At 70.8% G+C, this 53,939-nt stretch carries 59 protein-coding genes, 2 tRNA genes and 1 pseudogene (2 of these 62 only partly in view); 23 read left to right on the top strand and 39 right to left on the bottom strand.

Features of this window, described 5'->3' with window-relative positions:
* Positions 1 to 684 carry the beginning of a sensor histidine kinase gene (locus ACWEOH_RS19220; RefSeq protein ID WP_452033704.1) on the bottom strand. It extends 1,059 nt beyond the left edge of the window, so 684 of the gene's 1,743 nt are visible here — the first part of the coding sequence; the start codon lies at positions 682 to 684; the stop codon falls past the left edge of the window.
* 174 nt (positions 685 to 858) lie between these two features.
* Here ACWEOH_RS19220 and ACWEOH_RS19225 point away from each other — a divergent pair, with 174 nt between their 5' ends.
* Complete coding sequence (locus tag ACWEOH_RS19225; RefSeq protein ID WP_452033706.1) at positions 859 to 1,662, top strand: universal stress protein; 804 nt, start codon at positions 859 to 861, stop codon at positions 1,660 to 1,662.
* A gap of 70 nt (positions 1,663 to 1,732) precedes the next feature.
* Entirely contained in the window at positions 1,733 to 1,942 is a 210-nt protein-coding gene (locus tag ACWEOH_RS19230) for a hypothetical protein (protein WP_452033708.1), read from the top strand.
* Between the two features lie 102 nt (positions 1,943 to 2,044).
* Here ACWEOH_RS19230 and ACWEOH_RS19235 read toward each other — a convergent pair whose 3' ends face one another.
* Entirely contained in the window at positions 2,045 to 2,320 is a 276-nt protein-coding gene (locus ACWEOH_RS19235) for a hypothetical protein (RefSeq protein WP_452033710.1), read from the bottom strand.
* Positions 2,321 to 2,513: 193 nt separating this feature from the next.
* Between ACWEOH_RS19235 and ACWEOH_RS19240 the strand changes: the two genes are divergently transcribed.
* The gene (locus tag ACWEOH_RS19240) at positions 2,514 to 3,338 is read left to right on the top strand and encodes an alpha/beta hydrolase (RefSeq protein ID WP_452033712.1); all 825 of its coding nucleotides are present in this window, start codon (positions 2,514 to 2,516) and stop codon (positions 3,336 to 3,338) included.
* A gap of 36 nt (positions 3,339 to 3,374) precedes the next feature.
* Here the strand turns inward: ACWEOH_RS19240 and ACWEOH_RS19245 are convergent, their stop codons facing one another.
* The 4 genes from ACWEOH_RS19245 to ACWEOH_RS19260 all read right to left on the bottom strand — a co-directional run bounded on the left by ACWEOH_RS19245 (position 3,375) and on the right by ACWEOH_RS19260 (position 5,566).
* On the bottom strand, positions 3,375 to 3,779 hold the full coding sequence (locus ACWEOH_RS19245; RefSeq protein ID WP_452033714.1) for a nuclear transport factor 2 family protein: 405 nt from the start codon (positions 3,777 to 3,779) through the stop codon (positions 3,375 to 3,377).
* A gap of 216 nt (positions 3,780 to 3,995) precedes the next feature.
* The gene (locus tag ACWEOH_RS19250) at positions 3,996 to 4,607 is read right to left on the bottom strand and encodes a DUF305 domain-containing protein (protein ID WP_452033716.1); all 612 of its coding nucleotides are present in this window, start codon (positions 4,605 to 4,607) and stop codon (positions 3,996 to 3,998) included.
* Positions 4,608 to 4,696: 89 nt separating this feature from the next.
* On the bottom strand, positions 4,697 to 5,173 hold the full coding sequence (locus ACWEOH_RS19255; RefSeq protein ID WP_452033718.1) for a DUF6153 family protein: 477 nt from the start codon (positions 5,171 to 5,173) through the stop codon (positions 4,697 to 4,699).
* A gap of 75 nt (positions 5,174 to 5,248) precedes the next feature.
* Entirely contained in the window at positions 5,249 to 5,566 is a 318-nt protein-coding gene (locus ACWEOH_RS19260; protein WP_452033720.1) for a metal-sensitive transcriptional regulator, read from the bottom strand.
* Positions 5,567 to 5,787: 221 nt separating this feature from the next.
* Between ACWEOH_RS19260 and ACWEOH_RS19265 the strand changes: the two genes are divergently transcribed.
* A complete protein-coding gene (locus tag ACWEOH_RS19265; protein ID WP_452033722.1) occupies positions 5,788 to 6,009 on the top strand; it encodes a heavy-metal-associated domain-containing protein in 222 nt (73 codons plus the stop codon).
* Positions 6,006 to 8,309, top strand: a complete 2,304-nt coding sequence (locus ACWEOH_RS19270) for a heavy metal translocating P-type ATPase (RefSeq protein WP_452033724.1) — start codon at positions 6,006 to 6,008, stop codon at positions 8,307 to 8,309. The genes ACWEOH_RS19265 and ACWEOH_RS19270 overlap by 4 nt, the downstream gene beginning before the upstream one ends.
* A 168-nt stretch (positions 8,310 to 8,477) precedes the next feature.
* Here the strand turns inward: ACWEOH_RS19270 and ACWEOH_RS19275 are convergent, their stop codons facing one another.
* From ACWEOH_RS19275 to ACWEOH_RS19290, 4 genes are all read right to left on the bottom strand, one after another.
* Positions 8,478 to 9,242 (bottom strand): ABC transporter permease, encoded by a 765-nt coding sequence (locus tag ACWEOH_RS19275; RefSeq protein WP_452033725.1) that lies wholly within the window; start codon positions 9,240 to 9,242, stop codon positions 8,478 to 8,480.
* The gene (locus tag ACWEOH_RS19280) at positions 9,239 to 10,042 is read right to left on the bottom strand and encodes an ABC transporter ATP-binding protein (protein WP_452033727.1); all 804 of its coding nucleotides are present in this window, start codon (positions 10,040 to 10,042) and stop codon (positions 9,239 to 9,241) included. Before ACWEOH_RS19280 ends, ACWEOH_RS19275 begins: the two co-directional genes overlap by 4 nt.
* Positions 10,039 to 10,593 carry a TetR family transcriptional regulator gene (locus tag ACWEOH_RS19285; protein WP_452033729.1) on the bottom strand — a complete coding sequence of 185 codons (555 nt, stop codon included), beginning with the start codon at positions 10,591 to 10,593 and terminating at the stop codon, positions 10,039 to 10,041. The genes ACWEOH_RS19280 and ACWEOH_RS19285 overlap by 4 nt, the downstream gene beginning before the upstream one ends.
* Before the next feature lie 104 nt (positions 10,594 to 10,697).
* On the bottom strand, positions 10,698 to 11,168 hold the full coding sequence (locus tag ACWEOH_RS19290) for a hypothetical protein (protein WP_452033731.1): 471 nt from the start codon (positions 11,166 to 11,168) through the stop codon (positions 10,698 to 10,700).
* A gap of 243 nt (positions 11,169 to 11,411) precedes the next feature.
* On the opposite strand from ACWEOH_RS19290, the gene ACWEOH_RS19295 reads away from it, so the two are divergent.
* The 5 genes from ACWEOH_RS19295 (at position 11,412) to ACWEOH_RS19315 (ending at position 14,987) form a co-directional block, all read left to right on the top strand.
* Complete coding sequence (locus ACWEOH_RS19295; protein ID WP_452033732.1) at positions 11,412 to 12,155, top strand: response regulator; 744 nt, start codon at positions 11,412 to 11,414, stop codon at positions 12,153 to 12,155.
* Positions 12,142 to 13,284, top strand: a complete 1,143-nt coding sequence (locus ACWEOH_RS19300) for a sensor histidine kinase (protein ID WP_452033734.1) — start codon at positions 12,142 to 12,144, stop codon at positions 13,282 to 13,284. The genes ACWEOH_RS19295 and ACWEOH_RS19300 overlap by 14 nt, the downstream gene beginning before the upstream one ends.
* A 212-nt stretch (positions 13,285 to 13,496) precedes the next feature.
* The gene (locus tag ACWEOH_RS19305) at positions 13,497 to 14,003 is read left to right on the top strand and encodes a thioredoxin family protein (protein WP_452033736.1); all 507 of its coding nucleotides are present in this window, start codon (positions 13,497 to 13,499) and stop codon (positions 14,001 to 14,003) included.
* 15 nt (positions 14,004 to 14,018) lie between these two features.
* Positions 14,019 to 14,759, top strand: coding sequence for a cytochrome c biogenesis CcdA family protein (locus tag ACWEOH_RS19310; protein ID WP_452033738.1), 741 nt, complete (start codon positions 14,019 to 14,021; stop codon positions 14,757 to 14,759).
* A 60-nt stretch (positions 14,760 to 14,819) separates the two neighbouring features.
* The gene (locus tag ACWEOH_RS19315; protein ID WP_452033740.1) at positions 14,820 to 14,987 is read left to right on the top strand and encodes a hypothetical protein; all 168 of its coding nucleotides are present in this window, start codon (positions 14,820 to 14,822) and stop codon (positions 14,985 to 14,987) included.
* 504 nt (positions 14,988 to 15,491) lie between these two features.
* Here the strand turns inward: ACWEOH_RS19315 and ACWEOH_RS19320 are convergent.
* Complete coding sequence (locus ACWEOH_RS19320; RefSeq protein ID WP_452033742.1) at positions 15,492 to 15,848, bottom strand: hypothetical protein; 357 nt, start codon at positions 15,846 to 15,848, stop codon at positions 15,492 to 15,494.
* Between the two features lie 346 nt (positions 15,849 to 16,194).
* A complete protein-coding gene (locus ACWEOH_RS19325) occupies positions 16,195 to 16,470 on the bottom strand; it encodes a hypothetical protein (protein WP_452033744.1) in 276 nt (91 codons plus the stop codon).
* A 1,213-nt stretch (positions 16,471 to 17,683) separates the two neighbouring features.
* Here ACWEOH_RS19325 and ACWEOH_RS19330 point away from each other — a divergent pair.
* Both ACWEOH_RS19330 and ACWEOH_RS19335 read left to right on the top strand, forming a co-directional pair.
* Positions 17,684 to 17,812: pseudogene (locus ACWEOH_RS19330) on the top strand (site-specific integrase); the annotation flags it as partial.
* Positions 17,813 to 17,839: 27 nt separating this feature from the next.
* Entirely contained in the window at positions 17,840 to 17,968 is a 129-nt protein-coding gene (locus tag ACWEOH_RS19335) for a hypothetical protein (RefSeq protein WP_452033930.1), read from the top strand.
* Between the two features lie 49 nt (positions 17,969 to 18,017).
* Here the strand turns inward: ACWEOH_RS19335 and ACWEOH_RS19340 are convergent.
* The 9 genes from ACWEOH_RS19340 to ACWEOH_RS19380 form a co-directional block, all read right to left on the bottom strand.
* Positions 18,018 to 18,091, bottom strand: a tRNA-Leu gene (locus ACWEOH_RS19340).
* 55 nt (positions 18,092 to 18,146) lie between these two features.
* Positions 18,147 to 19,598, bottom strand: a complete 1,452-nt coding sequence (locus tag ACWEOH_RS19345) for an NAD(P)/FAD-dependent oxidoreductase (RefSeq protein WP_148734357.1) — start codon at positions 19,596 to 19,598, stop codon at positions 18,147 to 18,149.
* Between the two features lie 34 nt (positions 19,599 to 19,632).
* Positions 19,633 to 20,922 (bottom strand): S8 family serine peptidase, encoded by a 1,290-nt coding sequence (locus ACWEOH_RS19350; RefSeq protein WP_452033746.1) that lies wholly within the window; start codon positions 20,920 to 20,922, stop codon positions 19,633 to 19,635.
* Positions 20,919 to 21,479 (bottom strand): DUF501 domain-containing protein, encoded by a 561-nt coding sequence (locus tag ACWEOH_RS19355; protein ID WP_452033748.1) that lies wholly within the window; start codon positions 21,477 to 21,479, stop codon positions 20,919 to 20,921. Before ACWEOH_RS19355 ends, ACWEOH_RS19350 begins: the two co-directional genes overlap by 4 nt.
* The gene (locus ACWEOH_RS19360; protein WP_452033750.1) at positions 21,476 to 22,408 is read right to left on the bottom strand and encodes a septum formation initiator family protein; all 933 of its coding nucleotides are present in this window, start codon (positions 22,406 to 22,408) and stop codon (positions 21,476 to 21,478) included. Before ACWEOH_RS19360 ends, ACWEOH_RS19355 begins: the two co-directional genes overlap by 4 nt.
* A 73-nt stretch (positions 22,409 to 22,481) precedes the next feature.
* A complete protein-coding gene (gene eno, locus ACWEOH_RS19365) occupies positions 22,482 to 23,762 on the bottom strand; it encodes a phosphopyruvate hydratase (RefSeq protein WP_452033752.1) in 1,281 nt (426 codons plus the stop codon).
* Positions 23,763 to 24,080: 318 nt separating this feature from the next.
* Positions 24,081 to 24,908, bottom strand: coding sequence for a hypothetical protein (locus ACWEOH_RS19370; RefSeq protein ID WP_452033754.1), 828 nt, complete (start codon positions 24,906 to 24,908; stop codon positions 24,081 to 24,083).
* A gap of 138 nt (positions 24,909 to 25,046) precedes the next feature.
* The gene (gene hisS, locus ACWEOH_RS19375) at positions 25,047 to 26,312 is read right to left on the bottom strand and encodes a histidine--tRNA ligase (protein WP_452033756.1); all 1,266 of its coding nucleotides are present in this window, start codon (positions 26,310 to 26,312) and stop codon (positions 25,047 to 25,049) included.
* 87 nt (positions 26,313 to 26,399) lie between these two features.
* Complete coding sequence (locus tag ACWEOH_RS19380; RefSeq protein WP_452033758.1) at positions 26,400 to 26,843, bottom strand: hypothetical protein; 444 nt, start codon at positions 26,841 to 26,843, stop codon at positions 26,400 to 26,402.
* 219 nt (positions 26,844 to 27,062) lie between these two features.
* Here ACWEOH_RS19380 and ACWEOH_RS19385 point away from each other — a divergent pair, with 219 nt between their 5' ends.
* Both ACWEOH_RS19385 and ACWEOH_RS19390 read left to right on the top strand, forming a co-directional pair.
* Positions 27,063 to 28,034 (top strand): ABC transporter ATP-binding protein, encoded by a 972-nt coding sequence (locus ACWEOH_RS19385; RefSeq protein WP_452033760.1) that lies wholly within the window; start codon positions 27,063 to 27,065, stop codon positions 28,032 to 28,034.
* Entirely contained in the window at positions 28,031 to 29,170 is a 1,140-nt protein-coding gene (locus tag ACWEOH_RS19390) for an ABC transporter permease (RefSeq protein WP_452033762.1), read from the top strand. The genes ACWEOH_RS19385 and ACWEOH_RS19390 overlap by 4 nt, the downstream gene beginning before the upstream one ends.
* A 16-nt stretch (positions 29,171 to 29,186) precedes the next feature.
* Here ACWEOH_RS19390 and ACWEOH_RS19395 read toward each other — a convergent pair whose 3' ends face one another.
* Positions 29,187 to 29,948: a MerR family transcriptional regulator gene (locus ACWEOH_RS19395; protein WP_452033764.1), complete on the bottom strand. Its 762-nt coding sequence runs from the start codon at positions 29,946 to 29,948 to the stop codon at positions 29,187 to 29,189.
* 49 nt (positions 29,949 to 29,997) lie between these two features.
* On the opposite strand from ACWEOH_RS19395, the gene ACWEOH_RS19400 reads away from it, so the two are divergent.
* On the top strand, positions 29,998 to 30,462 hold the full coding sequence (locus ACWEOH_RS19400) for a DUF6194 family protein (RefSeq protein WP_452033766.1): 465 nt from the start codon (positions 29,998 to 30,000) through the stop codon (positions 30,460 to 30,462).
* Here the strand turns inward: ACWEOH_RS19400 and ACWEOH_RS19405 are convergent.
* Both ACWEOH_RS19405 and ACWEOH_RS19410 read right to left on the bottom strand, forming a co-directional pair.
* Positions 30,459 to 31,244, bottom strand: coding sequence for a MazG family protein (locus tag ACWEOH_RS19405; RefSeq protein ID WP_452033768.1), 786 nt, complete (start codon positions 31,242 to 31,244; stop codon positions 30,459 to 30,461). The genes ACWEOH_RS19400 and ACWEOH_RS19405 overlap by 4 nt on opposite strands.
* A gap of 16 nt (positions 31,245 to 31,260) precedes the next feature.
* A complete protein-coding gene (locus ACWEOH_RS19410) occupies positions 31,261 to 32,031 on the bottom strand; it encodes a LysE family transporter (RefSeq protein WP_452033770.1) in 771 nt (256 codons plus the stop codon).
* A 127-nt stretch (positions 32,032 to 32,158) separates the two neighbouring features.
* Between ACWEOH_RS19410 and ACWEOH_RS19415 the strand changes: the two genes are divergently transcribed.
* Positions 32,159 to 33,358, top strand: a complete 1,200-nt coding sequence (locus ACWEOH_RS19415) for a Na+/H+ antiporter NhaA (protein ID WP_452033772.1) — start codon at positions 32,159 to 32,161, stop codon at positions 33,356 to 33,358.
* 54 nt (positions 33,359 to 33,412) lie between these two features.
* On the opposite strand, the gene mfd is transcribed toward ACWEOH_RS19415, so the two are convergent.
* Positions 33,413 to 37,126, bottom strand: a complete 3,714-nt coding sequence (mfd, locus tag ACWEOH_RS19420) for a transcription-repair coupling factor (protein WP_452033774.1) — start codon at positions 37,124 to 37,126, stop codon at positions 33,413 to 33,415.
* Between the two features lie 122 nt (positions 37,127 to 37,248).
* Between mfd and ACWEOH_RS19425 the strand changes: the two genes are divergently transcribed.
* Positions 37,249 to 37,974: an RNase H family protein gene (locus ACWEOH_RS19425; RefSeq protein ID WP_452033775.1), complete on the top strand. Its 726-nt coding sequence runs from the start codon at positions 37,249 to 37,251 to the stop codon at positions 37,972 to 37,974.
* On the opposite strand, the gene ACWEOH_RS19430 is transcribed toward ACWEOH_RS19425, so the two are convergent.
* From ACWEOH_RS19430 to ACWEOH_RS19450, 5 genes are all read right to left on the bottom strand, one after another.
* The gene (locus ACWEOH_RS19430) at positions 37,942 to 38,346 is read right to left on the bottom strand and encodes a MerR family transcriptional regulator (protein ID WP_452033924.1); all 405 of its coding nucleotides are present in this window, start codon (positions 38,344 to 38,346) and stop codon (positions 37,942 to 37,944) included. The genes ACWEOH_RS19425 and ACWEOH_RS19430 overlap by 33 nt on opposite strands.
* Entirely contained in the window at positions 38,346 to 38,837 is a 492-nt protein-coding gene (locus tag ACWEOH_RS19435) for a hypothetical protein (RefSeq protein ID WP_452033776.1), read from the bottom strand. Before ACWEOH_RS19435 ends, ACWEOH_RS19430 begins: the two co-directional genes overlap by 1 nt.
* 58 nt (positions 38,838 to 38,895) lie before the next feature.
* The gene (pth, locus tag ACWEOH_RS19440; protein WP_452033778.1) at positions 38,896 to 39,525 is read right to left on the bottom strand and encodes an aminoacyl-tRNA hydrolase; all 630 of its coding nucleotides are present in this window, start codon (positions 39,523 to 39,525) and stop codon (positions 38,896 to 38,898) included.
* A 118-nt stretch (positions 39,526 to 39,643) separates the two neighbouring features.
* On the bottom strand, positions 39,644 to 40,285 hold the full coding sequence (locus ACWEOH_RS19445) for a 50S ribosomal protein L25/general stress protein Ctc (protein WP_452033780.1): 642 nt from the start codon (positions 40,283 to 40,285) through the stop codon (positions 39,644 to 39,646).
* A 224-nt stretch (positions 40,286 to 40,509) separates the two neighbouring features.
* The gene (locus tag ACWEOH_RS19450; RefSeq protein WP_452033782.1) at positions 40,510 to 41,037 is read right to left on the bottom strand and encodes a gluconokinase; all 528 of its coding nucleotides are present in this window, start codon (positions 41,035 to 41,037) and stop codon (positions 40,510 to 40,512) included.
* Between the two features lie 178 nt (positions 41,038 to 41,215).
* On the opposite strand from ACWEOH_RS19450, the gene gndA reads away from it, so the two are divergent.
* The 4 genes from gndA (at position 41,216) to ACWEOH_RS19470 (ending at position 43,787) form a co-directional block, all read left to right on the top strand.
* Positions 41,216 to 42,625, top strand: a complete 1,410-nt coding sequence (gene gndA / locus ACWEOH_RS19455) for an NADP-dependent phosphogluconate dehydrogenase (protein ID WP_452033926.1) — start codon at positions 41,216 to 41,218, stop codon at positions 42,623 to 42,625.
* A gap of 102 nt (positions 42,626 to 42,727) precedes the next feature.
* Complete coding sequence (locus tag ACWEOH_RS19460; RefSeq protein WP_452033784.1) at positions 42,728 to 43,081, top strand: YidH family protein; 354 nt, start codon at positions 42,728 to 42,730, stop codon at positions 43,079 to 43,081.
* 11 nt (positions 43,082 to 43,092) lie between these two features.
* Entirely contained in the window at positions 43,093 to 43,431 is a 339-nt protein-coding gene (locus tag ACWEOH_RS19465) for a DUF202 domain-containing protein (RefSeq protein ID WP_452033786.1), read from the top strand.
* Positions 43,428 to 43,787 carry a hypothetical protein gene (locus ACWEOH_RS19470; RefSeq protein ID WP_148734338.1) on the top strand — a complete coding sequence of 120 codons (360 nt, stop codon included), beginning with the start codon at positions 43,428 to 43,430 and terminating at the stop codon, positions 43,785 to 43,787. Before ACWEOH_RS19465 ends, ACWEOH_RS19470 begins: the two co-directional genes overlap by 4 nt.
* Before the next feature lie 13 nt (positions 43,788 to 43,800).
* Here ACWEOH_RS19470 and ACWEOH_RS19475 read toward each other — a convergent pair whose 3' ends face one another.
* From ACWEOH_RS19475 to ACWEOH_RS19495, 5 genes are all read right to left on the bottom strand, one after another.
* Positions 43,801 to 44,316: a hypothetical protein gene (locus tag ACWEOH_RS19475; RefSeq protein WP_452033788.1), complete on the bottom strand. Its 516-nt coding sequence runs from the start codon at positions 44,314 to 44,316 to the stop codon at positions 43,801 to 43,803.
* 5 nt (positions 44,317 to 44,321) lie between these two features.
* Complete coding sequence (locus ACWEOH_RS19480) at positions 44,322 to 46,022, bottom strand: long-chain-fatty-acid--CoA ligase (RefSeq protein WP_452033790.1); 1,701 nt, start codon at positions 46,020 to 46,022, stop codon at positions 44,322 to 44,324.
* 8 nt (positions 46,023 to 46,030) lie between these two features.
* A complete protein-coding gene (locus ACWEOH_RS19485; RefSeq protein ID WP_452033791.1) occupies positions 46,031 to 47,008 on the bottom strand; it encodes a ribose-phosphate diphosphokinase in 978 nt (325 codons plus the stop codon).
* 35 nt (positions 47,009 to 47,043) lie between these two features.
* Positions 47,044 to 48,501 carry a bifunctional UDP-N-acetylglucosamine diphosphorylase/glucosamine-1-phosphate N-acetyltransferase GlmU gene (gene glmU / locus ACWEOH_RS19490; protein ID WP_148734334.1) on the bottom strand — a complete coding sequence of 486 codons (1,458 nt, stop codon included), beginning with the start codon at positions 48,499 to 48,501 and terminating at the stop codon, positions 47,044 to 47,046.
* Between the two features lies 1 nt (position 48,502).
* Positions 48,503 to 48,574, bottom strand: a tRNA-Gln gene (locus ACWEOH_RS19495).
* Between the two features lie 141 nt (positions 48,575 to 48,715).
* Here ACWEOH_RS19495 and ACWEOH_RS19500 point away from each other — a divergent pair.
* Positions 48,716 to 49,207 (top strand): MarR family winged helix-turn-helix transcriptional regulator, encoded by a 492-nt coding sequence (locus ACWEOH_RS19500; protein ID WP_148734333.1) that lies wholly within the window; start codon positions 48,716 to 48,718, stop codon positions 49,205 to 49,207.
* Positions 49,208 to 49,372: 165 nt separating this feature from the next.
* On the top strand, positions 49,373 to 50,770 hold the full coding sequence (locus ACWEOH_RS19505; RefSeq protein ID WP_452033794.1) for a DUF222 domain-containing protein: 1,398 nt from the start codon (positions 49,373 to 49,375) through the stop codon (positions 50,768 to 50,770).
* A gap of 173 nt (positions 50,771 to 50,943) precedes the next feature.
* On the opposite strand, the gene ACWEOH_RS19510 is transcribed toward ACWEOH_RS19505, so the two are convergent.
* The 4 genes from ACWEOH_RS19510 to ACWEOH_RS19525 form a co-directional block, all read right to left on the bottom strand.
* On the bottom strand, positions 50,944 to 51,384 hold the full coding sequence (locus ACWEOH_RS19510; protein WP_452033796.1) for a hypothetical protein: 441 nt from the start codon (positions 51,382 to 51,384) through the stop codon (positions 50,944 to 50,946).
* Between the two features lie 94 nt (positions 51,385 to 51,478).
* The gene (locus ACWEOH_RS19515; protein ID WP_452033798.1) at positions 51,479 to 52,138 is read right to left on the bottom strand and encodes a methionine ABC transporter permease; all 660 of its coding nucleotides are present in this window, start codon (positions 52,136 to 52,138) and stop codon (positions 51,479 to 51,481) included.
* Positions 52,138 to 53,166 (bottom strand): methionine ABC transporter ATP-binding protein, encoded by a 1,029-nt coding sequence (locus ACWEOH_RS19520; protein ID WP_452033800.1) that lies wholly within the window; start codon positions 53,164 to 53,166, stop codon positions 52,138 to 52,140. The genes ACWEOH_RS19515 and ACWEOH_RS19520 overlap by 1 nt, the downstream gene beginning before the upstream one ends.
* 91 nt (positions 53,167 to 53,257) lie before the next feature.
* Positions 53,258 to 53,939, bottom strand: the 3' portion of a protein-coding gene (locus tag ACWEOH_RS19525; protein WP_452033802.1) for a MetQ/NlpA family ABC transporter substrate-binding protein. 221 nt of this gene lie beyond the right edge of the window; the window shows 682 of its 903 coding nt (coding positions 222-903); the start codon falls outside the window, past its right edge; the stop codon is at positions 53,258 to 53,260.

The following is a 53,939-nucleotide window of genomic DNA, read 5'->3' on the forward strand; positions in this document are numbered from 1 at the left end:
GAGCAGCGGCAGCGCGGCCGTGCTGGCGGTGTCGAGCAGCGCGGACGCGATCTGCGCCGAGGCCGCCGTCCACTGCTGGCGCAGCAACGTCTCGTCGTAGAGCCGCGCGTTCGCGATCGCGAACCCCGCGGTCGCGGCGAGCGCGGAGACGAGCTCCTCGTCGGCATGGCTGAACTCGCCCGTCCGCGGTTCGGTGAGGTAGAGGTTCCCGTAGACCTCGTCGCGCACGCGCACCGGGACGCCGAGGAACCCCTCCATGCGCGGATGTCCCACCGGGAAGCCGACCGAACGAGGATCGTCGCTGAGGTGCCGCAGGCGGATGGGCCTCGGATCGTCGATCAGGGCCCCCAGGATGCCGCGTCCCTCGGGCAGGTGGCCGATCTCCGCCACCTCCTCCTCGGGGATCCCGACGTGGATGAACGCCTCGAGCCCGCCGTGCTCGGCGATGACGCCCAGCGCGCCGTACTTCGCGTCCACCAGCTCGACGGCCGCCTGCACGATGCGCTCGAGGACGACGGGAAGCTCGAGCGGTTCGACGACGGCCTGGGTGGCCCGCAGGAGGGACCGCAACCGATCCTGCGAGTGCACGACCTCGCCGGCGCGCTCGACGAGCTCGTGCAGGGCACGATCGAGCTCGGACCCCGGGTCTCCGGGGAGGGAGCCGGGGGTCCGCTGACCGGGCATGGCACCTCCGGGACGACTTGAGCGCAGGCTACCACCGGGCCGGTCGGGTCGGCAGCCGAGCGGGGGACCAAAGGCCCGACGCCTGAGCCGGGCGGGCGCGAGCATGGCCGCATGCCGTCCTCGTGAATCGCCGCGGGCGACGACGGAAGCGACAGGAGCCGGGAGGCGGGGCCGATGGATCCGACGATTCTCGTGGGCATCGACGGCTCGGTCGCGAGCCGCGCCGCCATCGCGTGGGCGATCGTCCGCGCCGGCGACCTGGGTGCCGAGGTGTACCTGATGAACGTGGTCGACGACGAGTGGGGCACGATCAGCGATCGCGACCTGCGCGAGCTGCGCAGCGACGCCGAACGCCTCGCCGCCCGTGAGCTGGCGTTCGCCCGCCAGGCGACCGACGGGGTGCCGGTCTCCGCGGGCATCGACGTCGGCGGCCCGATGATCGAGCTCGCGACGTCGGCCTCGGCGTACGAGTCCGTCGTCATCGGCTCGCACAAGACCGGCTCCTTCCACGGGCACGCGCTGGGGGCTCGCGGCCTCCAGCTGGCGGCGATGTCACCGGTCCCGGTCGCGGTCGTCACCGCGTCGGCCGGCAACGGGCGGAGCGGCGTGGTCGTCGGCGCGGGCAACGCACCCGGTTGGGTCGGAGCCGTGCGCTTCGCGATCCAGGAAGCGGCTCGCCTCGGCCAGCCGCTCATCGTGATCCGGTCGGACCGCGACCTCCCGTTCGACGACGGTTCGCTGTCGAGGCTCACGGATGCGGCCGGCGAGGCGTCCACGGTCGACGTCGTGCTCCGGCGCTCCACCGCTCCTGCCGGGCAGGCGCTCGCCGATGCTTCGGGGCGCGCGGTCCTCACCGTCAGCGGTCGTCCGACCGAGCCGGGAGCTCGCGGCTTCCGCCCACTCGGGCGGACGAACAGCGAGCTGCTCCTGAACGCCGGCGGACCGGTCGTCATCGTGCCGCACACGACCGCTGAGTGAGCACGACCGCGCGCAACGCCACGGGACGTTCGACCCAACGGATGCCGCAAGCATCCGCGAACCTCGGAACATGCCAGTCGAGCCCATCACGATCCACCGCCGCATCCCGCGCTCGTCCGATGCCGGCACGCGGACGGCGTCGCCACTGACGCTGACGATCTCACCGCTCGATGGAACGGTGACCATCTCGCGAGCACCCGGTCGGGTCCGCGATGGCATCCCGGCGAGCGGACCGGTCTGCGTCCGCGTGACCATCCGCAACGTCACCGCGCACGCCTAGGGGCACGACCTCTCGCACTGAGCACCGTCGCGAGCCGACGCCCTGCCGCAGGACCTCCGGGACGCCGAGCTCGCGTCGACCGACGCTCACCCCACCTTCAGCTCACCAGTCGGAGCCGTCGCCGAGGCGCACCTGGCTGAGGAAGACGTCGGTGATCAGGTCGTCGAGATCCTCGCGGGAGCCGAGCAGCCGCGGCGCGCCGTCCGCACCCGGCGGCGCGAACGCCTCCCACCGACCCTCCTCGTGGAACACGGATCCCAGGAACACGCCGTCGAGATCGCCGTCGCCCACCCGGATGACGTAGCCGACATCGTCGGAGAGCGGAAACGCCGTGACGGTGAGCGCATCCTCCGCGGAGTAGATCCGTGGTGAAGCCATGAGGTCACCCGCCAAGCGGGTCGGTGCCCGCACGCTCGGCCATGCGTGCATTCTCGACGCGGTCGGCGTCGGCGGCAATCATTCGTCGGTGAACGACCCGTGAACTCTTCCGGATGGCTCTGACGGAGAGCTGCTCTCTTCCCGGGTGGGCTTCGAAGGGGTAGACAGGGTCCGACGAGCGAAGGAGAGCGTCATGTCCGATCCCACCTCAGACACAGCCCCGAACACGATCGTGCTGATCCACGGATTCTGGGTCACACCTCGGAGTTGGGAACACTGGAAGAGCCATTACGAAGGCAAGGGATACACCGTCCTCACGCCGACATATCCCGGGTTCGAGGTTGAAGTCGAGGCGCTGCGTGCGGACCCGACACCCATCGAGAACCTCGAAGTCTCCGAGATCATCACCATGCTCGAGGAGTTGATCGGCAAGCTCGACCGTCCACCGATCATCATCGGGCATTCGGCCGGTGGGGCGTTCACGCAGATCCTGCTCGACCACGGTTACGGGGCGGCCGGTGTGGCGATCAACTCCGCCCCCACCGAAGGCGTGAAGATCATCCCGTTCTCCGAGATCAAGTCCTCGTTCCCGGTCTTGAAGAACCCGGCGAACCGGCACCGGGCAGTCGGCCTGACTCCCGAGCAGTGGTACGAGATCTTCGCGAACACGTTCAGCGAAGCAGATTCGCAAGCCCTTTACGATCGGTACCACATCCCGGCCTCCGGGAAGGTCTTCTGGGGTAGCGCACTCGCCAACATCCACCCGGGGAAGGACGACACCTACGTCGACTACGAAAACGACGCGCGGGCGCCGCTGCTGTTCATCTCAGGGAGGCAGGATCCGCTCTTCCCCCCGAAGGTCGGTCACTCGAACGTCAAGCACTACAAGTCGAACACCACGACCGAGATCGTCGAGTACGACGGCCCGCACCTGCTTCCCGCGGTACCTGAATGGGAGCAGATCGCCGACTTCGCGCTCGATTGGGCAGTGCGGCATGCGAAGCCCGCACCAGCCTGAATCGGTGGGAATTCCGTCTCAGAGGAGTTGAAGGTCTCAGTCCCAGGTGACCGAGTCGGCAGGAGTGGCGGAGCGCCACGGCGCCCTCCACTCGGGAGCCTCCCAGCCTTCCATGATGTAGATGCGCTCGTGGACGACGAGGTCGTCTGAGTCGAGTTCCATGAGGTTGACCGTGTACATGGGTGGACCGCCGTCATAGCTGATGAAGAGTTCGGCGACGACGAGATCTCCGTAACGGTTGAGGCGCCGCATCTTGAATGCGACGTCTGCTGGATACTTGCGTCGCCACTCGCGGAAGTTCTCAACACCCTCGTAGCGCTCACCACCCTGAGGGAACTCGAGGACCGCGTCCTCGGCATAGATTTCGTGGGCGATGTCCTCGTCCTTGCCGGAGTACTGCCAGTGGCGCTCCAGCTGCGCTCTCAATCGCGAGTCGAGCATTCGGCCTCCTCGTTGCGCCGAGTTCTCGGAGAATTCCTGTCTCGTGGTTCAACCAGTCGTGGTTGGGCCTTCACTCGGTATCTTCCCGATTCCGACGGGGCGCGACAACCCTTGCTCCATGCATGCCGCCCGTCTCTTCGAGCACGGGCGCGGCTCCTCGTCATGGTGCGGTCCCGGGACGGGGGCCGCGGGATGCGCGACCCCCGCCGACGGGTCTCAGAGCTCGGTGAGCAGCTGCTCCATCGTCGCGATCTCGGCGGTCTGCCCGTCGATGATCTGCTCTGCCAGCTCGATCACGTCCGGGTGCTGACCGTTCTCGACTTCGGACTCGGCCATGTCGATGGCGCCCTGGTGGTGGACGATCATCTGCTCGAGGAAGAGGCGTGCGGCGTCGTTCCCGGTGGCCGCCTCGAGTTCGGCCATGTCCTGATCGGACATCATGCCGTCGCCATGGCCCATGCCATCCATGCCGTCGCCGGACATCGTCGGGATGCCCCAGTCCTCGAGCCAGCCGTTCATCTGCTCGATCTCGGGGCCTTGGGCGTCCTTGATCTGCTGCGCCAGGTCGAGCACGCGCGGGTCGACGCCGTCCTCGCCCAGGATCAGGTCGGACATCTCGATCGCCTGCTCGTGGTGGGGGATCATCATCTCCACGAACATCTGGTCGCTCATGTTCGCTTCAGTCGGGTCGCCGCCGGGCGACACCGGGGATGCACTGTGATCCATCCCGGGCATCGGGTTGGTGCCTGGGCCGGTCGTCGGGGCACAGCCCGCGAGCAGGGTGGCGACGAACGCCGCGGAGGCGAGGGTGAACGTGCGAGTCTTCATCAGGGGTCCTTCGTTTCAGTCGTGAGTGGGAGATTCGTCGCCCGGGCAGGGCGAAGTGACCGTGCGGGTTGATCCCGCCGATCGCCGAATCAGGTCCGACTGATCGAGAGGACGTGCAATGACGGCGGACGTGACGGCGCAACCGCTTGAAGGATCCGGGCGGCCGCGATCCGGGTCGCCTCGAGGGTGGCCGGCCACGCTCGCGATACGGGTGGCAGCAGCAGCAGGATCGCGCCGACGAGTGCGAGCACGCAGGCGGCCATCAGCATCGAGTGGGTGGGCATCCCGGCCGGCATCTCGCATTCGCCGTCACAGGGTTCCCCACTGACCGTGTGCCGCGGCGAGAAGTGGGTTGCCTGTTTCCCCGGATCTGCATGCCCGCGAGCGACGGGGTGATGCGCGTGTTCCGAGATGGTCACGGGTCCGGCGACCGCGTGGTCGCTTCCGGAGGCGCTGATGACATGCATGGCCAACAGCCCTGCGATCAGGGCGACGGCAACGGCGAGCGACACGAGCAGGCGTGTGGCGTTGAGCTCGGTGCGCACGAACGCGCGGATTCCCGCCATCGCCTCAACTCCTCCGTCCCCGCACAGCCTAGTACCCCCACTGGGTACCCGGTCACGTACCTGGTGCCTCGTCCTTCAGGACCGCACGAGGCGTGCGATGGCCGCAGACGCCTCCTTCAGCTTCTGCTCGGCTTCCTCACCGCCCTCTTCGGCTGCGACGAGCACGCAGTGCGTGAGGTGGTCGTTCAGCAGCCCGAGCGCGACCGCCTCGAGTGCGCTGGTCATCGCGGAGACCTGGGTCAGGATGTCGATGCAGTACTTCTCGTCGGAGACCATGTTCTGCAGCCCACGGGCCTGCCCTTCGATGCGCTTGAGTCGGCGGAGGTACTCACCCTTGTCGCTGATGTATCCGTGCGTCGCGTGATCCGTGCGCATCCGGCTCGCCTCATCCATGCGGGATTCCATTCGATCGACAGTTTGACTGTGTACCCCTGAGGGGTATATTGAATGGTACCCGTCCGGGGTATTTGAGACAAGGGGAACCCTGCATGTGCGACAGCAATGGCAACCACGAGATCTGCACCTGCGACACCGCGTCGAGCGGTACGCACGAGCACTCGCATGACCACTCCGGGCACACGCATTCCGGCAGCGACCACGGTCATTCCCCGGCCGTGACGACCGTATACGGCGTCGAGGGCATGACCTGCTCGCACTGCGTCGCCAGCGTTACCGAGGAGCTCGGCCGACTCGAGGGCGTGAGCAACGTGGACATCGACCTGGTCGCCGGAGGGATCTCTTACGTCAGGGTCGGCAGTTCTCGTGCGCTCGCCGACGCCGAGGTCGCCGCCGCAGTCGACGAGGCCGGCTACGAGCTCGCGACCCTGCCTCGATGAGCACGCGGCAGGTCGACCTCGATGTGGGCGGGATGACCTGCGCCTCGTGCGCGGCCCGCATCGAGAAGAAGCTCAATCGGATGCCCGGCGTGGAGGCCACGGTCAACTACGCCACCGAGCGGGCGAGCATCGCCCTCCCCGAAGGCACGAGCGTCGACGATGCGATCGCGACCATCGAGGCGACCGGGTACACCGCCGAGCTGCCCGCTCCGCCCCCGACATCCGATGACACGGAGGCCGGGGAACGAGATGGAATGAGCGCGGAGGTCGCGTCGCTGCGTCACCGGCTGATCGTCTCGACGGCGCTCACCGTGCCGGTCGTGGCGATGTCGATGATCCCTATGCTGCAGTTCACGAACTGGCAGTGGCTCGCACTCACCCTCGCCGCGCCCGTGGCGGTGTGGGGAGCGTGGCCGTTCCATCGAGCAGCGTGGGTCAACCTTCGCCACGGCGCCGCCACGATGGACACCCTGATCAGCGTCGGTGTCCTCGCCGCATTCGGCTGGTCGCTGTACGCATTGTTCTTCGGCATGGCGGGCATGCCCGGCATGACGATGAGCTTCGCCGTGATCACTGCGCCGGGACAGGGGACCGACGAGATCTACCTCGAGGTCGCCGCCGCCGTCACCGTGTTCATCCTGGCGGGCAGGTACTTCGAGGCCCGGGCGAAGACGCGTTCGAGCGCAGCGATCACTGCCCTGCTGGAGATGGGCGCGAAGGAGGCATCCGTCATCCGCGACGGCGCCGAAGTACGCGTCCCGGCATCGACGCTCGTCGTCGGCGACCTGTTCGTCGTCCGCCCCGGGGAGAAGATCGCCACCGACGGCATCGTCGTCGAAGGCAGTTCTGCGGTCGACGCCGGCATGCTCACCGGTGAGTCCGTTCCCGTCGAGGTCGGGCCCGGCGACGATGTCATCGGCGCGACCATGAACGCGGGAGGGCGACTGACGGTGCGCGCCACTCGCGTCGGCGCGGACACCGAGCTCGCCGTCATGGCCCGTCTCGTCGAGCAGGCGCAGACCGGCAAGGCAGAGGTGCAGCGGTTGGCGGACCGCGTATCCGCCGTGTTCGTCCCCATCGTCATCGCGCTCGCACTCGGCACGCTCGTCGTGTGGCTCCTCATCGGGGCCGGGCCCGAAGTGGCCTTCACGGCGGCAGTGGCAACGCTCATCATCGCCTGCCCCTGTGCCCTCGGCTTGGCCACGCCGACCGCGCTGCTCGTCGGCACAGGCCGCGGCGCGCAACTGGGCATCCTCATCAAGGGACCGCAGATCCTCGAGTCGACCCGACGAGTGGACACAATCCTGCTCGACAAGACCGGCACGGTGACCACGGGCAGGATGTCACTCACGGACGTGGTCGCCGCAGACCCGGAGGATGAGGCGGAGGTGCTGCGTCTCGCCGGAGCGGCTGAGGCCGGGTCGGAGCATCCGATCGCAGCGGCCATCGTCGCCGAGGCACGCACGCGTCTCGGCGAGCTGCCGCGACTCGAGTCGTTCGTGTCGGAGCGGGGCGTCGGCGTGCAGGCGGTGGTCGATGGGCATCTCGTGGTCGTCGGACGGCCCGCGTGGCTGACGAGCAGTTGGGGCATCACCGTGCCGGAAGACCTCGCCGCGGCGAGTCACGAACTCGAAGGGCTCGGCCGGACGGCCGTCACCGTCGCCTGGGACGGCCGGGCTCGCGGAGTCGTCGCCGTCTCCGACACCGTGAAGTCGACCTCCGCCGAGGCGGTCGTGGAGATGAAGCGACTCGGACTCACGCCCGTCCTGTTGACAGGCGACAACCAGCGGGCCGCGCGTGCAGTGGCGGCAGAGGTGGGGATCGACGAGATCTACGCCGAGGTACGTCCTGCCGAGAAGGCGAGCGTCGTGTCGGAGCTGCAGTCCCGCGGCCGCGTGGTCGCGATGGTCGGCGATGGGGTGAACGACGCGGTCGCGCTTGCGACCGCAGACCTCGGCATCGCGATGGGCACCGGCACGGATGTCGCCATCGAGGCGAGCGACCTCACCCTGGTCCGCAGCGACCTGATCGCTGTCGTGGACGCCATCCGGCTTTCCCGGCGCACGCTCGCGACGATCAAGGGGAACCTCTTCTGGGCATTCGGGTACAACGTGGCGGCGATCCCGGTGGCGATGCTCGGCATGCTGAACCCGCTCGTCGCGGGCGCGGCGATGGCGTTGTCGTCGGTGTTCGTCGTGAGCAACAGCCTGCGGCTGCGTTCGTTCCGGGGTGTCTCCGACGGTGTTCCTGCCGCGAAGGCAACCGCCGTGGAGCGGGAGACGGTGCGACTCTGCCGCTGAGTCGCCCGTGCGGCTTCACCCATCCCAATCCGAGCAGGTCCTGCATCTCCTCGCGAGAGCCGGCGCTCCTGACGTGCACGGGAACAGCCTTGGCCGGTCGACGCGGCCTCGCCACGCCGTCGCTGACTCATGCGTCCAACTGAGCTCGGGTCGGATCGCAACGCGATCTCAGCGCACCCGGGCTCGCGCCCACCATGCGATCGTGCCGACGCCGCAGGCGGTGCCGAGCGCAAGAAGCAGCAGAACCTGCGGCCAGGCGACGGCGGCGGCAGCATCCGGGCCGGCGATGCCGGCGAGCAGCGAGGACACGGCGGGCGGCATCCAGGCGTCCAGGCCGAACGCGATCCCGAGCTGGGTGACCACGACGATGCCGATCAGCACGCCGAATCCCGCGGTCGTGCTGCGGGCCGCGCTGGTCGCGAGCGCGATGACGGGCAGGATCGCGAGCGTGAGCAGCGTGACGGCCGTGAAGGTCCACGCGGCGGGTGCGAGTCCTGCGGCACCCTCGAGCCCCAGGAGCGCTCCCGCGCCGAGCGTCGCGGCGAGGTCGAGCACCGTCACGATCGCGCCCCATGCGAGCACCATCACGAGACGCGCGGCGGCGATCGAGCGGCGCGGCACCGCCCTCGCGAAGAGCGTCGGGAAAAGGCCGTCGTCGAGTTCGCGGCCGAACCACCACGCCACGAGGATGCCGCCCGCGAGCGGCAGCGCGACCGACGAGATCTGCGCGGATGCCTCGATGAACGACGACCACGTGCGCTCGACGCCGAACGCCTCGATCTTCGCACCACTCAGCCCCTCTGCTCCGGTCGAGGGTGCGAGCAGCAGCAGGAGTACGACCGCCGGTGGGCCGAAGGCAGCGATGCCGCCGCTGACTCGGACGACCATCGCTCGGCGGAACATCACCCACGCGATCCACAGGGCCGCGCTCATGCTCCACGTCCCTCGCGACTGACATCGCCGCTGCGGCGGGACTGGACGGATTCGGGTGCACCCTCGGCGTCGGCATCGGACGCCTCATCGGCGGCGAGCACGAGCTCGAAGAACGCGTGCTCGAGGTCGACGCTCCCGGGCTGCAGCGCGCCGACGACGCGTCCGGCGTGCAGCACGGTGATTCGGTGGGCCACCCGAGCCACCTCATCGAAGTGGTGGCTCGACACGAGGATGCCGCAGCCGCGCGCCGCGGCATCCTGCAGCATCGACCGCACGAGCACCATGCCCGACGGGTCGAGCGTGTTCGCCGGCTCATCGAGCACGAGCAGGTCGGGATCGCCGAGCAACGCGCCGGCGAGTGCGACCCGCTGCCGGTTGCCCGACGAGAGCGTGTGAGTTCGACGATCCGCCCAGGCGTCGAGACGAAGCGACGAGATCGCGTCGGACGACGCGACCGCTGCATCAGCGCGGCCGAGGCCGCGCAGCCGCGCGATGACGAGCACGTTCTCCCGTGCCGTGAGCTCAGCGTACGGAACCGGCGCCTCCACGAGATGGCCCACTCGCGCCCAGGCGTTGCACTCGCCATGTCGCAACGGGTCGCCGAGGACCTCGACCTCGCCCGTGTCGGGCGACTGCATGCCGAGCGCGATCCGCATCAGCGTCGACTTGCCCGCACCGTTGAGTCCGACGATCGCGTGGATCTCCCCCGGCGCCACGTCGAGGTGCACGCCGTCGACCGCCCGGATGGTACCGAACCGCTTCGACACGCCACGCAGTGCCAGTGCCTGCGGACCGCTCACGATGCCCCCTCGAGGACGCCGAGCGCGAGTCGCACGCGAGCACCGAGCGGCCCGGCCGACTCATCAAGACCCCAGCCGAAGAGCGCAGCCGTGATCGCGGCCAGGCATGCGGCGGCGGCGATGCGCGCCACGGTCGGGTCGGTGCCGGCCTCGACGAGGGCATCCGCCACCGCCCGCTCGGTGACCTCGTTGGCCACCGCGGTCCGGGCCTTGAGTCGAGGGGTCGCCGCCGCGAGCCGCACGCGCAGCCGGGTCTCGGTCATGTCGGGCTCGTCGAGCGAATCCCACGCCGCCGCGAGCCCGCGCGCGGCTCGCGTGAGGGCCGGGAGTTCGGCCGGCTGCTCCGCGATCGCACCCGCGATCAACGGGTCGTACGGATCACCGACGATGAGGTCCTCCTTCACGGCGAAGTGCCGGAAGGCCGTCATCTCCGTCACCCCCGCCGCGGCGGCGACCTCTGCGACGGTCACGTCGTCGAAGCCGCGCTGCGACATCAACCGCAGCGCTGCGGCCTGGAGCGCTGCGTGCGTGCGCTCGTACCGCGAAGCCATTCCCTAATGTTAGTCACTAACTCAAGCGTCGCTCAAGTGAGAGTTCGGCGACGCCCGCGCTGACGGCGCCCTCCGCATGTCGGGCGCCGTCAGCGTGGGTGTCGTCAATGCGACGCCGGCACGGGGATCACGGGGCACTCGAAGGATGCCGCGGCATCGCCGATGACGAGATCGCCGGCGGTCGCCGCCGCCCAGACCTCCTCATCGGAGTCGAGCACGCCGTCGTGGTCGAGGTCACCCGAGGTGAGCGCCGCGTCGTAGCCGTTCGGCAGGCTCACCGGGTGCACCTGCCACCGCCCACCGCGGTAGCCCGGGTCGCCGGGCGCCGCCGTGGCGACATTGACCTGTGTGCCCTCGGGGAACGCATAGATCGGCTGGTACGAGCTCGCGGGCGCGCCCGTACCGGTGAGGTCCGTCGGCGTTCCCACGGTGCGGTACTGCACACCGTCGACGTAGAAGCCGGGGCCGCTGACGCCTGCGGCCTGCGCCGCCGACGCTCCGAGGAGCACGGTGCCGACGCCGAACAGAGCGACGATGACGGCGCCGATCGCCGGTCTGATTCGAGTGGATTCCATTTCTGCTCATCTCCTTCGCCGCCGATTCCGGCGGCCTTCCAGCAGTGAAACTCAGCCACAAGGCGATCTCCACGGCGCACTCTTACGGTTCCCTTACGTGATTCCGCTGTGTCGGAGCGAGTGGCGTTCCGCTCCCGTGCCGGGGTGATCTTCGCAGGTTGTGGTCGGCGGCCAAGTCTTACGGAACGCGGACGGATGCCCCCGCCGCGAGCGGTCGGCGGACACCGGACGTACCCTGAGAGCGTGTCCACCGCGCTCCCGACTCCGGTCGGCAACGAGGATCTCGTGGGCCGACGGGTCCTGCTCGTCGACGACGACCCCACGGTCGCGGAGGTCGCGTCGAGCTACCTGCGCGCCTCGGGCTTCGTGGTCGATGAGGCGGGCGACGGGTTCTCGGCCCTCGACGCCGCCGAGCGGATCGATCCCGACCTCATCGTGCTCGACCGCATGCTGCCGGGGATCGACGGGATCGAGGTGTTCCGGCGGCTGCGCGAGCGGACCTCCACCCCGGTGATCATGCTCACGGCGCTCGGATCCGAGGAGGATCGCATCGCGGGACTCGAGGCCGGCGCCGACGACTACCTCGCGAAGCCGTTCTCGCCGCGCGAGCTCGTGCTGCGCGTGCAGTCGGTGCTCCGTCGTTCGCTCGACGAGTTCACCCCCGAGTCTCCGCTCGAGTATGGTGAGTTCCGGCTCGACCCTTCGGCGCGCATCGCGACTCGGGCGGGCGAGGAACTCGCTCTCACGGTGCGCGAGTTCGACCTGTTCGAGTTCCTGCTGAAGCATCCGAACCAGGTCTTCAGCCGCGAGGACCTGCTGCAGAAGGTGTGGGGCTGGACCTACGGCGACCTCTCGACCGTCACGGTGCACGTACGGCGCCTCCGCGAGAAGATCGAGCGCGATCCGCGCTCCCCGACGATGCTGACGACGGTCTGGGGCGTCGGCTACCGATTCACGATGGGCGGTGCCACCGATGCCATGGCCTGATCTCCTCGCCGTCGCCACGATCGCGGTCGTCACGTCGGCCGTCATCGGCGGCCTCGGCGTCCTCGCACTCGTCCTGCTGCGGCGCGCCTCGCTCGTCGTGCAGGTCTGCGTGGTCGTGCTCGCCGCGATCGCCTCAGTGGTCACGAGCATGGTGGGCGTCGCCAACGAGATGTATCTGTCGGAGCACGACCTGACCGTCGCGGTCGCCGTCGCGGCGATCTCCGGCGTCGTCTCGCTCGCGCTCGTCGCCGGGCTCGGCTGGGTCGTCGCGCGGAACTCACGCGCCCTCTCGGACGTGGCGCGACGGATCGGCGCCGGCGAGCGGATCGAATCCGCCGGCCGCTCCACCAACAGCGAGCTGAACGCGCTGGCCGACGAACTCGTGGCCACGAGCGCCAGGCTCGCGGAGTCCCGAGAACGCGAACGCCGCATCGAGGCGTCCCGACGCGAGCTCGTCGCCTGGATCTCGCACGACCTGCGCACACCGCTCGCCGGCATCCGTGCGATGGCCGAATCCCTCGAGGACGGCATCGCGCCCGACCCCGCGCGCTACCACCGGCAGATGCGGATCCAGGTCGACCAGCTCTCGAGCATGGTCGACGACCTCTTCGAGCTGTCCAGGATCGACTCCGACGCGCTGCACCTCTCCCTCAAGGAGGTGTCGCTGCCGGACATCGTGAGCGACACGGTCGCCGACCTGCGGCCGGCGTCGCGCGGGCGCGACATCCGCGTGGATGCGCTACTCGCCCAGGATCTCGTCGTCATGGCGGATCCGCGCGAGCTGTCCCGCGCGATCGGCAACCTGCTCATGAACGCGATCCAGCACACCCCCGAGGGCTCGCCGATCACGGTTGCGGTCGACCTCGCCGACGACCGCGCGATGGTGTCGGTCATCGACGCGGGCGGCGGCATCGACGACGCCGACCTCGACCGGGTGTTCGAGCCCGCCTGGCGCGGATCCAAGGCGCGCACCCCGTCGCTCGATTCCGCACCATCGAGCGGGGCGGGACTCGGACTCGCGATCGTGAAGGGCATCATGAGCGCCCATCGTGGCGAGGTCGCGGTGCGCAACGTGCCGGGCGGATGCCGCTTCGACCTGCTCCTCCCCCGAGACGCCGTGAGCGCCTGAAACGAGGGTCGCCGAGCTGGGCCGACCGACCCGGCGGCCGCGAACTCGGCGAGCCCGGCATCGAGGTCCACCCTGCCGCCGCCGGTCGATGCCAGCCGCCGGAGATCCTTACGATCCCATGACGTCTCCACCCGCGTGACGGTGTGCAGGCTCGGCGCGGGCTAGCGTGGCTGATGAACGGGCGCCCCGGCCCGCTTGCAGGATGGCCCACGATGAACCCACGAACCACGGGCGTCCTCACGGTGCTCATCGGCGCGCTTGTGCTCACCGGCTGCGCCGGCCCGACGACCGACGCCGCCGGCACGAGCACGGGCACGGCCGACGTGCGCACGCCCACACCGACGCGGACCGCGGATGCCACGACCGCTCCCGCCACCGACGAGGCGATCCCCGAGGCTCCCGCCGCTCCGGCACCGGGCGCCTACGTCGACTACACCGATGGTGCGATCGAGGCGACGGCCGGCCAGAAGGTGCTCTTCTTCCACGCGAGCTGGTGCCCGCAGTGCCGCACGCTCGACGAGGAGCTCCGCGCCCAGGGCGCTCCCGACGGGCTCACCGTGTTCAAGGTCGACTACGACAGCCGCACCGACCTGCGCCAGAAGTACGGTGTGACCCTGCAGACCACGGTCGTGTTCGTCGACGACCGCGGCGAGCTCGTCTCGAGCAGCGTGCTCTACGACGATCCGTCGGTGGCGTCGCTCGTCGCGGCGATCCCCTGACCCGGACCCCACCCGATGACGGCGTCCCTCCTGCTCAGCTTCGCCGCCGGCGTCCTCACCGTCGCGGCGCCCTGCGTGCTCCCATTGCTGCCGGTCGTCGTCGGCGGCGCCATCGTGCGCGGAGCCGACGAACGCCGTGCTCGCTGGCGACCGTACGTGATCGCGGCATCCCTGGCGGTGAGCGTCGTCGTGTTCACCCTGCTGCTGAAGGCGACCACGGCGCTGCTCGGGATCCCGCCGCAGGTGTGGCAGCTGATCGCCGGAGGGATCGTCATCCTGCTCGGCGTCAACCTGCTGTTCCCCGCACTGTGGGACCGGCTCTCGGCCGCGCTCCGCCTCCAGGCTCGCAGCGGCGCGATGCTCGACCGCTCGGTCTCGCGGCAGAGCGTCGCCGGCGACATCCTGACCGGCGCCGCCCTCGGCCCGGTGTTCTCCAGCTGCAGCCCCACGTATGCGTTGATCGTCGCGGCGGTGCTGCCCGTGTCGTTCGCCGAGGGCCTGCTCTACATCGTCGTCTATGCGGCCGGGCTCGCCGGGATGCTGCTGCTCATCGCGCTCCTCGGACGTGGGCTCGTGCGACGGCTCGGGTGGCTCGCCGACCCCGACGGGTGGTTCCGACGCACCATCGGCGTGCTCTTCGTGCTCGTCGGCATCGCGGTGATCACCGGCTTCGACAAGCAGTTGCAGACCTGGATCCTCGACGCGGGGCTCTACGACCCGATCGAACGGCTCGAGGAGCTCATCGGCGCCGGCTGATTCACGGCAGGCGTGTCCGGCGGTCGCCCGCCGAATTCGTTCTCCCACGCGAGCGCGGCGATGACCGTCGACACGTACGCCGACCTCTTCGACGACGACCTCGACGTCGTCGCCGACCGGCTCGAGGAGCACCGCGCGCAGGTTGTGTGGAAATTGTGGGGAAATGCCCCGGTCACCTCGCTGCCGACCCCCGAACTTCCGCGGAATTCCGAGGGAGTTGAGGGGTAGGAGCAGGTGCTCCCGCTGGGATTCGAACCCGAACCCGCGCTCAACGAAGTCCCTGAGTCGAACGGGATCCGCGTTATCTAGCCTCACATGAGCGCTCCGCGGATCGTCTCGTCGCGTCACGCTCACACCGAATGTTGCCATTTCGTTGCCACGCGGACCGGCCTCGCATCTCAAATCCCGACTCATGCGATCGCCCTGCATACTGGGTTCATGTCCGATGGAACCAGCTCGAAGGGCGGTCGCCTTCGACGTACGCTCATGTTGGTCGCGTTCGGAACTGTTCCGCTCATCGCGGTCGGGTTCATTCTGCTATCGACCGACCCCGAGAGTCCCTGGCTTGCTTACGTCCTCTTCGGGTGCGCGCTGCTCTTCGTGATCGCAGCCACTATTGGACACCTTCGCAAGCCTTGACGCGGCGTCAGCACCGTGTGCTACTGGTTGGCACGACAGTAACCGACTGGGTTCCGGCGATAGATGCGATCCGTCGCCCCTGTTGACGGGCGTTTAGGGTGCCAGGCGACCCATCTGGTGCCAAGGAGCGAAGTCCACACTCGGTTCACGGACTAGCCAACCGAGTAGACCCCGCTGCACGAACGCCATGAGGTTCACCACAAACCACTGCATGCAGTTGCGGAGCGTGACATGTGGGCCAGACTGCCAGGGGATCACGAGCACCCAAGTCAGCCATGCAAGCGGCACCGCGATCCACAGCAGCACCATGAAAACCACGGTCACCACGAACGAGATGGGGATCGACTGCAGGGGCGGCCTGCTGTTTGGCATTGACACGGGAATCCTTCCAATTTCACACAATTGCACCACAGCATCGAAACTCTGACGCTTGAACTCGGCCCAGGCCACCAACGGAGCCTAGGTGCAGTCCGTCATCCACAAGCAGCCCAGCTTTAGCACGCACCTTCGTTTCACCGGAGGTCAACTCACCTGCGTCAAGTCCCCGCGATCCCGCTCCTCTTGTGGTGCTTTCCCTGTCCTGCCGCCCCTGCTTTACTTCCCAACCTCCCCTAGGAAGAACGAAGGATGAGTGGGGGAGGTTGGGAAGCGCGCGCAGTGCGGCAGGGGCGGCAGGACAGGGAAAGAACGGCCAATCGCGTTCGTTCGCCTATTCGCGCGGGATGAACAGCCAAGCAAACGGGCGAACGAATCGCTCCTCGTCGGCTGTCGCGCAGAGGAATCCGCTGGTTATTTGCTAAGGATCCTCGGAATGCGCAGTCTCCCAGTACTCCAACGTGATCGTGTCGCCGGGACGCGCTCGTTGGAGCTCGTGATGCAGGCGTTGGCCCTCCCGCTGATGCTCGATGGCGATGATGCTCGTAGGCCAGCCGCGCAAGTAGTCGTAGTTCTCGTTGAAGACGGCGGCCCAATCCCGCAACGCATTCGCCAGTGACGCAGGAACCTGGGGCTCACCGTCATCGAAAAGGCCATCCGGCGCCCAAAGCGGCCAACTCACGGTGTAGTCGTTCATCAATCGCAGATGCAAGGCCTCGCCTCCGCTCTCGGGCAGCGCAAAATGTAGTCAGGCGCAGCGTCCTGTCCACAGGACCAGATCATCTTCTCGCGCGTACTGCTTCTTTGCTGTTCTTCCTGTTCCTTCCTGCTTCTTTAAGGGGGACGCTGACCGTACCCCTGGAGGGTCGCTAACCGTACCCCTAAGGGGGACGCTCACCGTACCCCTCAGGGGGTCGTTCACCGTACCCCTGAACAAGGACGCCGGCGCCGTTATCCACAGGGCGTCGGCTATGAGGAAATCGGCGACGGACTCTGTCGATGGTCCTCGCTAGCCTGACTGCGTGGAACTCAACAACGATGTCGCACATTCGATTCGGGAGGGCGACGCTCGTGGGTAGCGTGCTCGCGTATTCGACCTCAGATGGCCGGCGCTACCGGGTGCTCTACCGCAAGCCCGACCACAGCCAAGGCCAGAAGCGGGGTTTCAGAACAAAGCGCGACGCCGACCTCTACCTTGCCGAGGTCGAGGTATCGAAGGCTCGCGGCGAGTTCATCGACGCATCGTCGGCCCGCGCTCGAGTCGATGGACTGGGCGACGCCTGGCTCGCCGCGCAGGAGCAACTGCTGAAGCCATCGGCGTTCGCCCCACTCGAGTCCTCCTGGCGGCTGCACGTCCGACCGATCTGGGGATTACGCGAGATCGGTGGGATCCGCCACAGCGAGGTGCAGACGTGGGTCTCCGACCTCGGGAAGCGGATGAGTGCAACGAGCACGCTGCGGGCCTACGGGATCCTCGCCGGCATCCTCGACGTCGCCGTCAGGGATCGGCGTATCGCCTCGAATCCGGCCCGCGACCTCACGCTCCCCCGCAAGAAGGGCAAGGCCAAGGTCTACTTGACCCACACGCAGGTCGAGATCCTCGCGGAATCGTCTGCACATCCCACCCTCGTGCACTTCCTCGCGTATACCGGCCTCCGGTGGGGTGAGGCGACCGGGCTCCGTGTGAAGCATCTCGACGCTCTACGACGTCGTGTCCGGGTCGAGGAGAACGCGGTGAAGGTCAACGGCAAGATCCACCTGGGCACGCCGAAGACGCATGCGACGCGGTCGGTCCCGTATCCGCCATTCCTGGCCGAGCCGCTTGCTCGCCTCTGCGAGGGCAAGGCCCGCGAGGGCATCCTCTTCGGCGACGGCGTCTCGCACATGGTGATCCCCCACTCATCGCGAGGATGGTTCGTGGCAGCCGTCAGACGGGCGCAGGGGCCGAACCCGACTTCCCGAAGGTCACGCCCCACGATCTCCGGCACACGGCCGCCAGCTTGGCGATCAGCGCCGGCGCGAACGTCAAAGCGGTCCAGCGGATGCTCGGCCACGCGTCCGCTGCCATGACGCTCGACGTCTACGCGCACCTCTTCGACGACGACCTCGAGGCTGTCTCGACCGCCCTCGATGACGCACGCTCGGCCGCAGTTGTTGCCAAGGTGTTGCCACTAGCCCAATCGACCGAGGCCTGAGGAGCCCGGCTTCCGCGTGATTCCGCGGATCTCACGGCACCGAGAACGGTGCTCCCGCTGGGATTCGAACCCAGACTTCGGCGAGTTTAAGTCGCCTGCCTCTGCCAGTTGGGCTACGGGAGCGCGGCGCCGCCCCGAAGGGCGACGCCGCGTCAACACTACTTCGCGGAGGCCGCGATCACTTGGCGGCGACCGGCTCGGCCTTCGCGTCGGCCTTCGCCGGCTTGGCCTCGGCCGGGGCCTTCACGGCCTTCGGTGCCGCCTTGCCGGATGCCACGGCGGGAGCCGGTGCGGGCGCGGCGGCGGCCGGCGGCTTCGGGCGCGCGGCGAACAACTCGAACTGGGCACGCGGCTGCTGCAGCGCCGAGAGCGACACGATGTCGCGGCCGAGCCAGAAGTTGTTCCACCAGCCCCAGAACACGCGGAACTTGCGCTCCCAGCTGGGCATGGCGAGGCCGTGGTAGCCGCGGTGCGCGAACCACGCGATGAGGCCCTTGAGCGCGAGCTTGCCCGACTGGAACACGCCCGAGCCGATGCCGAGCCCGGCGACCGCGCCGAGGTTCTTGTGGAAGTACTCCTTCGGCTCCTCACCGCGGAGCACCGCGACGATGTTCTTCGCGAGGAGCTTGCCCTGGCGCACGGCGTGCTGCGCGTTCGGAACGCAGTAGCCGCCCACGCCGCCGCCCGACAGGTCGGGCACGGCGGCGATGTCGCCGGCCGCCCAGGCGTCGGGCACGAAGTCGTCTTCGTCGCCGACGCGGAGGTCGGCGCGCGTCATGACGCGGCCGCGCTCCTCGACGGGCAGGTCGCTCGAGCGCACGATCGCCGGGTTGGCCATGACGCCCGCGGTCCAGACGATGAGGTCGGACTCGAAGGTCTCGCCCGTCGAGAGCTCGATCTTGCCGTCGACCGCGCTCGTGAGCTGCGTGTCGAGGTGGATCTCGGCGCCGCGCTGCGCGAGGTGCTTGATGACCCAGTGGCTGGTCTCGAGCGACACCTCGGGCATGATGCGGCCCATGGCCTCGATGAGGTGGAAGTGCGTCTCGTCGAACGTGAGCTGCGGGTAGTACTCGAGCAGCGCGCTGGCGAACGAGCGGAGCTCGGCGAACACCTCGATGCCCGCGAAGCCGCCGCCGACGACGACGAACGTGAGCAGGCGCTCGCGCTCGGGGCCGGGCGGGAGGTTCGCCGCCTTGTCGAAGTTGCTGAGCACGCGGTCGCGGATCGCCACGGCCTCCTCGATGGCCTTCAGCCCGATCGCGTTCTCGGCGATGCCGGGGATCGGGAAGGTGCGCGACACGGCGCCGCCCGTGACGACGACGACGTCGTACTCGAACTCCCACGGCTCACCCAGCTCGGGCGTGATGGTGGCCGTCTTCGACGCGTGGTCGATGCGGGTGACCTTGGCCGTGACGACGTTGGTCTTCTTCAGGTGGCGGCGCTGCGAGACGACCGCGTGGCGGGGCTCGATCGAGCCCGCCGCGACCTCGGGGAGGAACGGCTGGTACGTCATGTACGGGAGCGGGTCGACGATCGTGACCTCGGCCTCGCCCGCGCGCAGCCACTTCTCGAGCTTCCACGCTGTGTAGAACCCCGCATAGCCGCCACCGACGATGAGAATCTTGGGCACGGTGAATGGACTCCTCAGTATCTGTTGCTTGCGATCACTGCTCGCGAGTGCGGACAGTCCGCCTGGTATGCCGAGTGGCGCCGATGCCCAACAGCGCTGCTAGCGTACCAAATCCGGCGACCAACGAGAGCGGCACCGTGATATAGGCGAGCGTCCACGCCGTCGGGAGGAGGGTCTTCGCCTCGTCGGATCGCGGCAGCGGAGGGTCGGCGATCGGGACGACCTCCTGGGATTCGTCGCCGCCCTCGGAGGTCGGGGCATCCGCCCGGCGGTGCAGGGTGATCCACTCCGCGAGGCTGCCGAGCGGGTTGTCCTCGATCTCGGGCACTTCGGCCGTGAGCGCCGGGACGGGGTCGATGATGCCCCACCCGTAGAGCGGACTGGGCACCGACTGTCCGTGCGGATCGGCCGTCCGAATGAGTCGTTCGATGACGTTGGCCGCGCTCAGCTCGGGATACTCGCTGCGCACGAGCGCCGCGAGGCCCGACACGATCGGGGCCGCCGCGCTGGTGCCGCTCCACTGCACGTAGCTGCCGTCGGGCAGCACGCCGACGAGGTCCTCGCTCGGGGCGGCGACGGCGATCGTGATGCCCTGCGAGCTCGCGTCGAAGCTCGCGTTCTTCTCCTTGTCGACGCCGGCCACCGTGAGCACGCCCGGGATCGTCGCCGGTGCGCCCACCTCGCTCGTGCCGCTGCCCCGGTTGCCGGCGGCGGCGACGATCACGACGTCGTGCTCGAACGCGTAGAGGAACGCCTCGTCCCAGCTCTCGGGCCAGTCGCGGGTGTTGCGCGTGAGCGACATGTTGATGACGTCCGCGCCGCTGTCGACGGCCCACTTCACGGCCTCGGCGATCTGGTCGTCGTTCGACTTCTCGGCGCCGGTGTCCTGCCCGAACGCCACCGAGACGGTGAGCAGGTCGGCCTGGGGGGCGATGCCGATCACACCGTTGCCCTCGCCGGTGCCGCGGCCGGCGAGGAGCGACGCGACCATCGTGCCGTGGTTGGGGTCGTCGCCGACGGGCGTCTGCCCGTCGGGGCTGCCGATGCCCGAGACATCCGTGCCGCCGACGACCGCGCCCCTCAGCTCGGCGACGTTGCCGTTCACGCCTGTGTCGATGATCGCGACCGTGACGCCCTCGCCGCGAGTGGTGTTCCAGGCGGTGGTGAAGCCGTAGTCGGTGAGCCAGTACTCGAGGTCACGCACGGTGTCGGCGTGCGCTGGTGCCGCGCCCACGAGCGCGATCGTCGTCGCCACGGCGGCGACCGCCGCCGCCCGCACCACGACGGCGAGGGGACGACGGACGCGACGGACGCGACGCGTCACGCGCGCCCCCCGGTGTCGTCGTCGGCGGGGTCCTCGGGGTCGGGCACGTCGACGCCGTAGTCGGGGCACTGGCACACGTCGGGCGTCCACGTCGAGCGCTCGAGCGCGAGGTCGCCGATCGGGTTCGCGCCCGGGCCGGCCGAGAGCGCGTGGGCGGCGAGGGCATGCAGGCACTTCACGCGCGTCGGCATGCCACCCGCTGAGATGCCGGCGAGCTCGGCCACGACCTCGATCGACTCACGGTCGGCGAGGTAGTCGACGTGCGCCTGCGCGTAGCCGGCCCGCACGTCGGCGTCGTCCGCGAGCAGCTCGTTGCACTCGACCATGACCTGCGCGGCCTCGAGGAACGACATCGCTGCGGTCGCGACCGGATGCGTCAGGTAGTAGAAGGTGGGGAACGGCGTACCGTCGGAGAGGCGCGGCCGCGTGGCGACCACGGTGGGCGCGCCGCACACGCACCGCGCCGGGATGCCCACGACGTCGCGGGCCCGGCGGCCGAGCTGGGCCGAGACGATGCGGATGTCGCGCTCGCTCACGGGCGGGAACGGCGGCCTCATCGCCCGCTCCCCTCGGCCGGCGCGCCGACCGGCGCGTCCGCGGGCGTCTCGACGGGTGCGTCCGCCGGATCCGTCGGCGCAGGAGCGAGCCCCGCGGTCATCACGGAGTCCAGCAGGGTGCGCATCCAGTCGCCCTTCGATTCGGTCACCTCGGCCGAGACGGTGGCGGTGGCATCCGCCTTCGCCGCCTCGGAACGGTCGTCGATGACGAGGTAGCTCACCTCGCCCGGCATCACGTAGTACAGCCGCTCGCGGGCCTGGGTCATGATGAACGTCTCGTCGTTCCAGCGTTCGCGCTCGTCGCGCAGGCGCTGCACCTCCGCCTCCTGCGCGGAGACGGCGGCGCGCAGCTCCGCGATCTGCTGGCGCTGCTGGGCGAACGCCGCGATCGTCGGCGCGAGCACCACCACCGCGAGCACGAGCACACCCATCATGATGAGCGAGAAGCCTGAGAATCGGATGCCGCTGAGCCACCCCGCGCGGTCGGTCGACGCTGCTCCGCTCGACCCCGCCTTCGAACGGGCCTTCGGCGGGCGTGTCGGGCCGTCGCCGCCGCGAGCCGGGCGTGACGTCTTCGACGCGGATGCCGATGCCGAGCCCGTCGCGGACTTCGTTGCGCGGGCGGGCTTGGCGGCGTTGGCGGGCGACGTCGCGCCCTTGGCCGGCTTCGACGCCGGGGCCTTCGATCCGGTCGTCGCGGTGCCCTTCGCCGCGTTGCCCTTCGTGGCGTTGCTCTTGGGGGCGGCGCCCTTCGCCGCGTTGCGCTTCGGGGCGCTGCCCTTCGCGGCATCCGCCTTCGACGTGGAGGGCTTCGGCTTCGCCGCGGCATCCGACCTCGATGCACCGGGAACCGCGCCCGGACGACCGGGGACGGCGGGTCGGCGCGGCACGCCCGACGAACGCGGAGGGCGCGGAGCATCGGGATGCATCGCCCCTCCTCACCGACCCGGAAAGGAGAACGGGGGCGGCCCCACGGCCGCCCCCGTCATGACCTCTGTCTGCTCAGGCCGTGAATCGCGGGAACGCCGTGCGGCCCGCGTACACCGCGGCCTCACCGAGTTCTTCTTCGATCCTCAGGAGCTGATTGTACTTGGCGACGCGCTCCGATCGGGCGGGCGCGCCCGTCTTGATCTGACCGCAGTCGGTCGCGACGGCGAGGTCGGCGATGGTCGTGTCCTCGGTCTCGCCCGAGCGGTGCGAGAGCACCGCGGTGTAGCCGGCGCGCTGCGCGAGCTTCACGGCGTCGAGCGTCTCGGTGAGCGTGCCGATCTGGTTGACCTTCACGAGGATCGAGTTGCCGGCGTGGCGGGCGATGCCGTCGGCGAGGCGCGCCGGGTTGGTGACGAACAGGTCGTCGCCGACGAGCTGCAGCTTGGTGCCGAGCTCGGAGGTGAGCGCGGCCCAGCCCTCCCAGTCGTCCTCGTTCAGCGGGTCCTCGATCGAGATGAGCGGGTACGCCGCGGCGAGCTCGCCGTAGTAGGCGTTCATCTCGGCGGACGTGCGGTCCTTGCCCTCGAAGCGGTAGACGCCGTTCTCGTAGAACTCGCTGGCGGCGACGTCGAGGCCGAGCGCGATGTCGGTGCCGAGCGTGAAGCCCGCCTTGCCGATCGCCTCGGCGATGAAGTCGAGCGCGGCGCGGTTGTGCTCGAAGTCGGGCGCGAAGCCGCCCTCGTCGCCGAGGCCGGTCGAGAGGCCCTTCGACTTCAGCAGGCTCTTCAGCGCGTGGTACGTCTCGACGCCCCAGCGGAGGCCCTCGGAGTAGGTCGGCGCGCCGATCGGCAGGATCATGAACTCCTGGATGTCGACGCCGGTGTCGGCGTGCGCGCCGCCGTTGATGATGTTCATCATCGGCACCGGCAGCACGTGCGCATTCGGGCCGCCGAGGTAGCGGAACAGCGGCAGGTCGGCCGAGTCGGCGGCGGCCTTCGCGACCGCGAGGCTCACGCCGAGGATGGCGTTCGCGCCGAGGCGGCTCTTGTTGTCGGTGCCGTCGGCCTCGATGAGCGCGGCGTCGACGAGGCGCTGGTCGGCGGCGTCGAGGTCCTCGATGGCCGGGCCGAGCTCGTCGAGCACGGCATCGACGGCCTTCTGCACGCCCTTGCCGAGGTAGCGGTCGCTGTCGCCGTCGCGCAGCTCGTACGCCTCGAAGGCACCGGTCGACGCGCCCGAGGGAACGGCCGCGCGCGCCAGCGAGCCGTCGTCGAGCAGCACCTCCACCTCGACGGTCGGGTTGCCGCGAGAGTCGAGAATCTCGCGGGCGCCTACAGCTTCGATGAATGCCACAGTGAACTCCTCTGTGATGGGGGTGTGCGTCGGACGACTCCGTCGTGATCCGCCAGACAGTCTAGTGAGGCGCGCTCACGCGTGACGTGCCACGGATGCCGCGGGCGCGCGGCATCCGCCCTGCATGCGCTGCCCGCCCGGCCCGCGGCATCCGCTCACCGAGCCGTCGCAGCTGCAGGGTTCGTCCGAACAGGACCGTGCATCTGCGACGGGACGGCGCACATCGACGTCAGGACCACCCGATCGTCGCCAAGAGCGCACGCACTGCCGCGAGGAACTCGAGACGCGCCGGGCCGAGATCGTCCGCGGTCACGTCGATCACCCTCCAGCCACTTCGCTCGAACTCCCGGCGCCGGCGGATATCCCCTGCCACCGCGACCGATCGTCACGGTGCCGGTCGCCGAGGTACTCGAACGCGATGCGCCACTGGACGTAGGCGAGATCAGGATGCCGCACTTCGCCGTTCGCGAGCCGGATGGGCGGGTTGGGGATCGGCTCCGGGAAACCCGCGTCGACGAGAACCAGCCGCGTATGCGTCTCACGTCTCGACTCCGCTCCGACGCGTATGCGCGGCAGCGCGGACGCAAGCGCTCGCGCCCCGCGACGGGATCCCCATGCATCGACCGCGCTTCGGAGATCGCGCAGCGATGCGAATGCAGGAGCACGCATCTCACCCCTCCGTCGCCCAGTGACGACCGCATCGCCGACGGCGATCAGGTCGTCGAGAGCGAGCGCGCTCGCAAGCTGGCACCACACGTGGGCCGGTGCGACCAACGGAAGATCGCGTTGCAACACGATCGGCGCTGCGACGGATGCCTCGTGGCCGACGACTCCCCGCCCACGAGCCCTCGTCGCCCCGGGCGGCGCCAACAGGTGAAGGGCGTGGGACCTGTTCGGCGTCGGCACGCCGAACAACTCCGCCGCAGTCAGGTGGCTGAACGCCTCGCCCGGCCGGAGCAAGGGCTCGTAGGCACGGCAGCGCTCCGCCACGTCCGCGAGATCGAGTCCTACCGAACGCACCGCGGTGAACGGCCGCTGCATGTCGGCGGCGACGAGGCGGTTGCGAGAAGCACCGTGGAAGGCAAAGTCCGCGACATGGAAGCTGGCTCCGGAGAGGTACGGCGGGAGCGGCGATCGACGGGTCACGCGCCCAGCGTGCCGGTCGACGCACGGCGGGCGAACGGACTCTCCACAGGGTGAGCGGGAACTGAATCGAGCCGGCGCTGATGCAGGGTTCAGCGCTTCGCGACCCTGCATCTGCGCCGGTTCGGCGGAGTAGAGAGCCTAAGAGAGGTCGCGGAACGCGAGGGAGGCGGCATCCGTCGTGTCGCTGCCCACCTGGGCGAACGCGTCGAAGCCGTCGGCGGACACGCGGTCGAGCAGGGCGCGCAGGTTCTTGACGCGGCGCTCGAGGCGCACGCGGGTGCCGCCCGACACGAGCTCGTCCTTGAGGCGCAGCAGCTCCGACGGGGACACGTCGGGGTCGTACACCAGCACGACCGCGCGCGGGCGCGAGTGGTCGCGGATCGCGAGGAGGTCGACGATGCGCTCGAACCCGATCGAGAAGCCGCAGGCCGGCACCTCCTGGCCGAGGAAGCGCCCGATCATGTGGTCGTACCGGCCGCCGCCGCCGAGCGAGTACCCGAAGTCGGGGTGCGCGATCTCGAAGATCGTGCCGGTGTAGTAGCCCATGCCGCGCACGAGCGTCGGGTCGAACTCGATGGCGGCGTCGGGCAGCGCCTCGCGCAGGGCGAGCAGGTCGCGATACGCGTCGAGGTCGAGCCATGCGGGCGGGGCCACGACGCCGTCGTGCAGGTGCCAGTCGGCCGACGTCAGCGCCTCGAGCTGCGCCGCGACATCCGTCGACGCGTCGACCGCCCCGAGCTCGACGAGCTCGGCCGCGACGCCGGCGGTGCCGATCTTGTCGAGCTTGTCGATCGTGATGAGCGCGCGCTCCCGCAGCTCGTCGGGCACGTTCCACGACGACAGGATGCCGCCGAGGATGCGCCGGTCGTTGAGGCGGATCGTGCAGCCGCCCAGCCCGAGCGCGTCGAGCGTGGCGATCGTGGCGGTGAGGAGCTCGAGCTCGGCGAGCGGTCCGGCCTCGCCGATGATGTCGATGTCGCACTGCACGAACTGTCGATAGCGGCCCTTCTGCGGACGCTCGGCTCGCCAGACCGGCGCGATCTGGATCGCGCGGAACACCGGCGGCAGTGCGGCGCGGTGCGTCGCGTAGAACCGCGCGAGCGGCACCGTGAGGTCGTAGCGCAGGCCGAGGTCGGCGAGCGAGAGCGTCTCACCGGATGCCGCGGCGGCCGCCAGGTCGTCGGCGGTGAGTCCGCGCTTCATCACCGCGAACGCGAGCTTCTCGTTGTCGCCGCCGAGGCCGGCGTGCAGCCGAGCGGAGTCCTCCATCACGGGCGTCTCGATCTCGTCGAAGCCGTGCGCCGCGTAGACGCCGCGGATCACGCCGAGGGCGTGCTCGCGCCGGGCCTTCTCGGCGGGGAGGAAGTCGCGCATGCCGCGCGGAGGGGTGACGGATGCGGCCATGGCGACCATTCTTCCAGCACGGGCGAAGCGATCCCGCGACGCATCCTTCCAGCACGGGCGAAGCGATCCCGCGACGGATGCCGCGCCTCACCCGAACAGGTCGAGGTCGACGCCGCGCGTGCGCGCGGCCCGCTGCAGCGCGTCCGCCTCGTCGATGCCCACGGCGAGGTACACGTGGAGCGCGTCGGCGTCGTCGCGCACGAGGTACTCGTAGTCGGTCGTGACGATGACCTCGTCGGCCGCGTCGAGGTAACTCCAGCGCACCCGCACGAGCGAGATCCGGTCGGTGAGCGCGCTGACGGCGAGGATCTCGGGCAGCGCGGACTCGAGCCCGAGTCGTCGGTAGAGCGGGTACGACGACGCGAGCCCGGCGGCCATGTCGGCGCGGCTCTCGAGCGCGCCCGCGAAGTCGTCGGTGACGATCATGCCGGGCAGGCCCCACAGCCGGGCAGTGGCCTCGGCGTCGAACTCGCGCAGCGCAGCGGCATACTCGTCGAAGAACTCGGCGAGCCGCTCCTCCTCGATGCCCATGTCGCCCTCGATCCCTCGTCGCCGTGCGGTGAAGCGTGCGGTGATGCGTGATGCGCCTGCCCCGACCGTACGCCGCCGTCGGTGCGCACGCGACCCCGACGCGCCTCCGCGCGCGACCTCGACGCGTGTCCACAGACCCTTCGCGTTCCCGACGCCGCGACGGATGCCGCCGCTAGACTCGACCGATTGCGACGTGGCGAACGGGGCGGAGGCGGCACGGTGGCGGGAATCACGGTCGAGGGGGTCGCACGCTCGTTCGGCGAGGTGGAGGCGGTGCGGCACGCGAGCTTCTCGGTCGCCCCAGGTCAGGTGGCCGGCCTCATCGGGCCGAACGGCGCCGGCAAGACCACGCTGCTCCTCATGCTCGCGACGCTCCTCGCGCCCGACGCGGGCTCCATCCTCATCGCCGGGCACGACCCGGTCACCGAACCCCGTCAGGTGCGTGCCCGCATCGGCTGGATGCCCGACACCCTCGGCTCCTGGCCCGCGCTCACCGTGCGCGACGCGCTCGCCACGAGCTCACGCATGTACGGCATGTCGAAGGACGCGGCATCCGCTCGCGCCGCGCAGCTCATCGACCTCGTCGACCTCGCGCCACTCGCCGACCGGCCCACGCGCGTGCTCTCGCGCGGGCAGAAGCAGCGCCTGAGCCTCGCCCGGGCCCTCGTGCACGATCCCGAGGTGCTGCTGCTCGACGAGCCGGCGTCGGGACTCGACCCGGGCGCGCGCGTCGCGCTGCGCGACCTCGTGCGTCGCCTGGCGGGCCAGGGCAGGACGGTGCTCGTGTCGAGCCACGTGCTCGCCGAGCTCGAGGAGATGGCCGACACCGCCGTGTACGTCGCCGACGGCGTCACGGCCGCCGCCGATGCCGTCGCCGCCGCCGGACGCACCGCGCGGCAGTGGCGGCTGCGGGCCCTGCATCCCGAGCGACTCCGCGAGGCGCTCATCGCGGCGGGCTTCGGCACCGTCGCGCACGTGGACCACCTCGGCGCGATCGTGCCGCTCGCGAGCGAGGCGGATGCCGCGCAGCTGCTCGCGCACCTCGTGAGCGTCGGCGTGCCCGTCTCGTCCTTCGCACCCGCCGTCGGCGACCTCGAGCACGTGTTCCTCGACCTCAACCGCGCCGGGGCGCCGCCCGCGGCATCCGCCCCCGACCCGGCGGCGCCCATCGACGGCGAGGCCCGCGCATGAGCGCCGCACCCGGGACGACGCCCGTGCAGGCGCGTCCGGCCGACCCGAGCCCCGACGACGGCTTCTTCGCGGGCATGTGGCTCATCGTGACGCTCGACCTCAAGCAGCGCGTGCGCGGCGCGGCCTGGTACGTGCTGCTCGGCGTGTTCGTGCTGCTCGTCACGATCGTGACCGGGCTGCTCGTGCTCGCGACCAACGCGTGGGACGACGGCGGCGGCGGCGTGTTCTCGACGATCGTGTTCTTCGTGCTGCTGCTCGGCACGCTCGTCTCCCCCGCGCTCAGCGGCAACGCGATCAACGGCGAGCGCGACGCCGGCACCCTCGCGACCACGCAGGTCACGCTCATCACGACGGCGCAGCTCGTCGTCGGCAAGTGGATCGCGGCGTGGCTCACGGCGCTCGCGTTCCTCGCGGCATCCGTGCCGTTCCTCGTCTTCGCGGTCGCGCTCGGGCAGGTCTCGGCCGCCACGATCATGGTCTCGGTCCTGGTGCTCGCGATCGAGCTCGGCGTCATCGCCGCGATCGGCGTCGGGCTCTCGGGCGTGCTCACGAAGCCGCTCTTCTCCGTCGCGGTGACCTACCTCGTCGTCGCGGCGCTCAGCATCGGCACGCTCATCGCGTTCGGCCTCGGCGGCACCGCCATCCAGACGACCGTGCGGCAGACCTACATCGGCGTCGACTGGCAGGCGCTCGAGCAGGACGGACCGCCGCCGGCCGGAAGCCTGGCCCCGTGCCTCCCGCCCGACATCCGCGAGTACCCGACGCCGCGGTTCGACCTCGTATGGGGGTTCCTCGCCGCCAATCCCTACGTGGTGCTGGCGGATGCCGCGCCGGGCACGTTCGACGAGTACGGCAGTCCGCGCGACCTCTTCGGATGGATCGCGGTCGGCGTGCGCTCGGCGCAGCTTGCGCCCGAGACCGACGTGCTCATCGACGACTGCGCGACCTGGCGCCCGTCTGGCGAGTACGTCCAGCGCGACACCGAGACGCCCCAGGAGATCTACGACCGTTCGGTGCCGTCGTGGTTCGTGGGCCTGACGATCCAGGCGCTGCTCGGCGGCGGGGCGCTGTTCTGGGCATGGCGGCGCACCGAGGTGCCGGCGCGCCGCCTCCCGGCGGGGAGCCGGGTGGCCTGACCGGGTCAGGTCGGGCTCAGGTCGGCCCGCGCGTCGGGGTGGCCGGGTCGGCCGCGAGGTCGTCGAGCACGTCGGCGAGGTCGGAACCGGCGCGCAGGAGCGCGACCGATCGCGCGGCGATGCGGTCGAGGCGCACCTGCAGGATGCGGTCGGCCTCGCCGAGCCCGTCGGCGTGCCCGAGCGCACCCATGAGCTCCCGCACCGCGGGGATGCCGTATCCGGCGCGGCGCAGGGCGGCGACGATCCTCGCCTCGCGCACGGCGTGGGGCGCGTAGTGCCGGGCCCGGAGCGGCGTGATCCGGTCGGGGTGCACGAGCCGCTCGTGCTCCCAAAAGCGCAGGGTCGACGTGCGCACGTCGAGCGCCCCGGCGAGCTCGGTGATCGACATGGCGTCGCGCTCGTCCGTCGACCCGCGCACGGGCGCGTCGGCCGCGCCGGCCTCGGCCCTGATCGCGGCGAGCGCCCGCCGCGCCTGCAGCACCTCGTCGCGCTGGCGCGCAAGCTGCACGTGGACGTCGCCGATCGAGGCCGCGGCATCCGACATCGATTGCCGCCACGCGTCGGCGAGCACCTGCCTCGCGAACACCGGGCCGGCCGCGAACGCGAGCGCGCGATAGGCGCGGAGTGCGGCCACGTGGATCGGACCGTAGGCGCGATAGCCGTTGCCCGCTCGCGCTGCACGCGGGATGACGCCGAGCCGCTCGAGGTCGCGCACCTGCTGCAGCGAATCCCCCGACGCCCGTGCGACGTCGGCGGTGCGCAGCGGATGCCCCTCCACGTCTCCTCCCGCAAACCCCACAGAAGCACTTCAAGCACATGCTTGAACCATGAGCATGCAGCAGATCATCGACGAGGTGCAAGGCCTCGAGGGCGCACTCGTCGTGGTTCCCGGTCCCGGCGACGGCACGCCCGAGCTCGCGTGGGGCGACGCGTTCTTCTACTACGCGCCCGATGGGCGGATGCCGCAGCACACCCAGCCCTACGGCACGATCGTGACGAAGGACTACCCCGACGACACCGCGTCCGACCTCGGCCCCGTCGGTCGGTGGCGCGTCAACGTGCACGTCGATCGCGCCACGTTCGTCGAGCTCACGGGCGAGGAGCCGCGGCGCCTCGAACGGTCGCGGGACTTCGCCGCGGCCGACGTCGTCAACCCGCATCCCGTGTACGGCGCGCTCGGCTGGGTCTGCGTCGTCGTCCCCGGCGAGCGCACGATCGCGACGGTCCTCGGGCTCCTCCGCCGGGCGCACGACGCGGCACGCGCCCGAGCCGAACGACGGGCGGGCGCCTAACCCGCCGACGCGGTGTCGACGGCGGTGTCGGCGGTGTCGGCCTCGGCCGCGCGCACGTCGTCCTCGAGCGCACGCACCGCGTGCCGAAGCGCGCGCTCGGCGTCGAGTCCCTGCGCCCGCGCGGAGGCCACGAGCGCGAGCAGCGTCGCCCCGAGCTCCTCCTCCGTGGCGGGCGCCGGCCGGCCCGTGGTGTCCGGCGCTGCGGCACCGGTCGAACCCCCGGCACCGGTCGAGCCTGCGGCACCGGTCGAGCCAGCGGCATCCATCGACCCCGCGGCATCCGACGCGACCGCGACCCCGACGCCCACCTTCGCGGCCTTGCCGAGCACCTTCTGCGCGAGGGCGAGCGCGGGCATGCCGCGCGGGATGCCGTCGAGCACGCTCGTGCGGTGCGGCTTCTCGCCGGCCTTGAGCTCGTCCCAGAACCCGACGACGTCGTCGGCCGTCTCGGCCGTGCGGTCGCCGCCGAACACGTGCGGATGCCGCGACACCATCTTCGCGGTCATGTGCGCCGCGACGTCCTCGATGTCGAAGTCCTCGCCGGGCGTGTGCGCGGCGATGTCGGCGTGGAAGAGCACCTGGTAGAGCACGTCGCCGAGCTCCTCGATCATCTCGTCGCGGTCGCCCGACTCGATCGCGTCGATGAGCTCCCAGCTCTCCTCGACGAGGTACTGCACGAGGCTCTCGTGCGTCTGGTCGGCGTCCCATGGGCACCCGCCCGGTGCGCGCAGCTGCGCGACGATCGCGACGAGTTCCTCGAGGCGCGGGTGTTCGGCGCTCATCCGGCCAGCATAGGCGTCAGTGCAGGAAGACGAGCAGGACGCCCACCGCGATGAAGAGCAGTCCGAAGACCAGGTCGACGATGCGCTGTCCGCGTGCCGAGCGGGTGAACCGGCGCATGCCGTGCGCGGCGAGGGCGAAGAACCCCCACATCACGATGACGTCGACGATGACGACGGTCGCCGCCACGATGACGTACTGCGGGAGCAGGGGCAGGCTCGGGCGGATGAACTGCGGCAGGAACGCGAGGAAGAACACGATCGCCTTCGGGTTCAGCAGGTTCACCCACAGGCCACGACGGAACATCGACCAGCGCGACTCGGCCTGCTGACGCACCGCCGCGGCATCCGGCGCGACCTCGACGAAGGAGGACGACTCGGGCCGATCGGAGGCGCGAGCCGCACTCGACGGCCTCGCGGGGCCGGATGCCTCAGACGACTCGGATGCCTCGGTCGTCTCGGCCGGCTCGGATGCCGCGGCCCGCTCGACCGGCTCGACCGCGACCGGCCGCCGGAGGAGCTGCCGGACGCCGAGGTAGACGAGGTACGCGGCGCCCGCGTACCGGATGACGTTGAACGCGACGGGTGAGCTCGCCACGAGTACGCCCACGCCGAGGGCGACGATCGCGATGTGCACCACGAGCGCGGCCTGCTGGCCGAGGATGCCCCAGATGGAGCGGCGGAACCCGTGGCTCAGCGAGTTGCCCATCGTGTTGATCGCGCCCGCCCCGGGCGTGAAGCTGATGACGAAGCACGCGGCGAGCAGCGTGATCCAGAGCGAGAACGACACCGGCACAGCGTAGCCCGAGCGGCGTCGCTAGACTCGCCCACGGAGAGCCGGGAAGCCTGGTCGGCCGACGCGACGGCGTCGACACCCTTCACCGACCGGCGATTCACCTCGCCAGACAGGGGCTCCCATGTCGTTCCTCCGCTCCGAGCGTGTCGCCGCGGCGCTGCTGCTCGCCGCCGCCGTGCTCGGCCTCCTCATCGCGAACCTGCCGGTCGGGGCGTCCGTCATCGCGGTGAAGGATGCGCACCTCGAGATCCCGTTCCTGCGCGTGGACCTCTCGACCGGGCACTGGATCACCGACGGCCTGCTCGCGATCTTCTTCTTCATCGTCGCGGTCGAGCTGAAGCGCGAGCTCGTGATCGGCGAGCTCAATTCGCTGTCGAAGGCGATGCTCCCCGCCATCGCCGCGATCGGCGGCGTCGTGGTGCCGGCGGCGATCTACCTGGCCTTCACGGCGGGCGGCGAGACGGTCGACGGCTGGCCCATCCCCACCGCCACCGACATCGCCTTCGCGCTGGGCGTGCTCGCGGTGTTCGGACGGTTCATCCCGACGCGCGTGCGGGTCTTCCTGCTCGCGCTCGCCGTGCTCGACGACCTCATCGCGATCCTCATCATCGCGTTCTTCTTCACGACGGACGCCGACCTGTCGTACCTCGGCTACGCGGGCATCTCCATCGCGCTCTTCGGCGCCGTCAGCCGGCTCATGAAGCCGCGGTCGGCGTACATCCTCTCGCGACGACCGCAGTGGCCGATCATGGCGGTGCTCATCGTGCTCGCCGTGCTGACGTGGTACTTCACCTACCGCTCCGGCGTGCACGCCACGATCGCGGGCGTGGCACTCGGCCTCGTGATGTCGCGGCGTCCGGCCGGTCGCGCCGCGCATGCGCTCGAGCCGTGGTCGAACGGCGTGATCCTGCCGCTGTTCGCGTTCACCGCGGCCATGGTCGTGGTGCCGCAGCTGAGCCCGGCCGAGCTCGACCCGGCCTTCTGGGGCATCCTCGTGGGCCTGCCCGTCGGCAAGCTCGTCGGCATCGTCGCGGCCGGGCTGGTCGGCGCGCTCGTGGCGCGGAGCCGTTCGGGGACGCCGCTCACGTTCGCCGACCTCGCGGTCGTCGGCGCGCTCGGCGGGATCGGCTTCACCGTGTCGCTGCTGATGAACGAGCTCGCATTCGCGCGCCTGCCCGGCGTCCGCGACGAGGGCACGCTCGCCGTGCTGCTCGGCTCGGGCATCGCGATCGTGCTGTCGGCCGCCGTGGTGACCGCGCGGTCGCGGCATTACCGACAACGCGGCGAGCGCGCCGGGCAGGGCGGCCCGTTCTCGCACTAGCGCCCGGGCCTCGACTCGCGCGCGACTCGAGCCCGGTCGAGCGGATGCCGCGACTCAGCCCGCGGCCGCGGCCGGCGCGCCCGCGGCATCCGTCTGGCCCGAGGCGGGCTCGGGTGCGGGGAAGATCGCGGTCACGAGCTTCGCCACCCACTCGATGAGGTCGGCATCGTCGGGCAGCTCGCCCCCTGGCATCGGGAACGGCACGAGGATCACGTCGTTCTGCGCGAAGTGCTTGGCACCCGGGTACAGGCGTTCGAGCCGCACGCGCCGTGAGTCGGGGATCTTCGCCGGCGCGATGCGCAGCTTCGAGCCCGTGGCGATGACGTCGGAGAGCCCGGCGAGCTGGGCGGTGCGCCGCAGCCGGGAGATCGCGACGAGGTGCTTGACCGCCTCGGGTGGCGCGCCGTAGCGGTCGACGAGCTCGTCGAGCACGGCGTCGATCTGCCCCTCCTTCGCCGCAGGGCCGCTCGCGGCCGATAGCTTCTGGTAGGCCTCGAGCCGCAGGCGCTCGGAGTCGACGTACTCCTCGGGGATGTGCGCGTCGACCGGCAGCTCGAGCCGCAGCTCGGTCTGGCCCTCGGCGACGTCGCCGCGGAACGCCGACACCGCCTCGCCGATCATGCGCAGGTAGAGGTCGAAGCCGACGCCGGCGATGTGGCCCGCCTGCTCGGCGCCGAGCAGGTTGCCGGCGCCGCGGATCTCGAGGTCCTTCAGGGCGATCTGCATGCCGCCGCCGAGCTCGTTGTTCGCGGCGATGGTCGAGAGCCGGTCGTGGGCCGTCTCGGACAGCGGCTTGGCCGGGTCGTAGAGGAAGTACGCGTAGGCCCGCTCGCGACCGCGACCGACGCGACCGCGCAGCTGATGCAGTTGCGAGAGGCCGTACTTGTCGGCGCGGTCGATGATGATCGTGTTCGCGTTCGAGATGTCGAGACCGGTCTCGATGATCGTCGTCGACACGAGCACGTCGAACTTGCGCTCCCAGAAGTCGACCACGATCTGCTCGAGCACGTGCTCGTTGAGCTGGCCGTGCGCCACCGCGATTCGGGCCTCGGGAACGAGCTCCGCGAGCTGCGCGGCGGCCCGGTTGATCGACGAGACCCGGTTGTGCACGAAGAACACCTGGCCCTCGCGGAGCATCTCGCGGCGGATCGCGGCGGCGACCTGCTGCTCGGAGTAGGGGCCGACGAAGGTGAGGATCGGGTGGCGGTCTTCAGGCGGGGTCGCGAGCGTCGACATCTCGCGGATGCCCGTGACCGCCATCTCGAGCGTGCGCGGGATGGGCGTCGCGCTCATCGCGAGAATGTCGACGTTGGTCTTCAGCTTCTTCAGCTGGTCCTTGTGCTCGACGCCGAAGCGCTGCTCCTCGTCGATGATGAGGAGCCCCAGGTCCTTGAAGCTCACCTTCTCGGTGAGGATGCGGTGCGTGCCGATGACCATGTCGACGGTGCCGTCGGCGAGCCCGGCGACGGTCTCGCGCACCTCCTTGTCGGTCTGGAACCGGCTGAGGGCGCGCACGTGCACCGGGAATCCGGCGAACCGCTCGGAGAACGTCTCGAGGTGCTGCCGCACCAGCAGGGTCGTCGGCACGAGCATCGCGACCTGCTTGCCGTCCTGGATGGCCTTGAACGCGGCGCGCACGGCGACCTCGGTCTTGCCGAAGCCGACGTCGCCCGCGAGCAGGCGGTCCATGGGGATGGGCCGCTGCATGTCGGCCTTGACCTCGTCGATGGTCTGCAGCTGGTCGGGCGTCTCGGCGAACGGGAACGCCTCCTCGAGCTCGTGCTGCCACGGGGTGTCGGGCCCGAACGCGTGGCCCTTCGCCGCCATGCGCGCGGAGTAGAGCTTCACGAGCTCGACCGCGATCTCGCGCACGGCCTTGCGCGCGCGGCCCTTCGCCTGCGCCCAGTCGCTGCCGCCCATCTTCGAGAGCGACGGCGCCTCGCCGCCGACGTAGCGGCTCAGCAGGTCGAGCTGGTCGGTGGGCACGAACAGGCGGTCGCCGGGCTGGCCGCGCTTCGAGGGCGCGTACTCCAGCACGAGGTACTCGCGCACGGCCGTGGGCGCCTGCTGGATGCCGGCGGTGCGACTCGGCCCGGTGGGCCGGCTGCCGGTCGCGACCTCGCGCTGCACCATCTCGACGAAGCGGCCGATGCCGTGCGTCTGGTGCACGACGTAGTCGCCGGCCTTGAGCTGCAGCGGATCGACGACGTTGCGCCGCCGCGTGGCGAGCTTCTTGTTCTGCCGCGCGTCGTACCCGGCCGAGCGGCCGTAGAACTCCGCCTCGGCGATGAGCGCGAGCTTCGCCTCGGGCACCTCGAAGCCGCGCGCGGCGTCGGCCTGCACGAGGTACGCGACGCCGGGATCGAGGTCGGCGGGCACCGACTCGACGATGCGCGCGGCCAGCCCCGCCTCGGCGAGCACGTCGCGTGCGCGCTCGACGAGTCCATGGCCGGCGGATGCCACGACGAGGCTCCACCCGTCGCGCAGCCGCTCGGCGGCGTGGTCGATGGCGCCCGCGACGTTGCCGGCGAAGCTCGGCATCGCATTCGCGGACACGCGCACGTAGTCGGATGCGGCCGCAGCCGCTGCTGCCGCGGCCTCGTCGGCGCCGGATGCCGCGACGACCGCCGCGGCGTCGCCGAGGTCGAAGCCCGAGAAGGTCCACCACGCGCGGCGCGGGTCGGGCTCGCCGGGCGCGCTGAACAGGGCCGCCTGTCGGAACTCGCGGACCGTGAGGAAGTCGCCCGCCGCGAGGTCGATCGGCGCCTCGGCGCCCGCAGTGGCCGCGCTCCACGCGGCGCTCAGGAACTCCCGGTTCGTCTCGGCGAGGCTCACGGCACGGCCGGTGACGCGCTCGGGCTGCAGCACGGCGACCGCGGCGCCCTCGGGCAGGTAGTGCGCGAGCGGCACGAGCCGTTCGAGCAGCGCCGGGGCGAGCGACTCCATGCCCTCGACGGGGATGCCCTCCGCGACCTTCTCGAGGAGCCCCGCGAGGCTCGGGAACTCGTGCACCATCTCGCGGGCGCGCTGGCGCACCGACGGCGTCAGCAGCAGCTCACGGCTCGGCGCGAGCGCCACGCGCTCGACCGGCTCGGGCAGCGATCGCTGGTCGGCGACGGAGAACGCTCGCAGCTCCTCGACCTCGTCGCCGAAGAACTCCACGCGCACGGGGTGGTCGGCGGTCGGCGGGAACACGTCGAGGATGCCGCCGCGCACCGCGAACTCGCCGCGCCGGGCGACCATGTCGACGCGCGCGTAGGCGAGGTCGACGAGCCGCGCCGCGAGATCGGCGAGGTCGTAGCCGCGCCCGCCGGCGACGAGCTCGATCGGCGCGAGCCCGGCGAGGTTGTCGGCGAGCGGCTGCAGCGCGGCGCGCACCGACGCGACGATGACCAGCGGATGCCGCGAGCCCTCGTCGGCCCACTCGCGCATGCGTCGCAGGGCGTGCAGCCGGCGCCCGACCGTCTCGGCCGACGGGCTGAGCCGCTCATGCGGCAACGTCTCCCAGGCGGGGAACTCGAGGATCTCGGCGTCGTCGAGGTACGGCGCGATCGACGAACGCACTGATTCGCCCTCGCGGCTCGTCGCCGTGACGACGAGGAGCGCGGGCGGCAGCCCCGCCTCGGCGCGCCGGGCGAGGAGCCCCGCGAGCAGTGGCGCATCGAGCCCGGCGGGCGACGAGAAGTCCGCGTTCCGCAGGGCTTCGGCGAGTGCGCCGTCGATCGTGGAGGCGCGCGAAAGCGCCGTGTTCAAGCCCTGCAGGATCACCGTAGGAGTCTACGCCCGGCCACCGACGCGGCATCCGGAGTGCGCTCGCCGCGAACGGCGTGACGCGAACGCCGTGACGCCCGCTCCCGCTAGCATGAGCGCCGGACGGAAGGACACCCTGCATGATCATCGCCGCAGCCGACGGATCCGCCCTCGGCAACCCAGGCCCCGCCGGTTGGGCCTGGTACGTCGACGACACGTGCTGGGCGGCCGGCGGCTGGCCGCGCGGCACGAACAACCAGGGCGAGCTCACGGCCGTGCTCGAGCTGTTCCGGGCGACGGCGCACCTCGACGACGAGCTGCTCGTGCAATGCGACAGCCAGTACGTGATCAACGCCGTCACGAAGTGGATGGCCGGCTGGAAGCGCAAGGGCTGGCGCAAGGCCGACGGCAAGCCCGTGCTCAACCTCGAGCTGCTGCAGGCGCTCGACGCGGCGACCCAGGGCCGCCGCTACCGGTTCGAATGGGTGCGCGGGCACGCGGGACATCCGGCCAACGAGGCGGCCGACGAGCGCGCCCGCGCGGTCGCGCTCGCCTACCAGCAGGGCCGCCGCGACGTGCCGAGCGGTCCCGGGTGGACGGGCGCCTGCGAGCCCGCGACGGATGCTGCGGCATCCGTGACCCACGCGAGCGCCGCAGAGGCGACGGTGAGGCCGCCGAGCGCGCCCGCGGCGACCGCGCTCGAGGACCGCGCCGCCGAGGACGCGACGCTCTTCGACTTCGACGACCCGGCCGCCGACTGGACCACGCTCTCGCTCGAGCTCACGACCGAGGAGCACGCGCGGCTCGTCGAACGGGCGCGTGCCGCAGGCGTCTCACCCGAGGAGTTCCTCCGCGGGCTGATCTGACCGGCCGAGGGCGTCGATCACGGGGCACTCGCCGGGCCGCGGCGCCTCCTCGGCGAGCGCGACGAGCGCGGCGCGCACCCGGAGCAGGTCGTCCACGCGGCGATCGAGGTCGGCGAGCCGGTCGCGCGCGAAGCCGTCGACCGGCGGCGGCGCGCCGCGGTCGGCGACCTCGAGGAACCCGGCGATCTCGGAGAGCGTGAACCCGAGCGCCTTGGCGCGACCGATGAAGCGCACGCGCGCCGCGGTCGCCTCGGGGTAGCGCCGGTAGCCGCCGTGGCTCCGTCCCGGTTCGGCGATGAGGCCGCGTCGCTCGTAGAAGCGGATGGTGCTCACGGGCACGCCCGCCGCAGCCGCGAGGTCGGAGGTGAACATCACGCCGGCGCCGGCGCCGTCCGCGACGACGACATTCGCCGACTCCGCCACTGCGCCACGAGACCCGCGCCCTGCAGCACCGCCCAGGCCAGCTCCAGTACGAGGAACAGCGCGAGCAGCGCGCTCGCTCCCGAGGCCAGTGCGACGACCATCCATGCCGAGAACGCTACGCGGCCGACCGTGTCGATCGCGATGAGGTCCATGATCGGATGACGCAGCCTGGCGATCGCCCACATCGTGACGACCGTCCCCATCATGCTGAGGAACATGAGCTCGACCGGTCCGAACTCCGGCAGCGGCGCGCCGCCGAGCCCGAGCGCCGTGTGGATCCTGCGTTGGAGGTCGAGCATGGCGGTCGCGGTCCACGGCGTCGCGAACGCGACCGTCACGACGAGGTCGTAGAGCGCTCCTGCGCGCCCGAATCGGACAGGGGCGGGCCGGTTCGCGAAGGGGGCGGGGCTGACGGAGACGTGAGTCAGTGACTGGGTCATGCCGTCATCATCGAGCCTGCACCCCGGTGCAGGGTCAAGTCCCGAGGTCGCTGAACCCCTACGCCGGCGAGTGGAACCGCTGCTGCGCGGCCACGAGACCGTGCTCGACGATCGCCTCGACGGCGTCCGCGGCATCCGACACGAGGTTCGGCACCGCCTGGCGCTCGGCGCCCGAGAACTCCTTGAGCACAAAATCGGCTGAGTCCTGGCGGCCCGGTGGGCGGCCGATGCCCACCCGCACGCGCGTGAAGCCACCGCCGTCGAGCGCCTTCGTCACGTCGCGCACCCCGTTGTGGCCGCCGTGGCCGCCGCCCTGCTTGAGCCGCACGGTGTCGAACGGGATGTCGAGCTCGTCGTGCACGATGACGACGCGGTCGACGGGCAGGGAGTAGTACTTGACGAGCGCCGACACGGGTCCGCCCGACGTGTTCATGTAGCTGTTCGGCTTCGCGATGACGAGCTTGGGGCCGCCGGGGCTGAGGAAGCCCTCGGCCACGCGCGACGGCGTCTTGTGCGACTTGAACGTCGCGCCGATGCGCGACGCGAGCTCGTCGGCGACGAACTGGCCGACGTTGTGCCGCGTCGCGGCGTACTGGGCGCCGGGGTTGCCGAGCCCGACCACGAGCCAGGTGTTGTCGGCCACGGAGTCGTCCTTCCGGCGGGAGCGCAGGCGGTCGAGGAGGCCCATGGGCGGCTCCTCTCGACGGCGCGGAGTTCGGGGGAAACGGGGCGGGGCCTGCGGCCCGCAGTCCGAGCGTACCCGGATGCGGTGCCGCAGGCCCCGTGCGCGTGTGGGCGCCGAGCGACTACTCGGCGGACTCGGCGGCAGCCTCCTCGGCGGCCTCCTCGCCCTCGACGGCCTCCTCGCCCTCGGCCTCTTCGGCCTCTGCCTCTTCGCCCAGGTCGACCTTCTGCGGGACGTGGACGTTGACGACGAGCGTCTCGGCGTCGCTCACGAGGGTCGCGCCCTTCGGGAGCTCGACGGCGCCGGCCAGGATCTGGGTGCCCTCCTCGAGGCCCTCGATCTCGACGACGATCCGCTCGGGGATGTGGGTCGCCTCGACCTCGAGCAGCAGCGTCTTCGCGTCGAGGTCGGCGATGGTGCCGGTGAACGGCTCGCCCTCGAGGTGCACGGGCACCTCGACCTGGACCTTCTCGCCGCGCTTCACGACGATGAGGTCGAGGTGCTCGATGACCTGGTGCACCGGGTCCTTCTGCACGTCCTTCACGAGGGCGAGCTGGCTCTTGCCGTCGATCTGCAGGTCGAGCACGGCGTTCGCCTTGCGGATCAGGAGGCCGACCTGGTGGCCGGGGAGAGTGAGGTGCTGCGGCGCGGTGCCGTGACCGTAGAGCACGGCCGGGATCTGGCCGGTGGCGCGGATCTTGCGCGCCGCACCCTTGCCGAACGTGTCGCGGGTGCCGGCTTCGACCTTGTTGTCTTCATCCATGGTGGTTCTCCTTGCGGGCTCGCGGCCCAGATGGGGGTGTCTGTCGTCTCGACTCGAACGCGCGGCATGTGACATGCGCTGATGCGTGAGGAAACAGCCGTGAAGCCTGGTTCCACCGCGTCGATCACGGATGCCCCGCCCGCCGCTCTCGCGGATGGCCGGGCCTCCCTCGCCGAAGTATGTCGATCGCCCGCGCCGCTGACGCGGGAGACCAAGGGGTGAGTCTACCAGCCCCGCTCGATGGCCGCGATCGCCCGCGAGACGACCTCGTCGACCGAGCCGACGTTGACGACGCGGGTGCCGGCTTCGTCGGCCTCGAGCGGCTCGAGGGCCTCGAGCTGCGAGGCGAGGAGCGACGCCGGCATGAAGTGGCCGGGGCGCGATCCGAGCCGGTCGGCGAGCTCGTCCGTCGGCACGACGAGCTCGACGAACGCCGCGTCGGGGCACGCCCCGCGGATGACGTCGCGGTAGCCCCGGCGCAGCGCCGAGCACGCGATGACCCGTCCGGTCTCGCCTGCTGCGAGCTCCTCCCCCACGACTCGCAGCCACGGGAGCCGGTCGACGTCGTCGAGCGGCACGCCGGCGCGCATCTTCTCGACGTTGGCGGCGGGATGGAGGTCGTCGGCGTCGACGAACGAGAGGCCGGGGAACCGGGCCGCGAGTCGCTCCGCGAGCGCGGCGCCCACCACGGACTTGCCGGCGCCGCTCGGTCCCATGACGACGAGGCGGGGCGGCGATGGCGGGGCGGTCATGCGTGGCAGGGTAGCCGAACGGCCCCGCCGGGGCATCCGCCGCACGGCCCTCACCGCAACAGCGCGCAACGGTGAGCCGCGCTCACAGTACGCTGGTTGGCGACCCCCCGAACTCACGAGGAGAGCTTTCGTGCCTGCAAACGGATCAGCAAATATCGGCGTCGTCGGACTCGCGGTGATGGGGTCGAACCTCGCCCGCAACCTGGCCAGCCGTGAGGGCAACACCGTCGCGGTGTTCAACCGATCCCCCGAGCGCACCCGCACGCTCACCTCCGAGCACCCCGAGGCCGGGTTCGAGGCGGCCGAGGGCTACGACGAGTTCGTCGCCTCCCTCGCGAAGCCGCGCACGGCGATCATCATGGTGCAGGCGGGCAAGGGCACCGACGCGGTGATCTCCGAGCTCGTCAAGCGCTTCGAGCCGGGCGACATCATCGTCGACGGCGGCAACGCGAACTTCCACGACACCATCCGCCGCGAGGCCGAGATCGCGCCGACCGGCATCCACTTCGTCGGCATGGGCGTCTCGGGCGGCGAGGAGGGCGCGCTCCACGGCCCGTCGCTCATGCCCGGCGGCACGGTGCAGTCCTACGAGACGCTCGGCCCGATCCTGCAGACCATCGCGGCCGTCGCGCCCGACGGCGAGCCCTGCGTGACGCACGTGGGCACCGACGGCGCCGGCCACTTCGTGAAGATGGTGCACAACGGCATCGAGTACGCCGACATGCAGCTCATCGCCGAGGCCTACGACCTGATCCGCACGGGCACCGGCAAGACCCCGGCCGAGATCGCCGACGTCTTCGCCGAGTGGAACACGGGCGAGCTCGAGAGCTACCTCATCGAGATCACCGCAGAGGTGCTGCGCCAGGTCGACGCCGAGACGGGCAAGCCGCTCGTCGACGTCATCCTCGACTCGGCCGGCGCCAAGGGCACCGGCGCCTGGACGGTGCAGAACGCGCTCGAGCTCGGCGTTCCCGAGTCGGGAATCGCCGAGGCCGTGTTCGCGCGCAGCCTCTCGTCGAAGCGCGCCCAGCGCGACGCGGCCGCCGACCTCCCCGGCCCGTCGACCGAGTGGACGGTCGACGACCCCGAGGCCTTCATCGAGGACGTGCGCCAGGCGCTCTACGCGTCGAAGATCATCGCGTACTCGCAGGGCTTCGACGAGATCGTCTCGGGCGCCGAGCAGTTCGGCTGGGACATCCACAAGGGCGACATCGCGAAGATCTGGCGCGCGGGCTGCATCATCCGCGCCCGCTTCCTCAACCGCATCGCCGAGGCCTACGCCGACGACCCGTCGCTCGTCGCGCTCGTCGTGGCGCCGTACTTCCGCGACGCCGTCACGAGCGCGCAGGAGAGCTGGCGCCGCGTCGTCGCGACCGCGGCGCAGGCGGGCATCCCGACGCCCGCGTTCTCGTCGTCGCTCGCCTACTACGACGCCCTGCGCGCGAAGCGCCTCCCCGCCGCCCTCATCCAGGCCCAGCGCGACTTCTTCGGCGCGCACACCTACCAGCGCGTCGACAAGCCCGGTGTGTTCCACACGCTCTGGTCGGGCGACCGCTCGGAGATCGAGACGACGCCTTCGTCGCACTAACGACCCGCGACGCGGGCCCGCGACGCGCATCCGGCGCCCCACGCCCGGAGCCGTGACGCCCTCCTCGCATTAGGCTGGATGCCCGAGGCGAGGAGGGCGTCGATGCGCACACCGGCGTGGCAGCACGAGGGCGACGACCCCGACTACCGCTTCACGCTCGCGAACGAGCGCACGTTCCTCGCGTGGATCCGCACGGCGCTCGCGCTCCTCGCCGGCGGCGTGCTGCTGCACCAGTTCGCCGCAACGCTCGAGCCGCGCGTCGTGCTCGTCTCGGTGTCCGTGGCGCTCGGCCTCATCGCGGCCGTGCTGAGCGTCGTGTCCTACACGCGGTGGCGCGCCAACGAGATCGCGATCCGACGACGCCGTCCGCTCCCCTACAGCTGGGTGCTGCCGGCGCTCGCCGGGGCGTGCCTGCTCACCGCGGCCGTGCTGACCTTCCTCCTCCTGGTGTCCTGAACGGTGCTCCCGTGACCACCTACCGCATCCCCGCCACCGGCGATCCCGGCCTGCAGCCCGAGCGCACGTCGCTCTCGTGGGTCCGCACGTCGCTCGCGATCGCCGTGAACGCGCTGCTCGCGCTCCGTGCGGGCCTCGTGGCGGGCGAGCCCGCGCTGCTCGCGGTGGGCGCGCTGCTGTTCGCGGCCGCGGGCGCCGCGGTCGTCGTCGGCGCCGTGCGTCGGCGGCAGCTCATGGGCGAGACGCTCACGATCACGCCGCCGCGCGGGGTCCTCGTCGGCGTCGCGGTCACCACGCTCGTCGCGAGCGCGGCCGGCGTGGCCTCGATCCTCGTGGAGGGCCGGCGATGAGCGAACGCCACCCCGAGCTCGAGCCCGACCCGTTCGACGAGGCCCCCATGCCGGGCGAGCGGCGACGCAGGGTGCTGCGCATCGCCGTCCTCGTGGCCCTCGCCGCGATGGTGATGCCGCTCGTGCTCTCGTCGGTCGCCGTGGCGCACTCCTCGGCGGAGCGCACGTGCGCCGTCGTCGTCGCCGGCTACGACACGGATGCCGCGGGCGGCCGCGTCGCGTTCGAGTTCTTCGGCCCGGGCGGCCCGGGCTGGCTGTGCTACGAGATCCGGGGCGACGGCGGCAGCCGCCTCGTGGCCAACCTCGGCATCATGCCGTCGGGCCCGCAGCCGGCGCCGACGGGCGTCCGCACGTAGGCGTCCGTGCTCGTCAGTCGCTCGCGCCGTGCTCCGCCACGTCCGGCAGGAACACGCGCTTGTACTTCCGCCCGTCGGGCAGCTCGACGGTGGTCGCCTCCAGCAGCCCGCGGTTCACGCGCTGGTAGATCGCCTGCGGCGTCACGCCGAGCCGCTTCGCGGCATCCGACACCGAGAGCCCGGGCAGGTCGGTCGGCACGCTCGACGGCCGCTCCCGCTTGCGTCGGCGGCTCGCCTCCTGTCGCTCCGCGATGGCGTCGTCGCCGCCCGCCCAGCGGTACTTCGCCGCCGACGCGCTGAGGCCCGCGGCATCCGCGACCTCGTCCCACGAGGCGCCGCCGTCGAGCGCCTCGCGCACGGCCGCGAGCGCCGCAGGGTCGGCATCGAGGGCGGCCGCGAGCGCACGGATGCCGCGGAGCCGCTCGAGCGGCGCGGCATCCGCACGGCCCGTCGAACCACCCGACGCCCCGGACTCGAGCGCGACGAGCCGCGCGAGCGCGCCCGCGGACTCGCCCGAGAGGAACGGCACGGCGTTCAGCCCTCGAGGAGCCCGTTGCGCACCTGGCGGCGCAGCACCTTGCCGATGAGCGACCGAGGGAGGTCGTCGGCCTGCACCACGCGCTTCGGCACCTTGTAGGGCGTGAGCCCGGCGCGCGCGAACTCGCGGATCGCGGCGGCGTCGAACGTCGCGCCCTCCTTCAGCACGACGACCGCGACGACCTGCTCGCCCGAGTGCTCGTCGGGCAGGCCGACGACCGCGCAGTCCTCGACGTCGGGGTAGGCGCGGAGGGCCTCCTCGACCTCGCTCGGAGCGACGTTGAAGCCGCCCGTGATGATGAGCTCCTTGATGCGGTCGACCACGCGCACGAAGCCCTCGTCGTCGATCGCCACGATGTCGCCGGTGCGGAACCAGTCGGCGCCGCCGTCGTCGGCGGGCACGAACACGGCCTCGGTCTCCTCGGGCTTGCGCCAGTACCCCGAGAACACCTGCGGCCCGCGCACGATGAGCTCGCCCTCGGCGCCCGGCTCGCGGTCGCGCGTGGGCTCGTCGGGGTCGACGACGCGCACCTCGGTCGACGGCAGCGGCAGCCCGACCGTGCCCGCCTTCCGGCTCGGCGCGACGGGGTTGGCCATGAGCACGGGCGAGCACTCGGAGAGGCCGTAGCCCTCGACGAGGTAGCCGCCCGTGGCGGCCTCCCACGGCTCCACGACCTCGGCCGACAACGGCATCGCGCCCGAGATGGCGATCTCGATGCCCTGCAGCGACACGCCCTCGGCCGCCGCCGCCTTCGTGAGCCGGTCGTAGATCGGCGGCACCGCGGGGAAGAACGTCGGCGGATGCTTCTTCACGACCTTCAGCACGAGGTCGGCCTCGAACCGCGGGAAGAGCACGAGGCGCGATCCCATGCTCATCGCGAACGTCAGGCACAGCGTGAGACCGTAGGCGTGGAACATCGGCAGCACGGCGTAGACGACCGACGTGCCGCGCTCGACCTGCGGCACCCACGCGCGCGCCTGCGCCGCGTTCGCGCCGAGGTTCGCGTGCGTCAGGGTCGCGCCCTTGGGGCTGCCGGTGGTACCGCTCGTGTATTGGATGAGCGCGACGTCCGAGGCCTCGGGGCCGATGATGTGCGCGTCGACGGGGGCGGATGCCACGAGCTCCTGCCACGGCGTCGTGCCGCGCACCTTCGTGGTGAGCGCGGCCCGCGCCTCCCGTGCCCTCGCGATCGGCAGCCGCAGCATCGCCCGCGTGAGGAACGGCATCGCACGGGTGACGTCGACCGACACGATCGAGGCCACCGCGACATCCGCCGGGAAGTCCTGGATCGTGCCGACCACCTTGTCCCAGGTGATCACGACGCGGGCGCCGTGATCCTCGAACTGGTGGCGCAGCTCGCGCGGCGTGTAGAGCGGGTTGTGCTCCACGACGATGGCGCCGAGGCGCAGCACCGCGTAGAAGGCGACGACGTGCTGCGGGCAGTTCGGCAGCACCAGCGCGACCGGGTCGCCCTTCTGCACGCCGAGGATGCGCAGGCCCTCGGCCGCGCGCTCGATCTGGTCGACGAGCTGCCCGTAGGTCGTCGTGGCGCCGAAGAACTCGAGCGCAACGTGGTCGCCGTACTGGTCCGCGGAGCCGCGCACGAGGTCGTAGAGCGACCCCTCGAACGCCTCGATGTCGTCGGGCACGCCCTCGGCGTAGGAGGCCAGCCAGGGTCGCGGGGTCGAGATGGCCATCGGTCGGCCTATGCGGCGCCGTCGAACATGCTCGTCACCGAGCCGTCCTCGAACACCTCGTGGATGGCCCGGGCCAGCAGCGGCGCGATGGGCAGCACCGTGAGGCGGTCCCAGCGCTTCTCGGGCGGGATGGGGAGCGTGTCGGTGACGACCACCGCGTCGATCGACTCGTTCTGCAGGATCTCGACGGCCGGGTGCGAGAACACCGCGTGCGTCGCCGCGACGACCACGCCGATCGCGCCGTTGGCCTTCAGCGCCTCGGCGGCCTTGACGATCGTGCGGCCGGTGTCGATGAGGTCGTCGACGAGGAGGCACACGCGGCCCTCGACGGTGCCGACGATCTCGTGCACCGACACCTGGTTGGGCACCAGCGGGTCGCGGCGCTTGTGGATGATCGCGAGGGGCACGCCGAGCTTGTCGCTCCAGATGTCGGCGACGCGCACGCGGCCCATGTCGGGCGAGACGACCGTGAGGGTCGTCGGGTCGAGCCGCGCCTTGAAGTGCTCGAGCAGCACAGGCATCGCGAAGAGGTGGTCGACGGGGCCGTCGAAGAAGCCCTGGATCTGCGCCGCGTGCAGGTCGATCGACATGATGCGGTCGGCGCCGGCGGCCTTGTAGAGGTCGGCGACGAGCCGTGCCGAGATGGGCTCGCGACCGCGGCCCTTCTTGTCCTGGCGGGCGTAGGGGTAGAACGGCGAGACGACCGTGATGCGCTTGGCCGACGCGCGCTTCAGCGCGTCGATCATGATGAGCTGCTCCATGAGCCACTCGTTGATGGGCGACGTGTGCGACTGGATCACGAAGGCGTCGGTGCCGCGCACGCTCTCGTCGAAGCGGGCGTAGATCTCCCCGTTGGCGAAGGTGCGCGCATCGGTGGGCATGAGCTCCGTGCCGAGCTCCTCCGCGATCTGCTCCGCGAGCTCGGGGTGGGCCCGGCCGGAGACGAGCACGAGGCGCTTCGATCCGGTGGTCTCGATTCCCGACATGTGGTGTGTCCTCTCCACCCGCGTGGGCCGGTGCGTCAGTCGGCGGCTGCGTCGTGCGATTCGGGCCCGGATGCCTCGTCGGCCGCCTCGGCCGCCTGGGCCGCCGCAGTGCCGGGTCGGTGCGTCCTGACCCATCCCTCGATGTTGCGTTGCGGGGCCACGTTCACGGCCAGCGCCCCGGCCGGGATGTCCTTGCGGACGACCGTGCCGGCGCCCGTGTAGGCCCCATCGGCAATCCTAACGGGCGCGACGAACACGCCGTGCGAGCCGGTGCGCACGTGCGATCCCACCTCGGAGTGGTGCTTCCGCACGCCGTCGTAGTTGGCGAAGATCGAGCCCGCGCCGATGTTCGAGTGCACCCCGATCGTGGCGTCGCCGACGTACGAGAGGTGCGGCACCTTGCTGCCCTCGCCGATGGTCGCGTTCTTCGTCTCGACGAACGCGCCGATCTTGCCGTCGGCGCCGAGCACCGTGCCGGGCCGGAGGAACGAGAAGGGGCCGACGGTTGCCCCGTCGCCGATGACCGACAGCGTGGCATCCGTGCGCTTCACCTCGGCGCCCCGGCCGACCTCGCAGTCGACGAGCGTCGTGTCGGGGCCGATCACGGAGCCGGTCGCGACGACCGTGGCGCCCTTCAGCTGCGTGCCCGGGCGGATCGTCACGTCGGGCTCGAGCTTCACGTCGAGGTCGATCCACGTCGTGGCCGGGTCCTCGATCGTGACGCCGGCGAGCTGCCAGCCGCGCACGATGAGCGCGTTGAGGCGAGCCGCGGTCTCCGACAGCTGCGCCCGGTCGTTGATGCCCGCGACGAGCCACGGCGCCGACACGGGCACGGCCTCGACCTCGGAGCCCGCGGAGCGCAGCAGCTGGATCACGTCGGTGAGGTACTTCTCGCCCTGCGCGTTGTCGGTCGTGAGGTTCGCGAGCTGGTCGCGCAGCGCGCCCGCGCCGAATGCGTAGATACCGGCGTTGATCTCGTCGATCGCACGCTCGTCGTCGCTCGCGTCCTTCTGCTCGACGATGCGGTCGAACGCGCCGTGGTCGTCGCGCACGACGCGGCCGTAGCCCGTGGGGTCGTCGTAGAACGCCGAGAGCACGGATGCCTGCGCGGCATGGCCGCGGTGCCGCTCGAGGAAGGCGGCGAGCGTGTCGGCATCGAGGAGCGGCACGTCGCCGTTCAGCACGAGGACCTCACCCGCGAAGTCGTCGGGCAGCACCGCGATGGCCTGCTCGACCGCGCGCCCGGTGCCGGGGATCTCGTCCTGGTCGACGACGACCGTGCCGGGCAGCGTCGCCTCGACGGCGGCCGCGACCTGGTCGCGCTCGTGCCGCACGACGGCGATCACGTGCGCGGCGTCGAGCGCCTGCGCCGTGCGCAGCACGTGGGCCACGATGGGCGACCCCGCGAGGGGGTGCAGGAGCTTCGGGGTGGCGGATTTCATGCGCGTGCCCTGGCCTGCGGCGAGCACGATGATGGCGAGTTGCTGGTCCATGCTCCGCCACCAGGATTCGAACCTGGTCCTCACAGCTCCAAAGGCTGTCGTGCTGCCGTTACACCATGGCGGACTGCGCGGGGGTCGGGCCCTGCGCCGCCCACAAGTCTGCCATGGCGCACGCGTGCGGCCCCGCGGCATCCGCTCGCTTTGGACTGCCGTGGGCTGCCGCCGCGCGGCATCCGTCGCACCCCGGCGGTGGGATGATGGCGGGATGACCGATGCTGACGAGGTCGACCGGATCGTGGGCGACTGGGAGCGCGAGCGTCCCGACCTCGACTTCGCGCCGCTGCAGGTGCTCTCGCGCGTAGCACGGCTGTCGAAGCACCTCGACCGCGCGCGGCGCCAAGCGTTCGCACGGTCGGAGCTCGAGGCATCCGAGTTCGACGTGCTCTCGGCGCTGCGGCGCGCGGGCACGCCCTACCGGCTCTCGCCGAAGCAGCTGCTGCAGCAGACCCTCGTCTCGAGCGGCACCATGACGAACCGCATCGACCGGCTCGTCGAGCGCGGGCTCGTCTCGCGGCAGACCGACCCGAACGACGGACGCGGCATCCTCGTGGAGATGAGCCCGGCCGGCCTCACGCGGGTCGACGCCGCCATCACCCGGCTCGTCGACGCCGAGTCGGAGCTGCTCGAGAGCCTGCCGGCCGCCGAGCAGAAGCGGCTCGCGGCGCTGCTGCGCAAGCTCAGCCTCGGGTTCGACTGAACGTCGGCGCGGTCGGAGGGCGGCCGGGCTCCCGCGTCGCTCCTGCGCGCGTTCACGAGCACGCTTCGGGCACTTCGTTTGCTCCTTCCCCTCGCGAGTTCCTCACTCCCTCGCGAGTTGTCCACAGCACTCGAACATACGTTCGAATTTCGCTAGAATCGAAGCATGCCCACGGCGATCGCGACGCCCCCTCCCGCGATCGCCACTGCGCCCGAGTCCTCGCCGTTCGCGATCGCCCAAGACGGCCTCGCCGGATTGATCGACGCCGCAGTCCAGACCCGTCGGCTCGAAGCCATGCAGGCGGCGATGCGCGTCGACGTGATCAATCTCGCGGTCGACTACGCGATGCGCAGCGCTGATGCGTTCACCGCGCCATCCCTGGGACCTGAACGTCGACGTGAGGTCGCCCGACGTGCCGTGATCGCAGAACTCGCGACGGCGTTGCGACTCCCCGAGCGCACGATGATGCGGCTCGTGTCGGAGTCGTGGACGCTTGCGAACCACCTCCCCGCGACTCTTGCGGCACTTCGCTCGGGCGATGTCGACGAGTCGCACGCGCGCGTCGTCGTCGACGAGACCGCGGGGCTCACCGATGCCTCCGTGCGGGCTCGACTCGACATCGAGCTCGCCGAGCGCGCCGCGACGATGACGGCTGCCGGCCTGCGTCGCGTCGCCCGACGCCTGCGCGAGTCCCTGCAGGCGGAATCGCTCAGGGAACGCCACGAGCAGGCAATCGCCGAACGCCGCATCGAGCTCGAACCCGCGCGCGACGGCATGGCCTGGCTGCACCTGCACCTCCCGGCGAGCGACGCCCTCCTGATCCACGACCGGCTCACCCGGGTGGCCGCCGACGTGCGCGACGACGAGGTGGCGGGAGTCGGCGACTCCAGAACGCCCGACCAACTCCGAGCCGATGTCGCGCGCGACCTGCTGCTCCACGGCGTCCCGCCGATCGGCGAGGCGTTCCACGTCGCCGCGGCGACCGTTCGACCGACGGTGCACGTGACCGTGCCGGTGCTCACGCTCCTCGGCCTCGACGACGCACCCGCCGACCTCGACGGCTACGGCCCGATCGACGCCGAGACGGCCCGAAGGCTCGCCGCGCACGCACCCTCATTCACGCGCATCCTCACTCACCCGGTTTCGGGCACGGTGCTCGACGTCGACCGCACCACCTACCGCCCGCCCGCCGACCTCGCCCGTTGGCTGCGGGTTCGCGATGAGACCTGCCGGTTCCCCGGCTGCAACCGCCGTGCCGCTCGGTGCGAGCTCGATCACACCGAGGACTGGGCCGACGACGGCCGCACCGCATTCGACAATCTGGCGCACCTCTGCCCGTCCCATCACCACGTGAAGCACGAGACCTCCTGGTCAGTACGACATCTCGAGCACGGCACGCTCGAATGGCGCTCGTTGGCGGGTCGTCGATACATCACCGAGCCGTCGGTGCGGATTCCGGGGCCCGATCCGACGCGCTTTCCGCCACCAGGTTCGGCCCGACCGGCTCGTCAGGTACGACCGGCTCGTCAGGTTGGAACTCCACCCGACGCGCCGCCCTTCTGACCCCTCTTGCCTCGCCGTGCCGCTTTGCCGGAGACGTCGGCATGAGCGGGCACCGAGCGCGAGCCCCGCAGGCACCCTCGGAAGCGCGCCGGCCCCCGCACCGAGCCCTGGCGAGCCCGCCGCGCACCCTCAGAATCGACCTGCCCCAGCACCGAACTCGGGCACGCCCGCGCTCACGCGAACTCGTCCGGCGCGATCCACCGCACACCGCGGTCGTGGAGGACCAGCTGCGCCCGCACCTCCACCCCGGCCGCGTGACACGCTGCACCGAGCGCGCCCGCCCATTCCCGGTCGCCGGAGGTGAGCTCCTCGCCTCCCGGACGCTCCCAGACGAAGACGACCTTCGCGGCCCCGATCTCGCCGACGATGCTCGCGAGCCGGCCCGCCAGCACCTCGGCCACGGTGCCCTCGGCGCCGCACGGTTCGTACGGATCCTCGGGGTAGCCCGCCATGGGCATGAGCACCGGCCGCTGCACGTCGGCGTCGTCGAGGTAGAGCGTCCACCACTGGCGGCGGACCGCATTCCTCAAGAGGTCAGTGACGCGCTGCCGGATGTCCTCGTCGGTCGGGATGGGGCCATGCGTCCGTTCGGTCGTCGTGTCGAGTCGGGTCATGACCCGAACGTCCCACGGTCGCCGACCGATGATCCGCTCAGGCGCCGTTCGGTGGAGCCTGAACGGGCGTCGCGAGGTGTGGAGGACGACTCGCCTACCGCCGCAGCACCCTCCGCGCAAGCCAGTTCCCGAGGAACTGCACTCCCTGCACGAACACGACGATGAGCAGCACGGCGGCCCACGTGATGACCGGCTCGAACTGGCGGTAGCCGTACACTTGCGCGAACGTGCCGAGGCCGCCGCCGCCGATGAGGCCGGCCACGGCGGTCATGTCCACGATCGCGACGAGCACGAACGTGTAGCCGAGGATGAGCGGCCCCAGCGCCTCGGGGATGACGACGGTGACGAGGATCCGGATCGGGCCCGCGCCCATCGCGCGCGCCGCCTCGATCACGCCCGGCGACACCGTGAGCAGGTTCTGCTCCACGATGCGCGCGATGGCGAACGACGCGGCGAGCGACAACGCGAAGATGAGCGCGTTGTTGCCGATGCCGGTGCCCACCACGACCCGCGCGAGCGGCTGCACCGCCGCGATGAAGATGATGAACGGGATCGGCCGGAAGAAGTTGATGACGACGTTGACCACGTTGTAGACGACGCGGTTCGACAGCAGGCTGCCGGGACGCGTCGTGTAGAGCGCGACGCCGAGCAGGAGCCCCGCGATGCCGCCGAAGAGCAGCGTGAGCGCCACCATGTACAGGGTCTCGACGGCGGCGACCCAGAACTCGCCCTGGAGTTCGAACAGGCGATCCATCAGGCTGCCTCCGTCACGTCGACGCGGGAGCCGATGCTCTCGAGTGCGGTGTCGATCGCGGCATCCGCGCCCCGGATCGCGAGCGTGAGGTGCCCGAACGCGCGCCCCTGGATGTCGTTGATGCCGCCGTACACGAGCTCGAACTCGAGGCCCGCCGCGCCGAGCTCGAGGAACACCGACGCCTGCGAGGCGTCGCCGTCGCGGAACGAGATCGTGACGATGCGGCCCTCGTGCCGCTCGCGGAGCACCGCGAGCTCCGCAGGCGACGGGATGCCCTTCACGACGGTCGAGACGAAGCGCGCCGACGACGGGTTCTGCGGGTCGGAGAACACGTCGAACACGTCGCCGTGCTCGATCACCCGGCCGCCGTCCATCACGGCGACCTTCGTCGCGATCGACTGGATGACGTCCATCTCGTGCGTGATGACGATGATCGTCACGCCGAACTCCCGGTTCACGCGCTTCAGGAGCTCGAGCACCTCGTAGGTCGTCTCGGGGTCGAGCGCGCTCGTCGCCTCGTCGGCGAGCAGCAGCCGCGGCGACGTGGCGAGCGCGCGGGCGATGCCGACGCGCTGCTTCTGCCCGCCCGAGAGCTGGTCGGGGTAGTTGCGCGCCTTGTCGGCGAGCCCCACGAAGTCGAGCAGCTCGGCGACGCGGGCCTCGATCTCCGACTTCGACGCGCCCGCGACCTTCAGCGGGTACGCGACGTTCTGCTGCACGGTCTTCGACCCGAACAGGTTGAACTGCTGGAAGATCATGCCGATGCCGAGTCGGATGCCGCGGAGCTCGCGCTCGGGCATCGCCGTCAGGTCGCGCCCGTCGACGGTGATGGAGCCCGAGGTCGCGGGCTCGAGCGCGTTCACGAGGCGCACGAGCGTGGACTTGCCCGCGCCCGAGTAGCCGATGATGCCGTAGACGTCGCCGGGCTCGATGTCGAGCGTGACGTCGTCGACGGCGACCACCGGCGCCCCGCCGCGCTCGGCGGCCGGGTAGGTCTTGGTGACGTTGGTGAGGCTCACGAGGGCCATGGATGCTCCTTCCGCACGCCGCGGCGGGCGGCGGGGCCGATTCGGCGCCCGCCGCCCGCTCGTGGCGATCGATCGTGGATCGTGGTGCGGATCAGCCCTTGGCGGACTTCGTGTCGGCCTCGACCTTCGCGAGCGAGTCCTCGAGGTCCTCCACCGGCGTCACGATCGGCACGCCCGTGCCGCCCGAGGCGTCCACGAGCGCCTCCTGCACCGCCGGGTCGGTCTGGAAGATCTCGACGAGCTTCAGGTAGGTCGCGTCGTCCTTGTCGTCCGCGCGCGCCGCGAAGATGTTCACGTAGGGCAGGGCGTTCGGGTCGCTCGGGTCGTCCTTCGCGATCGCGTCCTCGAAGGTGAGCCCGGTGTCCTCGACGAAGTCGTTGTTGATGATGGCGGCGGCCACGTCGGGCAGCGACGTCGGCGTGAGCGACGCCTCGAGCGCAGTGACCTCCACCTTCGAGCTCGCCTCGTCGATGTCGGCGAGGTCGGAGAAGATCGTGCCGCCGCTCTTCAGCTCGATGAGCCCGGCGGACTGCAGCACGAGCAGCGCGCGAGCCTGGTTCGAGGCGTCGTTCGGGACGGCGACCGTCTCACCGGCGGGGATGTCCTTCACGGAGTCGTACTTCAGCGAGTACAGCCCGAGCGGGTAGATCGCCGTCGAGCCGATCGGCGCGAGGTCCTCGCCCGCCGACACGTTGTAGTCGGCCAGGTACACGATGTGCTGGAACTGGTTCAGGTCGAGCTCGCCCTCCGTGAGGGCGGGGTTCGGCTGCGCG

The organism is Agromyces sp. NPDC004153 (assembly GCF_053603635.1).

Excerpts from the sequence above, each read along its gene's own strand:
- ACWEOH_RS19225 (WP_452033706.1), top strand. The coding sequence starts at position 859 with ATGGATCCGACGATTCTCGTGGGCATCGACGGCTCGGTCGCGAGCCGC.
- ACWEOH_RS19230 (WP_452033708.1), top strand. The coding sequence starts at position 1,733 with ATGCCAGTCGAGCCCATCACGATCCACCGCCGCATCCCGCGCTCGTCC.
- ACWEOH_RS19235 (WP_452033710.1), bottom strand. The coding sequence starts at position 2,320 with ATGGCTTCACCACGGATCTACTCCGCGGAGGATGCGCTCACCGTCACG.
- ACWEOH_RS19240 (WP_452033712.1), top strand. The coding sequence starts at position 2,514 with ATGTCCGATCCCACCTCAGACACAGCCCCGAACACGATCGTGCTGATC.
- ACWEOH_RS19245 (WP_452033714.1), bottom strand. The coding sequence starts at position 3,779 with ATGCTCGACTCGCGATTGAGAGCGCAGCTGGAGCGCCACTGGCAGTAC.
- ACWEOH_RS19250 (WP_452033716.1), bottom strand. The coding sequence starts at position 4,607 with ATGAAGACTCGCACGTTCACCCTCGCCTCCGCGGCGTTCGTCGCCACC.
- ACWEOH_RS19255 (WP_452033718.1), bottom strand. The coding sequence starts at position 5,173 with ATGGCGGGAATCCGCGCGTTCGTGCGCACCGAGCTCAACGCCACACGC.
- ACWEOH_RS19260 (WP_452033720.1), bottom strand. The coding sequence starts at position 5,566 with ATGGATGAGGCGAGCCGGATGCGCACGGATCACGCGACGCACGGATAC.
- ACWEOH_RS19270 (WP_452033724.1), top strand. The coding sequence starts at position 6,006 with ATGAGCACGCGGCAGGTCGACCTCGATGTGGGCGGGATGACCTGCGCC.
- ACWEOH_RS19275 (WP_452033725.1), bottom strand. The coding sequence starts at position 9,242 with ATGAGCGCGGCCCTGTGGATCGCGTGGGTGATGTTCCGCCGAGCGATG.
- ACWEOH_RS19285 (WP_452033729.1), bottom strand. The coding sequence starts at position 10,593 with ATGGCTTCGCGGTACGAGCGCACGCACGCAGCGCTCCAGGCCGCAGCG.
- ACWEOH_RS19290 (WP_452033731.1), bottom strand. The coding sequence starts at position 11,168 with ATGGAATCCACTCGAATCAGACCGGCGATCGGCGCCGTCATCGTCGCT.
- ACWEOH_RS19300 (WP_452033734.1), top strand. The coding sequence starts at position 12,142 with ATGCCATGGCCTGATCTCCTCGCCGTCGCCACGATCGCGGTCGTCACG.
- ACWEOH_RS19305 (WP_452033736.1), top strand. The coding sequence starts at position 13,497 with ATGAACCCACGAACCACGGGCGTCCTCACGGTGCTCATCGGCGCGCTT.
- ACWEOH_RS19310 (WP_452033738.1), top strand. The coding sequence starts at position 14,019 with ATGACGGCGTCCCTCCTGCTCAGCTTCGCCGCCGGCGTCCTCACCGTC.
- ACWEOH_RS19315 (WP_452033740.1), top strand. The coding sequence starts at position 14,820 with ATGACCGTCGACACGTACGCCGACCTCTTCGACGACGACCTCGACGTC.
- ACWEOH_RS19325 (WP_452033744.1), bottom strand. The coding sequence starts at position 16,470 with ATGAACGACTACACCGTGAGTTGGCCGCTTTGGGCGCCGGATGGCCTT.
- ACWEOH_RS19335 (WP_452033930.1), top strand. The coding sequence starts at position 17,840 with ATGACGCTCGACGTCTACGCGCACCTCTTCGACGACGACCTCGAGGCT.
- ACWEOH_RS19355 (WP_452033748.1), bottom strand. The coding sequence starts at position 21,479 with ATGAGGCCGCCGTTCCCGCCCGTGAGCGAGCGCGACATCCGCATCGTC.
- ACWEOH_RS19360 (WP_452033750.1), bottom strand. The coding sequence starts at position 22,408 with ATGCATCCCGATGCTCCGCGCCCTCCGCGTTCGTCGGGCGTGCCGCGC.
- hisS (WP_452033756.1), bottom strand. The coding sequence starts at position 26,312 with ATGGCCGCATCCGTCACCCCTCCGCGCGGCATGCGCGACTTCCTCCCC.
- ACWEOH_RS19380 (WP_452033758.1), bottom strand. The coding sequence starts at position 26,843 with ATGGGCATCGAGGAGGAGCGGCTCGCCGAGTTCTTCGACGAGTATGCC.
- ACWEOH_RS19390 (WP_452033762.1), top strand. The coding sequence starts at position 28,031 with ATGAGCGCCGCACCCGGGACGACGCCCGTGCAGGCGCGTCCGGCCGAC.
- ACWEOH_RS19400 (WP_452033766.1), top strand. The coding sequence starts at position 29,998 with ATGAGCATGCAGCAGATCATCGACGAGGTGCAAGGCCTCGAGGGCGCA.
- ACWEOH_RS19405 (WP_452033768.1), bottom strand. The coding sequence starts at position 31,244 with ATGAGCGCCGAACACCCGCGCCTCGAGGAACTCGTCGCGATCGTCGCG.
- ACWEOH_RS19415 (WP_452033772.1), top strand. The coding sequence starts at position 32,159 with ATGTCGTTCCTCCGCTCCGAGCGTGTCGCCGCGGCGCTGCTGCTCGCC.
- ACWEOH_RS19425 (WP_452033775.1), top strand. The coding sequence starts at position 37,249 with ATGATCATCGCCGCAGCCGACGGATCCGCCCTCGGCAACCCAGGCCCC.
- ACWEOH_RS19430 (WP_452033924.1), bottom strand. The coding sequence starts at position 38,346 with ATGTTCACCTCCGACCTCGCGGCTGCGGCGGGCGTGCCCGTGAGCACC.
- ACWEOH_RS19435 (WP_452033776.1), bottom strand. The coding sequence starts at position 38,837 with ATGACCCAGTCACTGACTCACGTCTCCGTCAGCCCCGCCCCCTTCGCG.
- pth (WP_452033778.1), bottom strand. The coding sequence starts at position 39,525 with ATGGGCCTCCTCGACCGCCTGCGCTCCCGCCGGAAGGACGACTCCGTG.
- ACWEOH_RS19445 (WP_452033780.1), bottom strand. The coding sequence starts at position 40,285 with ATGGATGAAGACAACAAGGTCGAAGCCGGCACCCGCGACACGTTCGGC.
- ACWEOH_RS19450 (WP_452033782.1), bottom strand. The coding sequence starts at position 41,037 with ATGACCGCCCCGCCATCGCCGCCCCGCCTCGTCGTCATGGGACCGAGC.
- gndA (WP_452033926.1), top strand. The coding sequence starts at position 41,216 with ATGGGGTCGAACCTCGCCCGCAACCTGGCCAGCCGTGAGGGCAACACC.
- ACWEOH_RS19460 (WP_452033784.1), top strand. The coding sequence starts at position 42,728 with ATGCGCACACCGGCGTGGCAGCACGAGGGCGACGACCCCGACTACCGC.
- ACWEOH_RS19470 (WP_148734338.1), top strand. The coding sequence starts at position 43,428 with ATGAGCGAACGCCACCCCGAGCTCGAGCCCGACCCGTTCGACGAGGCC.
- ACWEOH_RS19480 (WP_452033790.1), bottom strand. The coding sequence starts at position 46,022 with ATGGCCATCTCGACCCCGCGACCCTGGCTGGCCTCCTACGCCGAGGGC.
- ACWEOH_RS19485 (WP_452033791.1), bottom strand. The coding sequence starts at position 47,008 with ATGTCGGGAATCGAGACCACCGGATCGAAGCGCCTCGTGCTCGTCTCC.
- glmU (WP_148734334.1), bottom strand. The coding sequence starts at position 48,501 with ATGGACCAGCAACTCGCCATCATCGTGCTCGCCGCAGGCCAGGGCACG.
- ACWEOH_RS19500 (WP_148734333.1), top strand. The coding sequence starts at position 48,716 with ATGACCGATGCTGACGAGGTCGACCGGATCGTGGGCGACTGGGAGCGC.
- ACWEOH_RS19505 (WP_452033794.1), top strand. The coding sequence starts at position 49,373 with ATGCCCACGGCGATCGCGACGCCCCCTCCCGCGATCGCCACTGCGCCC.
- ACWEOH_RS19510 (WP_452033796.1), bottom strand. The coding sequence starts at position 51,384 with ATGACCCGACTCGACACGACGACCGAACGGACGCATGGCCCCATCCCG.
- ACWEOH_RS19515 (WP_452033798.1), bottom strand. The coding sequence starts at position 52,138 with ATGGATCGCCTGTTCGAACTCCAGGGCGAGTTCTGGGTCGCCGCCGTC.
- ACWEOH_RS19520 (WP_452033800.1), bottom strand. The coding sequence starts at position 53,166 with ATGGCCCTCGTGAGCCTCACCAACGTCACCAAGACCTACCCGGCCGCC.